The sequence below is a fragment of the Pedobacter mendelii genome (assembly GCF_014635725.1).
In the GTDB taxonomy this organism is placed as follows: domain Bacteria; phylum Bacteroidota; class Bacteroidia; order Sphingobacteriales; family Sphingobacteriaceae; genus Pedobacter; species Pedobacter mendelii.
Genome location: NZ_BMDJ01000016.1, coordinates 1 through 44,578, shown reverse-complemented (window position 1 = coordinate 44,578; position 44,578 = coordinate 1). Strand labels below are relative to the sequence as shown.

Annotated in this window: 51 protein-coding genes and 1 tRNA gene; 38 read left to right on the top strand and 14 right to left on the bottom strand. The window is 33.3% G+C overall.

Features of this window, described 5'->3' with window-relative positions; genetic code table 11:
* The first annotated feature begins 124 nt into the window (after positions 1-124).
* From IEV50_RS19000 to IEV50_RS18885, 26 genes are all read left to right on the top strand, one after another.
* On the top strand, positions 125-760 hold the full coding sequence (locus tag IEV50_RS19000; RefSeq protein ID WP_188417418.1) for a hypothetical protein: 636 nt from the start codon (positions 125-127) through the stop codon (positions 758-760).
* 220 nt (positions 761-980) lie between these two features.
* A complete protein-coding gene (locus IEV50_RS18995; RefSeq protein ID WP_188417417.1) occupies positions 981-2,489 on the top strand; it encodes a hypothetical protein in 1,509 nt (502 codons plus the stop codon).
* A 4-nt stretch (positions 2,490-2,493) separates the two neighbouring features.
* Positions 2,494-2,562, top strand: a tRNA-Gly gene (locus tag IEV50_RS18990).
* A gap of 246 nt (positions 2,563-2,808) precedes the next feature.
* Entirely contained in the window at positions 2,809-3,096 is a 288-nt protein-coding gene (locus tag IEV50_RS19705; protein ID WP_229746809.1) for a hypothetical protein, read from the top strand.
* A gap of 246 nt (positions 3,097-3,342) precedes the next feature.
* Complete coding sequence (locus IEV50_RS18980) at positions 3,343-3,525, top strand: hypothetical protein (RefSeq protein ID WP_188417416.1); 183 nt, start codon at positions 3,343-3,345, stop codon at positions 3,523-3,525.
* Positions 3,526-3,733: 208 nt separating this feature from the next.
* Entirely contained in the window at positions 3,734-4,951 is a 1,218-nt protein-coding gene (locus tag IEV50_RS18975) for a cation:proton antiporter (RefSeq protein ID WP_188417415.1), read from the top strand.
* A gap of 175 nt (positions 4,952-5,126) precedes the next feature.
* A complete protein-coding gene (locus IEV50_RS18970; protein ID WP_188417414.1) occupies positions 5,127-5,684 on the top strand; it encodes a hypothetical protein in 558 nt (185 codons plus the stop codon).
* Positions 5,685-5,940: 256 nt separating this feature from the next.
* Entirely contained in the window at positions 5,941-6,288 is a 348-nt protein-coding gene (locus tag IEV50_RS18965; protein WP_188417413.1) for a type II toxin-antitoxin system RelE/ParE family toxin, read from the top strand.
* The gene (locus tag IEV50_RS18960) at positions 6,288-6,593 is read left to right on the top strand and encodes a helix-turn-helix domain-containing protein (protein WP_188417411.1); all 306 of its coding nucleotides are present in this window, start codon (positions 6,288-6,290) and stop codon (positions 6,591-6,593) included. The genes IEV50_RS18965 and IEV50_RS18960 overlap by 1 nt, the downstream gene beginning before the upstream one ends.
* Before the next feature lie 171 nt (positions 6,594-6,764).
* The gene (locus tag IEV50_RS18955) at positions 6,765-7,763 is read left to right on the top strand and encodes a serine hydrolase domain-containing protein (protein WP_188417409.1); all 999 of its coding nucleotides are present in this window, start codon (positions 6,765-6,767) and stop codon (positions 7,761-7,763) included.
* Between the two features lie 201 nt (positions 7,764-7,964).
* The gene (locus IEV50_RS18950) at positions 7,965-8,762 is read left to right on the top strand and encodes a PhzF family phenazine biosynthesis protein (RefSeq protein ID WP_188417407.1); all 798 of its coding nucleotides are present in this window, start codon (positions 7,965-7,967) and stop codon (positions 8,760-8,762) included.
* 4 nt (positions 8,763-8,766) lie between these two features.
* On the top strand, positions 8,767-9,216 hold the full coding sequence (locus IEV50_RS18945) for a DinB family protein (protein ID WP_188417405.1): 450 nt from the start codon (positions 8,767-8,769) through the stop codon (positions 9,214-9,216).
* Positions 9,217-9,416: 200 nt separating this feature from the next.
* On the top strand, positions 9,417-9,872 hold the full coding sequence (gene arr, locus IEV50_RS18940) for an NAD(+)--rifampin ADP-ribosyltransferase (protein WP_188417403.1): 456 nt from the start codon (positions 9,417-9,419) through the stop codon (positions 9,870-9,872).
* 163 nt (positions 9,873-10,035) lie between these two features.
* Positions 10,036-10,581: a GNAT family N-acetyltransferase gene (locus IEV50_RS18935; RefSeq protein WP_188417401.1), complete on the top strand. Its 546-nt coding sequence runs from the start codon at positions 10,036-10,038 to the stop codon at positions 10,579-10,581.
* Between the two features lie 164 nt (positions 10,582-10,745).
* Positions 10,746-10,970 (top strand): hypothetical protein, encoded by a 225-nt coding sequence (locus IEV50_RS18930; protein WP_188417399.1) that lies wholly within the window; start codon positions 10,746-10,748, stop codon positions 10,968-10,970.
* A gap of 56 nt (positions 10,971-11,026) precedes the next feature.
* Positions 11,027-11,554, top strand: a complete 528-nt coding sequence (locus IEV50_RS18925) for a GNAT family N-acetyltransferase (protein WP_188417397.1) — start codon at positions 11,027-11,029, stop codon at positions 11,552-11,554.
* Between the two features lie 68 nt (positions 11,555-11,622).
* Positions 11,623-12,543 (top strand): tetratricopeptide repeat protein, encoded by a 921-nt coding sequence (locus IEV50_RS18920; protein ID WP_229746806.1) that lies wholly within the window; start codon positions 11,623-11,625, stop codon positions 12,541-12,543.
* Between the two features lie 478 nt (positions 12,544-13,021).
* Entirely contained in the window at positions 13,022-13,579 is a 558-nt protein-coding gene (locus tag IEV50_RS18915) for a DUF4256 domain-containing protein (RefSeq protein WP_188417395.1), read from the top strand.
* Between the two features lie 199 nt (positions 13,580-13,778).
* A complete protein-coding gene (locus tag IEV50_RS19700; RefSeq protein ID WP_229746805.1) occupies positions 13,779-13,934 on the top strand; it encodes an SDR family oxidoreductase in 156 nt (51 codons plus the stop codon).
* A gap of 54 nt (positions 13,935-13,988) precedes the next feature.
* Positions 13,989-14,675 carry a Rossmann-fold NAD(P)-binding domain-containing protein gene (locus IEV50_RS18910; RefSeq protein WP_229746804.1) on the top strand — a complete coding sequence of 229 codons (687 nt, stop codon included), beginning with the start codon at positions 13,989-13,991 and terminating at the stop codon, positions 14,673-14,675.
* A gap of 15 nt (positions 14,676-14,690) precedes the next feature.
* The gene (locus IEV50_RS19860) at positions 14,691-15,026 is read left to right on the top strand and encodes a hypothetical protein (protein ID WP_308785486.1); all 336 of its coding nucleotides are present in this window, start codon (positions 14,691-14,693) and stop codon (positions 15,024-15,026) included.
* Positions 15,027-15,131: 105 nt separating this feature from the next.
* Positions 15,132-15,608 (top strand): helix-turn-helix domain-containing protein, encoded by a 477-nt coding sequence (locus IEV50_RS19855; RefSeq protein ID WP_308785485.1) that lies wholly within the window; start codon positions 15,132-15,134, stop codon positions 15,606-15,608.
* Positions 15,609-15,638: 30 nt separating this feature from the next.
* Entirely contained in the window at positions 15,639-16,196 is a 558-nt protein-coding gene (locus IEV50_RS18900; protein ID WP_188417393.1) for a DNA-3-methyladenine glycosylase I, read from the top strand.
* Between the two features lie 188 nt (positions 16,197-16,384).
* Positions 16,385-17,233, top strand: a complete 849-nt coding sequence (locus IEV50_RS18895; protein ID WP_188417391.1) for a methylated-DNA--[protein]-cysteine S-methyltransferase — start codon at positions 16,385-16,387, stop codon at positions 17,231-17,233.
* Positions 17,230-17,478: an Ada metal-binding domain-containing protein gene (locus tag IEV50_RS18890; RefSeq protein WP_188417389.1), complete on the top strand. Its 249-nt coding sequence runs from the start codon at positions 17,230-17,232 to the stop codon at positions 17,476-17,478. Before IEV50_RS18895 ends, IEV50_RS18890 begins: the two co-directional genes overlap by 4 nt.
* Positions 17,454-18,062 carry an alpha-ketoglutarate-dependent dioxygenase AlkB family protein gene (locus IEV50_RS18885; protein WP_188417387.1) on the top strand — a complete coding sequence of 203 codons (609 nt, stop codon included), beginning with the start codon at positions 17,454-17,456 and terminating at the stop codon, positions 18,060-18,062. The genes IEV50_RS18890 and IEV50_RS18885 overlap by 25 nt, the downstream gene beginning before the upstream one ends.
* On the opposite strand, the gene IEV50_RS18880 is transcribed toward IEV50_RS18885, so the two are convergent.
* Positions 18,063-18,848, bottom strand: a complete 786-nt coding sequence (locus IEV50_RS18880) for a hypothetical protein (protein ID WP_188417385.1) — start codon at positions 18,846-18,848, stop codon at positions 18,063-18,065.
* 132 nt (positions 18,849-18,980) lie between these two features.
* Here IEV50_RS18880 and IEV50_RS18875 point away from each other — a divergent pair, with 132 nt between their 5' ends.
* The 4 genes from IEV50_RS18875 (at position 18,981) to IEV50_RS18860 (ending at position 21,730) form a co-directional block, all read left to right on the top strand.
* Positions 18,981-19,436 (top strand): response regulator transcription factor, encoded by a 456-nt coding sequence (locus IEV50_RS18875; RefSeq protein ID WP_188417383.1) that lies wholly within the window; start codon positions 18,981-18,983, stop codon positions 19,434-19,436.
* Positions 19,437-19,546: 110 nt separating this feature from the next.
* The gene (locus tag IEV50_RS18870; RefSeq protein ID WP_229746803.1) at positions 19,547-20,074 is read left to right on the top strand and encodes a DUF4199 domain-containing protein; all 528 of its coding nucleotides are present in this window, start codon (positions 19,547-19,549) and stop codon (positions 20,072-20,074) included.
* A gap of 230 nt (positions 20,075-20,304) precedes the next feature.
* On the top strand, positions 20,305-20,703 hold the full coding sequence (locus IEV50_RS18865) for an META domain-containing protein (protein ID WP_188417381.1): 399 nt from the start codon (positions 20,305-20,307) through the stop codon (positions 20,701-20,703).
* A gap of 76 nt (positions 20,704-20,779) precedes the next feature.
* Positions 20,780-21,730: a YihY/virulence factor BrkB family protein gene (locus tag IEV50_RS18860; protein ID WP_188417379.1), complete on the top strand. Its 951-nt coding sequence runs from the start codon at positions 20,780-20,782 to the stop codon at positions 21,728-21,730.
* Positions 21,731-21,769: 39 nt separating this feature from the next.
* On the opposite strand, the gene IEV50_RS18855 is transcribed toward IEV50_RS18860, so the two are convergent.
* The 3 genes from IEV50_RS18855 to IEV50_RS18845 all read right to left on the bottom strand — a co-directional run bounded on the left by IEV50_RS18855 (position 21,770) and on the right by IEV50_RS18845 (position 23,043).
* Complete coding sequence (locus IEV50_RS18855; protein ID WP_188417377.1) at positions 21,770-22,051, bottom strand: hypothetical protein; 282 nt, start codon at positions 22,049-22,051, stop codon at positions 21,770-21,772.
* A gap of 75 nt (positions 22,052-22,126) precedes the next feature.
* On the bottom strand, positions 22,127-22,717 hold the full coding sequence (locus IEV50_RS18850) for a porin family protein (protein WP_188417375.1): 591 nt from the start codon (positions 22,715-22,717) through the stop codon (positions 22,127-22,129).
* Positions 22,718-22,746: 29 nt separating this feature from the next.
* A complete protein-coding gene (locus IEV50_RS18845; RefSeq protein ID WP_188417373.1) occupies positions 22,747-23,043 on the bottom strand; it encodes a hypothetical protein in 297 nt (98 codons plus the stop codon).
* A 132-nt stretch (positions 23,044-23,175) separates the two neighbouring features.
* On the opposite strand from IEV50_RS18845, the gene IEV50_RS18840 reads away from it, so the two are divergent.
* Positions 23,176-24,324, top strand: coding sequence for a tetratricopeptide repeat protein (locus tag IEV50_RS18840; protein ID WP_188417371.1), 1,149 nt, complete (start codon positions 23,176-23,178; stop codon positions 24,322-24,324).
* Here IEV50_RS18840 and IEV50_RS18835 read toward each other — a convergent pair.
* From IEV50_RS18835 to IEV50_RS18820, 4 genes are all read right to left on the bottom strand, one after another.
* Entirely contained in the window at positions 24,316-24,777 is a 462-nt protein-coding gene (locus tag IEV50_RS18835; protein ID WP_188417369.1) for a DUF4268 domain-containing protein, read from the bottom strand. The genes IEV50_RS18840 and IEV50_RS18835 overlap by 9 nt on opposite strands.
* Before the next feature lie 53 nt (positions 24,778-24,830).
* The gene (locus IEV50_RS18830) at positions 24,831-25,418 is read right to left on the bottom strand and encodes a riboflavin synthase (protein ID WP_188417367.1); all 588 of its coding nucleotides are present in this window, start codon (positions 25,416-25,418) and stop codon (positions 24,831-24,833) included.
* A gap of 13 nt (positions 25,419-25,431) precedes the next feature.
* Positions 25,432-26,916, bottom strand: a complete 1,485-nt coding sequence (accC, locus tag IEV50_RS18825; RefSeq protein ID WP_188417365.1) for an acetyl-CoA carboxylase biotin carboxylase subunit — start codon at positions 26,914-26,916, stop codon at positions 25,432-25,434.
* A 213-nt stretch (positions 26,917-27,129) separates the two neighbouring features.
* The gene (locus IEV50_RS18820) at positions 27,130-28,155 is read right to left on the bottom strand and encodes a threonine aldolase family protein (protein ID WP_188417363.1); all 1,026 of its coding nucleotides are present in this window, start codon (positions 28,153-28,155) and stop codon (positions 27,130-27,132) included.
* Positions 28,156-28,374: 219 nt separating this feature from the next.
* Here IEV50_RS18820 and IEV50_RS18815 point away from each other — a divergent pair, with 219 nt between their 5' ends.
* Positions 28,375-29,235, top strand: a complete 861-nt coding sequence (locus IEV50_RS18815) for an N-acetylglucosamine kinase (protein WP_188417361.1) — start codon at positions 28,375-28,377, stop codon at positions 29,233-29,235.
* A gap of 88 nt (positions 29,236-29,323) precedes the next feature.
* On the opposite strand, the gene IEV50_RS18810 is transcribed toward IEV50_RS18815, so the two are convergent.
* On the bottom strand, positions 29,324-30,307 hold the full coding sequence (locus tag IEV50_RS18810) for a glycosyltransferase family 2 protein (RefSeq protein WP_188417359.1): 984 nt from the start codon (positions 30,305-30,307) through the stop codon (positions 29,324-29,326).
* Between the two features lie 272 nt (positions 30,308-30,579).
* On the opposite strand from IEV50_RS18810, the gene IEV50_RS18805 reads away from it, so the two are divergent.
* From IEV50_RS18805 to IEV50_RS18795, 3 genes are read left to right on the top strand one after another with little or no spacing between them, the layout of a single operon-like run.
* A complete protein-coding gene (locus IEV50_RS18805; RefSeq protein ID WP_188417356.1) occupies positions 30,580-32,382 on the top strand; it encodes an ABC transporter ATP-binding protein in 1,803 nt (600 codons plus the stop codon).
* Between the two features lie 10 nt (positions 32,383-32,392).
* A complete protein-coding gene (locus tag IEV50_RS18800) occupies positions 32,393-33,577 on the top strand; it encodes a glycosyltransferase family 4 protein (RefSeq protein ID WP_188417354.1) in 1,185 nt (394 codons plus the stop codon).
* Positions 33,578-33,584: 7 nt separating this feature from the next.
* Positions 33,585-34,610 (top strand): UbiA family prenyltransferase, encoded by a 1,026-nt coding sequence (locus tag IEV50_RS18795; RefSeq protein WP_188417351.1) that lies wholly within the window; start codon positions 33,585-33,587, stop codon positions 34,608-34,610.
* On the opposite strand, the gene IEV50_RS18790 is transcribed toward IEV50_RS18795, so the two are convergent.
* The 3 genes from IEV50_RS18790 to IEV50_RS18780 form a co-directional block, all read right to left on the bottom strand.
* A complete protein-coding gene (locus IEV50_RS18790; protein WP_188417349.1) occupies positions 34,584-35,645 on the bottom strand; it encodes a hypothetical protein in 1,062 nt (353 codons plus the stop codon). The two genes, IEV50_RS18795 and IEV50_RS18790, sit on opposite strands and share 27 nt — an antisense overlap.
* Positions 35,646-35,660: 15 nt before the next feature.
* On the bottom strand, positions 35,661-36,743 hold the full coding sequence (locus IEV50_RS18785) for an acyltransferase family protein (RefSeq protein ID WP_188417347.1): 1,083 nt from the start codon (positions 36,741-36,743) through the stop codon (positions 35,661-35,663).
* A gap of 272 nt (positions 36,744-37,015) precedes the next feature.
* Positions 37,016-37,705, bottom strand: coding sequence for an NUDIX hydrolase (locus tag IEV50_RS18780; RefSeq protein ID WP_188417345.1), 690 nt, complete (start codon positions 37,703-37,705; stop codon positions 37,016-37,018).
* Between the two features lie 110 nt (positions 37,706-37,815).
* Between IEV50_RS18780 and pfkA the strand changes: the two genes are divergently transcribed.
* From pfkA to gap, 3 genes are read left to right on the top strand one after another with little or no spacing between them, the layout of a single operon-like run.
* On the top strand, positions 37,816-38,802 hold the full coding sequence (gene pfkA / locus IEV50_RS18775) for a 6-phosphofructokinase (protein WP_188417343.1): 987 nt from the start codon (positions 37,816-37,818) through the stop codon (positions 38,800-38,802).
* 4 nt (positions 38,803-38,806) lie between these two features.
* On the top strand, positions 38,807-39,649 hold the full coding sequence (locus tag IEV50_RS18770) for a hypothetical protein (RefSeq protein ID WP_188417334.1): 843 nt from the start codon (positions 38,807-38,809) through the stop codon (positions 39,647-39,649).
* 9 nt (positions 39,650-39,658) lie between these two features.
* Positions 39,659-40,657 (top strand): type I glyceraldehyde-3-phosphate dehydrogenase, encoded by a 999-nt coding sequence (gene gap, locus IEV50_RS18765; RefSeq protein WP_188417331.1) that lies wholly within the window; start codon positions 39,659-39,661, stop codon positions 40,655-40,657.
* A gap of 631 nt (positions 40,658-41,288) precedes the next feature.
* On the opposite strand, the gene IEV50_RS18760 is transcribed toward gap, so the two are convergent.
* Complete coding sequence (locus IEV50_RS18760) at positions 41,289-42,281, bottom strand: PorP/SprF family type IX secretion system membrane protein (RefSeq protein WP_188417328.1); 993 nt, start codon at positions 42,279-42,281, stop codon at positions 41,289-41,291.
* A gap of 1 nt (position 42,282) precedes the next feature.
* Positions 42,283-44,578: T9SS type B sorting domain-containing protein (locus IEV50_RS18755; protein ID WP_188417326.1), on the bottom strand; the 2,296-nt coding region annotated here is incomplete at its 5' end.

Below are 44,578 nucleotides of genomic sequence, written 5' to 3'. Positions count from 1 at the left end.
AAGCCGATGAAGGTCGTATTAAACGGTGGGGTTTAATTATCCTGCCGTTTTTTTGCGCACTCTTGTTGCCGTTTTTGGTGTATTCTTAATTGCCGATTTTTGTGCAGATTAACTTACTGATTACATGAATAAATACGAGGAAATATTTTTTATAAGTAATCTCTTATCAAAAGCACAAGCTGACAAATCCGTTGAGCTAAGTAAAGTCAACAACTGGAAAAGTCTGTATTTAAACGATGAAACAAAAGTTCAGGAAGATTATTTGTTTCGGCTTAATCAACTTGGAATTTTACATTATGAAGAAATTGGTGAGGACGGATTTAAACCAATAGTGATATGCTCAATAAAACCCGAAACAACTGACTATTTAAAAAAACTTTTAATCGAGATAGAACAAAATACATTTGTGGACCAGAAAAAAATAGAAGCTCTGAATAAAAGAATAACAGAAATATTAACATTTGACCCTCAAAAACTTTCTAATGAAATCAAGGCGACTGAAAATATAATTTCTAATACTAAAGAACAATTAAAAGCAAGCCCACTTCTACAACCGCTAATGATACAATTGAACCAAATCGAGCTTCATTTTAGAAGCCTGAGCCAAGTTGCAAACAATTATGAAGAAGTATATAAGAACATTATTCTTCCTGTAAGAGAAGAAGGGAAGTCGGGGGTTCGACAAACTGTCAAATGGGCAGTTATAAGTATTATCGTGTCTACATTTCTTTCTCTTGCTATAAGTTGGCTTACAAAGTAAATTTAAAAGCAATAACCTTATTATTGCTTAAACTAGCAAATCGATGATACTACTGCTAACAGGTAGTTTGGCTAAATTGGCGGAAATTCATCTACAACCTTTCCAGTTTTTTAGTAGATTTATCGTAACCGCCAACTTCGCCAAGCCCCGGGGCGTTAGCGGCAACCTTAACGTTCCGAACAAACGACAGAGCTAAAATTAAAAAGTTGAACAAAACAAAGTGAAAGACCCGAAAGACATAGCTGACAAATATTTTGAGATATATTCCAAATTGACGGACTCGACCTCAAGAATTGCATTGATTGCACTCTTGGTTCTTGTTACGAACTGGCTGTTTATTGTTGAAAGTAATTTTGATAAATACACATCAGTAAAACAAGAGTTTCAATATAAGTTCCAAGCAATCGAGAATCAGTTCGTTGAAATAAATCAGAAGTATTCAGAAGATACCGCTACATATAAGATAAAGCGGCAAGAACTAGTTGCTCAAAAAGATGAGCTGACAAAGGAAAAAGAAAATTCACTAAAGGATAAATTGACTGAGGTAAAGGACTTGCCTTCATTAATTAAATTTATTTTTTTTATCTCTGACAATTTAGAAAAAGGCGGGCTTATATTAAACATACTTTTTTTCACATTATTGACGTATTTGTTGTTTAACCGCAGAACAAGTTTACAATATCTTTCAAAAGCAATTAGAATTTATAAAATAGAACCGACACTTCAAATCAACGCTTATCAGGATTTTAACCTTTCATCTCCAATATGGCTTGCACCATTGCCTAAAAATCAAAATAAGGATGTTTCACCTGCCGAACTTAAAACTATACTCGGTTGGACATTTAACCATAGTCTTTTGAAAATTGGGTTGATTGCCACTTTAATTGCAATAGTTATAATTCAATCACGACTTGCTTTCATCACTTTTATCGTTAACGGTAGCAAATTCAATTCAATATTTTTTTTGAGTTCGTTTTTTGTTATGCTAACTTCTTTGTTAATTATTTATTGGCTACTTCCAATAAAGATTGAAGACAATTTTAATTACGAAAAAAATCCAAATCCATTTTCAAGAAGAGATTTTATTACTGTTTCTTCATTTACTATTCTTTCAATTGTTCTCTTTAAATTTTCTCCACTTCTGCCAAAATATATTCATAAGAGAGTTCCCAGATTTAGAGCGAACAAAATTAAGTTTCCATTTACAATTTCTAATTTCAAATCTTCATTGGTAAAAAATAAGAAATCAAATATCGTTCATTACATCAATAGTCAAGGATTTTCACAGACACTCCAGACAATTTCGAGTAGTGATGATTTCAATAAATTCAAGGGACACATTGAAAAATTCAATCAAATTGCCACTCTCAAAACAAAGCATGAAAAGCCACGAATGCCAATTAAACATTCGACTTGGCATTCAGAAAACCTAGCATTTGAAAGCATTCAAATAGGTAATTTTACAGTTGCTTTTGATATAATACTTTATGCAATCAAACAAGGTATTGACAACTATTCACCGAGCTATCGATTACACGATTTATTAGCTTTACTTTGTGTTCGGTATAAAACAAAAATACCAAATGGCGTTTTCGAGAATCTTGTTGAATTATCGAACAATTCTAAAGACAAAAAACTGATTGAGAGAGCAAAGAAGTGGAACGATAATAAGTGGATAGACAAAATTTGCAAAAAAACTAAAGTTACTTTTAATAAAATTACAATATAAAAATGGGGCAAGTATTTCAATGTAGAATAACGCTTCCAGCGGAGATAGGGGTTCGAATCCCCTCTTTGCCCCTTCTTTATAAAAAACTTGACACGACACATCCTTGGACTAACAGAAAGGCAGTCGATAACATCGGTGCTTGGCAATAGTCGGGCTGAAGTTCTTCGATTGAACTTTTGTGTATATTTGAGCATTAGCTCTTCGGCTCAACATTAGTGATAAAAATCCCCCCCATCGCAAAGCCCCAAACCGTTATATGTCATACTTACCCAACTTGAAGGATAATTAATCATTGGAAATATTTTCGTAAATTAACACAATGAAAAAAGTGCAAGAAATACAGTTGGATTTTGTGGTTGACAAGCTGACCAATTCCATCCAAAATACTATTTCTGGCGACATTTTTCAGACTGAAGTGGCTAGATTTACAATTAATGACAGCAAAAATATAAATGTTAAAAAAGGGTGGAATTTCAATTGGAAAATCGAATTAAAGGACGACACCAAAGAAGTTTATAAACTGACCATTGTAAATAATTTAGACATCGTTCAAGGTTTGTTGAGTATCACAAAAGAAACCGACCACATTTATATGAATTTGCTTTAAAACGCTCCTTTTAATATCGGACAAAACAAACTTTATGAAGGCGTAGCAGGTAATTTGGTTGCCTACGCTTGCAAACTTTCATTTCAGTATGGGTTTGACGGCTTTGTTGCATTTACAGCAAAAACAAAGTTGGTGAGACATTATGAAGAATCATTGGGAGCCTACCACTTCGGCAGGCGTCGGATGATAATTCCGGCCGAATCATCCAAATTATTAGTAGAGAAATATTTTAAAACCTAAGAAATTATGGGATTTATAAGAGAGCCAAAAGGAGTTGACTTTATAATTCAAAGCGACCCTTTAACAGAAAAAGAAAGAAAAGAGATTAGCCAGTTTATTTCAGATTACAAATCGAAGAAGTCGAAATCTACATCAAAAAAGTTGGTAAAAAACGTGAAAAATTGCTTTCATAAAAGTACGAACACATAACAGCAAATTTTTTCAAAAATGGCTGAAGGTGGTTTACGTTAATTCATCAGGTATTTACTAAATTTAGTGCGGTAAGACAATAGTTCTGCATTAATTCCATTTATGTACAAATTTTCAAAACGTTAGTGGCAAGCGTACTGCAAAGTCACCCTGCGAACATTGAACAGACAAATAAAATTTACAGACCCAAATAATTGACAAAAAACAAATGAATTTATACTTTGCCCTAACAATTTTAATTTGCCTTTCAGCGGGTTTCGCTTATCTGAACCAACGCTTTTTGAAATTACCTTTTGTAATTGGACTTTTTATTTTATCTACAATTCTATCTTTGTTTGTAATCAGTTCAAAACTTTGGCTAACCCTACCAGTTGAAGAGATTAAAACATACATTGAAACTGCAAATATTGACAAAATTATTCTTAATATACTTTTAGGATTTTTACTTTTTGCAGGAGCACTGCATACAAATTGGAACAACCTTAAACAGCAAATTAGACCAATTGCAACTTTTGCATTAGGTGGAGTTATTCTATCGACAATTATTATTTCAGCATTGTTTTTTGGACTTACTCAACTATTTCATTTAGACATTTCATTTATTTATTGCCTAATTTTTGGTGCATTAATTTCACCAACAGACCCAATTGCAGTTTTAGGCATATTGACAAAAGCAAATGTTCCCCAAAAGACAGAATATACAATTGTAGGCGAAAGTTTATTTAATGACGGAGTTGGCGTTGTTGTTTTTATCGCATTGTTAGACACTTTAAATACAGGCACTTTTAGTTTTTCACATTTTGGTTTTCTATTTGTTCAAGAAGCCGTTGGCGGAATAATTATGGGACTTATTTTTGGCTATTTTTTGCATTTACTTTTAAAATCGGTTGACCATTATGAAACAGAAATTTTATTGACACTTGCATTTGTAATGGCAGGTTATGGAATGTTTAATTATTTTCATGTTTCTGGTGCATTAGCAATGGTTGTGATGGGTTTAATGGTTGGTAATTTCAAACAAGACATTGCAATGAGCGATACTACACAAGAATATGTTCATAAATTTTGGGAGTTAGTGGACGTAGTTCTAAATGCTATCTTATTTATTTTAATTGCATTTGTGTTGATAGTAATTGACTTTAAGACAGAGTATATTTTCGTAGGACTTATTTCGGTTTTAATAGTTTTGCTTTCAAGAATTATCATTGTCTATTTACCACATTTAGCGTTCCCTAAATTATTAAAATTGACAAATAAAGAAGCGAAAATAATTAGTTGGGGTGGCTTACGTGGTGGACTCTCATTAGCATTAGTTTTATCATTGCCAGACAGCGAAACGAAAAATATATTATTAATTGCAACTTACTTTTGCGTTTTATTTAGTATCATTATTCAAGGTTTGACAATTGAAAAACTTGCAAAATGAAAACTCGAAAAAACAGACCCGAAGAAACGCCAGCCACTAACAGCACCTACCCAAAAGGCGGGGTTTCGTGCTCCGCAGACAGTTTTGCGGTAGCCGAAAGTTCAGTTCTCCGAATGAAGTTTAGTGGTGAAAATCCCGCCCTTCGCAAAGCGGCAAAACGTTATAGCCAATTTTAATGACACACTATACGACAGACAAATATCGCATTGACATATATGCCGACCAGACTTTTACAGAAGGTTCGGCTGACAATGTTAATCAATACGACTTTGTTTACTTTGACAAATCTGAATATCACTTTCCTTCTGTTTTTGGAATTAAAATCTATCAAGACGACAAATTATTAAGAAGTGCAGTTATCGGTTCTATCGGTGGCGGAACAACAATTCACGACACTTCGACAATTATTGAAAATGACAGACTTGTAGTTTGCTGTTCAGACACAATTTTTTGTTTGTCAATTCCCAACTTAACTTTGTTGTGGCGGACACAAGCTGACCAAGCGACTTGTTTTGAAATTTATAAATACCAAGACAGCTACATTATTCACGGAGAACTTGAAATTTCCCGACTTGACAAGGACGGTGAAATACTGTGGCAACAAAGCGGTGCGGACATTTTTACAACATTGGACGGTAAAGACAGTTTCGTAATCAGCGACAATTATATTTTAGCGACTGACTGGGAAAATAGAAAATATAAATTTGACTTCAATGGACAATCAATTTTATAATAACAACATAACGCTGGACGACTTAACGAGAAAAGAAAAACTGGCTATAACAAGGGTTTTGCGTCAGGCGGGCTGAAGTGCAAAATTCAACAGTAGTTTTCCAATTGAACATTCGTAATAAATTCAGCTTTTGTGCTTCGATTTCCGCCACTACGCCAAGCCGCAAAACGTTAGCGGCAAGCGCTCCTGAACGTTAGTGCTAAAAATCAAGACCAGAAAACTTGCATATTGATAACTTTTGAGTTAACTTTACGTAATGAATTCTCAAAGGCAAATCGTTTTTCACGAATATCATTTCACCAACTTCTATTTAGAGCAGAGTGAAAAAGTGCAAGAGAAAATTGAATACGTTTTTAAGATTTTAAGAACCGTACAAAATGTTCCAAAAAAATTCCTAAACCATATGACAGGAACTGACGGACTTTATGAAATACGAATTGAATTTGAAAGCAATATTTATAGAATATTTTGCTGTTTTGACAAAGGTAATTTTGTAATTCTGTTTAACGGTTTCCAAAAGAAATCTCAGAAAACGCCAAGAAAAGAAATTGACTTGGCTTTAAAATTAAAAGAAGAATATTTTAACTCAAAAAAGAAAAAATAATGAACAAAGAAAATATCAGAAATGCTAAAAACTTTGACGAGTTACTAGACATTAAATACGGAAAAATCGGTGTTGGAAAACGTGATGAATTTGAAGAAAAAGCTCAATATTTTGTTATCAGCGAAATGTTGAAGGAAGCTAGAAAAGAAGCAAATATGACGCAAGAACAATTGGCTGAAAAAGTCGGAACTAAAAAAAGTTATATATCTCGTCTTGAAAATGGAAAATGCGACATTCAACTTTCGACACTTTACCGGATTTTTGAATTTGGACTTGGAAAGCGTGTAAATTTAATGTTTGGATAAAAACGCCTAATCGCTAACAGCAAATTTTCACAAAAATGGCTGAAGGTGGTTTACGTTAATTCATCTTTATTTACTGAATTTAGTGCGGTGCGACAATAGTTCTGCATTAATGCCATTTATGTACATATCTGCAAAATGTTAGCGGCAAGCAAAAAACAATAAAACCCTAATATGGCACGAACTGAAGAGTTTATAGATAAGATTACAACCATTCTTAAAATTTTGCCAGTTCACACAGAAGTATCTATTTCTGTGACAGAAAATAATACGGCAACTTATTATGGATTAAAAAATGAAGGAGAAGAAATTTCTTATCCAAATAATAAAACATCGGCATTTGAAATAGGCTCTGTTACTAAATCTTTTACAGGGAATATACTTGCTCAATTAGTAGTTGAAGGTACAGTGAGTCTTGACGACCCAATCTCAGATTTCCTTCATTTTGAACTGAAAGATAATCCAGCTATAACTTTGAAACAATTAGGTATGCATACTTCTGGACTTCCGAGAATGCCAATTGGTTATGACGATAGAAGAAATTTCATTAAAGAAAACCCTTTTAGTAATTATTATGAGGAAGATTTAATAAGCTATTTAAAAAATGACCTAAAAATGAAATCACAGCCTGGAGAAAGGGTAATATATTCAAATTTAGGCTTTGGTTTGCTTAGTTATATTATGTCGAGGATTCAAGGACAATCTTTTGCAGAAATAGTTGAAACGAAAATTTTCAAGCCATTGAAAATGCAGCATTCGGTATTTAGCATTAATAGGATCTCTACAAAAGTGATTAATGGATTGGATAAAGAAGGGAATTATACACCATATTGGGATGGCGGAATTCTTGATGGTTGCATTGGTATTATATCCACATCCGAAGATTTAGCAAAATTTGCAATGGCAACTTTAGATGCGAAGAATAAAACGACTGAACTGCAAGCTTCTAATGCTGTTTTGGCTAAACCAGATGTTTATTCGGCAATTGGGTGGGTTTTGGTAAAATCTTCTGAAACGGAGTCTATTTTAAAAATAAATGGTGGAACAGCAGGTTCTTCCTCTTCCATTTTTCTCAATCGCCAAAACCAAAAAGTATTAACCTTCTGCTCTAATATTCATCCCGATACTTATATGGATATAATAGAACCATTATGTTCCGAGGTTGTGAAATAATTTTTGGACAGTCCATAGACTATTGCCAGCCGCTAACATGCGGTTTGCCAAAAGCGGGGATAAAGTGCTCCGATTGAGCATTTGTGCAAGGTTTAACACTTGTAATGATATTGAACATTTGTACTTCTAATTTTCCACTTCGCCAAGCCCCAAATCGTTGTGTGCTATTTTAAAGACTATCACCCACTAGAAATTTAAACAATGAAAACATATTTTGTAGACTCATTTACAAATGAAAAATTTAAAGGAAATCCTGCCGCGGTTTGTATAGTTGAAAATGATATTGAGGAAAAGGCAATGCAAAACATAGCAACCGAAATTGGTTTTTCGGAAACAGCATTTATAAAAAAAATATCTGACAACTCATACAGCATTAGGTTTTTTACACCAAAAATGGAAATACCTTTATGTGGACACGCTACATTGGCCTCTTCCAAAATTATTTTCGACACTACATCGTTAACCAAAATCGTTTTTGTAAATATTAACAATGTTGAATTGGTTATTGAAAAATCGGGAACAAAAATTAAAATGCAATTTCCTGTTTATGAAACAGAAGAAATCGAAGTGCCACAAAATATGCTTACTGCACTTGGCATAAATGAAATTGTAAATAAACGATACAGTCCAAATAATAAAATAATTTTAATTGAAATTAAAGACACAAAAACATTGGCTGATTTGCGACCAGACTTTCTTTCATTGGTAAATTCATATGAAGGAATAAATGGTGTTTTAGTTACTGCACAATCCGAAAGCATTGACTTTGATTTTCATTATCGATATTTTTGGCCTTGGGCAGGTACAAATGAAGACCCGGTAACAGGTGGAATTCAAACTTTTCTGACAAAGTATTGGGCTACAAAATTGAACAAAAATAAACTGAATGCTTTTCAATCATCTGCAAGAACAGGAAAAATGAACACTGAACTTAATGATAATAAAGTATTTATTTATGGAGAAGCCGTAACTGTTTTTGAAGGAGTATTTAAAAATTAAGCCAATGGTAATCGAAATACTAAAAGGTTTATTCGACCGAGATTTGAATAAATTAAAGAATGAAATCAACTTGTATAAGAATGAAAATAATCTTTGGAAAGTTGATAAGCAAATCGCCAATTCAGCAGGAAACCTTTGCCTGCACTTAATTGGAAATCTTAACACATATATTGGTGCTGAAATTGGAAAGACAAATTACATTAGAAACAGAGAACTCGAATTTTCGTTAAAGAACATTTCAAAAGCTGAACTAATTGAGAACATAGAGAAAACGTTAGAAATTGTAATTACATCACTCAAAAAATTAGCTGATGAAGATTTAGACAAAGAATATCCTATTTTGGTTTTTGAAACAAAAACTTCGACAGGGTATTTATTAATTCATTTGACAACACATTTGACGTATCACCTTGGACAAATAAATTACCACAGAAGACTTTTGGATTTAGACTAACGAGAAACAAAACAGCACAAAACAGAGGTTTTGCAATAGTGTGGCTGACGTGCAAAGGCTCAGGTTTAGTTTTTCAATTTGGCTTTTGTGCAAGCGTTGGGCTGAAGTAATCCTATTGCCACACCGTCGCAAGCCTTAAACCGTTAGCGATCATTGTATGACGACAACCAAGCAGACACAAAAACTTTTAAAAATAAATTATGACAACGGAAAAAACTAACAGCAACGAAAAATCTAATGTACACGGTGCGACACCTTTTGCACAGACATATTTTCACGGGACGAGGTCTGACTTGAAAGTTGGCGAGTTTATCGAAGTTGGTTTTAACTCTAATTACGGACATAGAAAAAATGCAAAATACATTTTCCTTTCTGCCACATTGGATGCTGCAATTTGGGGTGCTGAACTTGCATTTGGTGTAGAACGTGAAAGGATTTATTTAGTTGAACCTACAGGACCAATTGAAGACGACCCTGACCTGACTGACAAAAAATTCCCGGGTAACCCGACAAAATCTTATCGTTCGACAAATCCTTTTAAAATAATTGGAGAAGTTACTAATTGGCAAGGACATCCACCAGAACAAGTTAAAGCAATGAAAGACGCATTAGCAAAACTTAAAGAACAGGGAATTAATTCATTGAATGACGAATAATACAGCACATAAACTGCTGACGAAAGAAGAACAACGAACCGCTAACAGTGGCTTGGCAAAATGGATACAGAAGTGCTGAATTGAACATTTGTACTTCTAATTTTCCACTTTGCCAAGCCCCAAAACGTTAGGCATAATTGTGAAACCCAACATCTTTAAACAAATGGAATTTGAAATTTTAACAACCAAAAGACTAAATTTAAGACGACTAGACCCAGAAGTTTATAAGTACGTTTTTAATAAATATTCTGATACTGAAATAAAATTATTTTTTGGTTTATCATCAGATAAAGAACTGAGTAAAGAGAGAGAAAAATTAGATAAAGGGATTTCCACTTTTAATAAATCTTTTCTACTTTTTCAAATCATCGAAAAAGATTCAGACAAAATAATCGGATGGTGTGGTTTTCATACTTGGTATGTGGAACATAACCGTGCAGAAATTGGTTATGCACTTTCAGAAAACCTTCAAAAATCAAAAGGAATAATGACGGAGGCTTTATTCACAATAATTGAATATGGCTTTAAAAAGATGAATTTACATAGAATTGAAGCCTTTATTGGACCTGACAACATACCATCTCTTAAACTAATAGCTAAATTTAACTTTACTAAAGAAGGTGTATTGAGAGAACATTATTGGAAAAATAGCAGAATGGAAGACTCTGTTGTTTACTCGTTATTAAAGACAGAGAACTATGGAAAATAGTATAACTTCAGCTAACATTGCATTGGCTGACGAACATAGGCTGAACATTTGTATTCTATTTATCTTTGGTGCAAGCATTTAGGCTGGCAAGCCTTGATTGCCCCTAAAACGCCAATGCTTCAACGTTAGCGATCATTGTAAAACGACACTTCACAACAAACGAAATGAACGAAGAATATATCAAACGAATAAATAAAATCTTGACATTGACAACGAATGGAAACTTATTAATAATCTTGCAGTTGTTGAATCGAAGGTTTAATGATGTAAACAGTAAGGTAGAAAACGATGAACCGCTAGCAAGGGTTTTACAAAAGTGGCGGTTCGGTTCTCCGCTTATCTCCGCATCAACATTTGGGCTAAAAACCTATTTCTTCGGCAATACCTAAAACGTTAACGATCTCGAAATTACACCCCGTTACACAGACTAAGTAAATAAGACAAAATGAAAAACATAAATTTCGCACCTTTTCCAATTTTAACAAGTGAAAGGCTAACTCTTAGACAATTAGAAATTAACGACCAGCAAGATATTTTTGCTTTGCGTACTGACACAGAAATAAATAAATATCTTGATAGAGTACCAAGCAAAACAATTGAAGACGCAATAAACTTTATCAATAAGGTTAATGATAGCATCGAAAAAAACATTGCATTTTATTGGGCGATTACCTTGACAGATACAAAAAAATTTGTTGGGACAATTTGTATTTTTAACTTTTCAAGCGAAAAAAATAGTTGCGAAATTGGATATGAGCTTATGACAAAATTTCAAAGTCAAGGAATAATGAAAGAAGCGGCACAAATAGTTATCAACTATGCTTTTCATGCATTAAAGCTTAGAAATTTACTTGCGCTTACGCATTGCAACAATCAGAATTCAACTAAGCTTTTGTTAAAATTAAATTTTGTAAAATCTACAGAAACAGACAAAGAAAATCCTGATTTAATTATTTTCACTTTGATACAATAAATCTTATTGATACATGAAGGATGATGAAAGCAAAAACTTGGAAGATTAATTAAACAAACATTAAAATTATGAAAAAGTTACAATTTAATATAACCATCAATGCACCTTGTATGAAATTATGTAAATTTTTAAAAATTTTATCTCTCTTCATTTTTCCTTTAACTGTTTTAGCACAGACAGATAATAGTGAATTACAAAAAATGTACAATGAAGACCAAAGCTCAAGAATGGTAAAAAACATTAATTGGTCTGTTTTATCAAAGCAAGATAAAGAAAGAGAAAAAAGAGTTTATGAGATGATAAATTCAGAACAAATTATAACAGGAAAAGATTACTACAATTCTGCTATGATTTTTCAACATGATAACGATACCATAGCTTCTTCAATGGCTGTAAAACATATGAAAAAAGCCATTGAATTAGACAGTACAATTAATAAATGGTTATTGGCTGCAGCTATCGACAGAGATTTAATGAGACAAAAAAAACCGCAGATTTATGGAACACAGTATGTAATGAACAATGGGGAGACAAAATGGAAACGATATGATATTGATTCAACCCAAGTTACAGACGAACAAAGAAAATTTTATAAAGTAGAAACACTCGCAGAGCAAATTCTAAAAGAACGAAATATGAACTTGACACCAATTTCAGAATTTCATTCAAAATCCAGTTCAATAAACCAGACAATTAAGTTTATAAAATCTGAGCACAAAAAAGGTTTAAAATCGGCTTATAATACAAGTGAAAATGAGTTGAATGGTTTTGCGTATGAGTTGCTAAAGGCAAAAAAAGAGAACGATGCTTTAGAAATTTTCATTTTGAATACCAAATTATATCCGAATCAGTTTAATACTTTTGATAGCTTAGGAGAGTGCTTACTACTGCTAGGAAAAAAAGAAGAAAGTTTAAATGCTTATAAAAAGGCTTTGAAACTAAATCCTAAAAACGAAAATGCAAGAAAAATTATAGAAAGTCAAAAATAATCCATTTCTAACAGTAGCTAATTTGCTTATATGAAAAATTTGTGAAAGGCTCAACAGTAAGAATTCTATTTAACTTTAATGCTAAAAATATGCTGTGTCGCCAAGCAAAAAACATTATGTACCATTTATAATAGAACAGACCATTAAATTTAAGAACGAATAAAATTTTAGTTATCGCATTTATTTTACTAGTACATCTTACTTATGGACAAACCAAACTGTTTGATGAAGTATTACATCATTAAAATTTAGATAAAAACTTTAATGAGACAGTATTTTTTGTAACAAATAGAAAAATAGACTACTTGAAAGCAGCAGGATTATTAGATACACAAGAAAAAACTTTAATTAATCCGAAAAATAAAATTTAAAATTGCATCAATTACTAAGGCATTTACAGTAGTTTTTTTTATTGAAAACTTATCTACATATAAATTTTGAGTATTCGATTTAATTGAATTAAAGGAAATTATTAATTATGAAAAATGAAATGTCAATCCAACAAAATGAAGAACTGTTCAACATTTTAAAAATCCGTTTCGAGAAAAACATGAATCGCCATGAAAACATTGAATGGGCTAAAGTTCAATCTAAGTTAGAGGCGAATACTGAAAAAGTTAAGTCAATTGGAGAGATGGAAATAACAGGAGGTGAGCCTGATGTAGTTGGCTACAATAAGGAAACCGATGATTACTTTTTTTTCGATTGCTCGGCAGAAAGCCCCAAAGGCCGAAGAAGTATTTGCTATGATCATGAAGCCTTGGAATCAAGAAAAGAGTATAAACCTTTAAATAGTGCGGTTAATATGGCTGTTGTTATGGGTATTGAGATTTTAGATGAAGAACAATATCGATACCTGCAAAAACTCGGAAAGTTTGATACTAAAATATCGAGCTGGGTAAAAACACCGAACCAGATTAGAAAACTTGGCGGAGCAATTTTTTGTGATCGCCGATATGATAATGTATTCACCTACCACAATGGAGCAGAATCTTACTATGCCGGAAGGGGATTTCGCGGTTTGCTGAAGGTTTAGAACTAAACAGTTTTGTTAACATAATTAGAAATATTCATGTATTCAAGAAACCTGGTATCAATATTTTATACCTAAATATGAATGTGATTGTTCTATCCGCTTAACCTTAAATAATTATCTTTTCGACTACAACTACAGTAGATTTGGTTACTTCTGGTTGTTTGATTCTTCAGAAATTTGAATAATCAAATAATAGAAAATGAAAATTATCATAACAGGTTCATTAGGACACATCAGTAAGCCACTAACCATAGCGTTAGTGCAAAAAGGGCATGCCATTACAGTTATCAGCAGCAAGCCTGAAAAGCAAAAAGAAATTGAATCACTTGGTGCAAACGCAGCAATAGGTTCTTAACACGATGTTGAATTTTTATCAAAAACTTTTAGCGGAACAGATGCAGTATACACGATGGTGCCTCCCGGCAATTATTTCGATCCAAATTTAGATTTATTAGCTTATTACAAAGATTTGGGTAAAAATTATGCTTATGCCATTAAAAACGCGAGTGTAAAGCGTGTTGTAAATTTAAGCACAATTGGAGGAAATTTAGCTGAAGGGAATGGAATTTTAGCTGGCGCACACCATGTCGAATTGATATTAAACGAATTGCCTGCAGATGTTGCTATCACGCACATGCGTCCGAACTCTTTTTATTACAATCTACTTGGTTATATAGAGATGATAAAATTCAATGGTTCAATTGTTGCAAACTACGGCGGCAATGATATAATTCCATGGGTTTCTCCAGTTGATATTGCGGCCGCTATAGCAGAAGAATTAATTACTTCATTTAGTGGTAGAAAGGCACGGTCTGTAGGAAGCGAAGACTTATCAGGTAATGAAACTGCCAGAATTTTAGGTGAAGCCATTGGAAAACCAGATTTAAAATGGATAGTTGTATCGGATGAAGAAACATTGAAAGGTTTAATTTCTATTGGTATGAATCCAAAAATTGCAGCAGGCCTGATAGAAATGTATGCTGCCTTACACAGCGGATTACTTGCAGAAGATTATTACAAAAACAAACCTGCTGTTATGGGTAAAGTAAAAATGACAGATTATGCCAAAGAATTTGCTGTTGCCTTTAACCAATAATATTTAACTTAGACCATGGCGAAACTCCAATTTCATAAATTTAAAACGATTAGTGATTTTCATAAATTTAGGGGATTACCAAAACCAGAGCATCCGCTAATTAGTGTAATAAACTTAGCTGATGTTAAAAGAATGCCTGAAGGCGAAAACAGTATTCTCTTAGATTTTTATTCCATTGCACTGAAAAGAAATTTCAATGCTAAAATAAGATACGGACAGCAGAAATATGATTTTGATGAAGGCATCATGTTTTTTATTTCGCCAGGTCAGATTTTTCGTATTGAAGTAGAAAAACATACAACTTTAAACCAATCGGGATGGATGTTACTCGTTCATCCCGATTTTTTATGAAACACTCCTTTAGCCAAAATTATTAAGCAAAGCGAATTTTTCGATTATTCTGTACATGAGGCGCTTTTCCTCTCGGAGAAGGAAGAAAATACAATTGCGGCAATCATGCAAAACATTCAACAAGAATATCACTCAAATATTGATAAATTCAGTCAGAACGTTATGCTGGCGCAACTAGAACTTTTACTTACTTATTCAGATCGATTTTATCATCGCCAGTTTTTAACCAGAAAAATATCAAATCATACCATACTTAACCAGCTGGAAAGCATTCTTACCAACCATTTCGAAAGTGATAAACTGGCAAAAAAGGGTATACCAAGTGTACAACTCATCGCGGAAGCATTAAACGTTTCACCAAATTATTTAAGCAGCTTATTAAAAGTACTAACCGGACAGAGTACTCAGCAACACATTCACAATAAATTGATGGAAAAGGCTAAAGAAAAATTATCAGCAACCGATTTATCTGTAAGTGAGATAGCTTACGAGCTTGGCTTCGAACATCCTCAATCATTTAGTAAGTTGTTCAAAACTAAAACCAATCTTTCTCCGTTGAAATTCAGGGCATCTTTTAATTAATGATAATCAACCGTTTTATAAAAACTAAAAATGTCGTATTGTACTGCTATTGAACTAATGCAACCAGAGGAAAGAAAGGCTTTGCATAAAAATTATCATGATAATCATTACGGCTTCCCGATACATGATGATAATGAATTATTTGGCAGATTGGTGATGGAAATTAATCAGGCAGGATTAAGTTGGGAAACCATTCTAAAAAAAGAGAAACCTTTTCGTCTTGCATATGATAATTTCAAAATTAAAAAAGTTGCAGCATACAATGAATCGGATTGGGAAAGGCTGCTTAAGGATGCCGGAATTATTCGCAATCGTTTAAAAATTAATGCCGCAATTGAAAATGCAAAAACCATTTTATTACTGCAGAAAGAGTTTGGTTCTTTCGAAAAATGGCTGGAAAGTCATCATCCGAAAACCAAAGAAGAATGGGTAAAGATTTTTAAAAAAACCTTTAAATTTACTGGCGGAGAAATTGTGAACGAGTTTTTAATGAGTATTGGTTATTTACCAGGATGCCACGATGAAAATTGCCCTGTAAATAAGGAGATACTAAAACTAAAGCCAATGTGGTTGAGTAAAAAATCATGATATCGGGTGATTTGATTTGAAAAAAAATGGTAGCGAGGTCATTTGAAATCATAAAAAAACAGGTATAAGCCGAATTAAACATAGTTTCCAACTTTTTATCGTGCCTAATTTTACATGAAAAACTTAGCAAGTTTCGGGTGTTATATAGATTAAATCGAGCTTACTTTTGTATATTAATAATTAAGATTATGAAAGTACAAGAGGAAATTAATTTTAATAGAATTACAGAAGCGATTAACTACATAAAAGCTAATTTTAAAAGCCAGCCGGATTTGGAAGAAATAGCCAAACAAGTAAACCTTAGTGCTTTCCATTTTCAAAAATTATTTAGTGAATGGGCGGGAACGAGCCCGAAAAGATTTTTACAATACATAAGCATCGGCTACGCAAAGCAACTGCTTAAAGATAACCAAACCCTTTTTGATACCGCATTAGCAACAGGTTTATCGGGTACAAGCAGATTGCACGATTTATTTGTGAATATTGAAGGGATGACCCCGGGCGAGTATAAAAACGGCGGAGAAAACTTAAATATAAATTACAGTTTTGCCGAAAGCCCATTTGGAAACATTTTAGTAGCATCAACAGACAAAGGAATTTGCAACATGGCTTTCTATGAAGATGAAAATCAAGCAATTAAAAATCTTCAAAAGCAATTTCCAGCAGCTAAATACAAAGAAATTATGGATTTGGCACAACAAAATTCGCTAATTATTTTCAATCACGATTGGAGCAAAATCGAGCAAATAAAGCTTCATCTAAAAGGAACAGATTTTCAACTGAAAGTTTGGGAAAGTTTATTAAAAATTCCGATGGGCAAATTATCAACTTATGGCTCAATTGCCAAAAACTTACAAAATCCTAATGCTTCCAGAGCAGTAGGAACAGCCATTGGTGATAATCCGATTGCTTTTTTAATTCCTTGTCATAGAGTAATTCAATCGAGCGGAGCATTGGGTGGCTACCATTGGGGAGTAGATCGAAAATTAGCTATCATTGGTTGGGAAGCAGCCAAATCCGAAATGGAAAGCGAATGATAAAGCATGTTAAATTAACATCAACTTCAATTAAAAATCAAATAAAAAATAATCAAATTTGCTTTGCAGGCAACAATCGCTTAAAAATTTATGGTTTGTTAAGCTGTAAATCAGGTAAACGAATGAAGAGAGAGACCCGGGTATTTTTCGACTCAGAAAAAGATGCTTTAGAAAATGGATTTCGACCTTGCGGGCATTGTTTAAAAGAGAAATATCAACAATGGATTTGTTCAGTACAGAAATAGATAAAAATCAAAACCTTTTGCCTTATGGTGGAACGGTTAATTATTATGGTAAGTTATTTTTGCAGCACGAAGCTAATTTATACTTTGAGGTGTTATGGGAAACCATCGAATGGAAAAACGACGAGGCTTTTATCATGGGTAAGCACATCATTACCAAAAGAAAAGTTGCATGGTATGGTGATGAAGACTATTCTTACACCTATTCAAGAGCATCAAAAAAAGCTTTACCCTGGACAGCAGAACTTTTAAAACTGAAGAAAATAGCCGAAGAAAAAACAGGTACAACTTTTAATTCATGCCTTTTAAATTTATACCATAATGGCAATGAAGGCATGGCTTACCACAGCGATGATGAAAAAGCATTAGCAAAAAATTCGGCGATTGCTTCGATGAGTTTTGGTGCAGAAAGAAAATTTTTACTTAAGCACAAGGAAACTAAAGAAACAATAAGCACTTTTTTAGCGCACGGCAGCTTACTGGTAATGGCAGGCGAAACACAAACCCATTGGCTACATCGTTTACCAACAACAAAGAAAGTAAGCAAGCCAAGAATAAACCTGACCTTTAGAACAATGGCTGTTTAATTATTTTTTAAACTCACTGATATCAATAATTCTATTGTTATCATTTTCTTTAAGGAAAAGTGTTCCCTTCTTGTTTTTTTGCCAACTGTAATTTTGCTGAATATTATTTAAAATCGTTTTAGGGTCTAACGTTTGTGCAGAAACGGGTAAATTAAAGGTTTCTCCGGTTAAATAATTAACCTGATATAAAGAATTAGCCATTGCAAATACCAGCGTAGATTTGTCTGCCGAATTTAAAAGAAATCTTCCTTGAATTCGCTCACCATCATTCTGTCTTTTAACAGGAAATACCCTTCCGTTTATGACGGTAACTACATAATCGTTATTAATTAAAATTGTACTCAAGCTCACTTCTTGTAAACCCACGGTAATTTTACTATCATTAGCACCATTCGATGGCCTGCTTAATTTTATAACTTCAGGCTTACCATTATTTAATGCAACGATGTAAAACGGCGACACTAATCCTGAACCATCTGCAACTTGTGCAATGGCCGCAGTTTTTTGAGTATTTAAAAATCTTGGTGACAAAAATTTGGTAGCCATAGGTTTTGGCCTATCAAGTATCGTAATCAGGGTATCTTTAAATTTCAGCTCAAAAATATCGCCATCCTTTTTTCCCGAATCAATTTTGGAAATTTTAAGCACATCTTCCTTTGATTTTGTTGTTTCGTTAAAGCTTTCACCAAACCTTAAATCTCTGGGTGTATATGTTTTTTCTAATTTTTCCTGCTTGCAAGAAAATAAAGCAATGGATAAAAAAAGTGCTGCTAATGTCGTCTTCATAAAATCGAAAGGATTTTTTGATAATTATAACTTTTATTTATTTAAGCTTCAAAAAAAATGCAAAAATTATTTCATCCTTTTTTTATTAATTTTAATTTAAGGAGAAAGTATACCTGCAAATTCAAATTTATAATGAAAAATAAAAATACTATTCTATATGGAATTTCATTAGCCGCTATGTTGTTTTTATTAAAATGGATCGAACTTCGTTTCATCATCATTAATCATGCATTTGAAATTTATGCTGGTTTAATTGCACTAATATTTACTGCATTGGGTATATGGCTTTCTTTAAAACTTACAAAGCCTAAAGTAAAAATACTTATTGTGGAAAAGGAAATTTACCTTGAAAAATCTACGGATTTTATTTTAAACCAAAAGGAACTTCACAAACTGAATCTGAGTAAGAGAGAGATTGAAGTTTTAGAATTAATGGCCAGTGGATTGAGTAATAAGGAAATTGCTTTACAGCTTTTTGTTTCATTAAACACAGTAAAAACACATACATCAAAATTATTCGAAAAAATGGAAGTAAAACGTCGAACACAGGCTGTGGAAATGGCAAAAAGACTAAATATCATCCGTTAAAAAAATCATCACCTAGTATGATTTTTTGCTTTTTAGCAAAATCACCCGAAAGTATGAGCCTCCAAAAAAATATTTGCAGCAAATTCGTTCCATAAAGATTTAAAATTAACATGATGAAAAAAATTGTAATCGTATTCGGATTAATTGCAGGGCTTATTGTAAGTGCATTAATGTTATTTTCTATAGCAAACTGCTATAATAGCGCTGATTTTGAAAGCAGTATGTTTTTAGGATATGCATCCATGTTGCTTGCATTCTCTTTTATATACGTAGCTGTTAAGAATTACAGAGATAAATATAATGATGGAATAGTCTCTTTCGGAAAAGCCTTCCGCATTGGTCTTTACATCAGCTTAATTGCATCTACATTTTATGTAATTGTGTGGCTAATTGATTACTATGTATTCGTTCCGGATTTTATGGATAAATATACCACGCATGTGCTTTTAGAGGCTAAAAAAGCCGGAGCTTCTCCGTCTGCTATGGCATTAAAAGTTAAAGAAATGGATGATTATAAGGAAATGTATAAAAATCCTTTTTTTGTTGTTCTGTTAACTTACACAGAAATTCTACCCATTGGATTAATCGTATCGCTCATTTGTGCTTTAATAATAAAAAGGAAAGCAAAATTATCGTAATCAAAACCTTAAAAGTTAAAGGTATGGCTTCGGATAAAAAAAAAGAAACGGCAGCAAAAAACATTTGATTAACTGATGCTTCTAAAGCAGTTGATGGCGAAGTGAACAGAACGGTGTTAGTATTTAACTGAATTTTTGAAGAAGAAAAGCTAAGCTAAATGAAAACGAAATTATATCACAAATTCAAAGTTGGATTAGTTTTTGTTGCATAACACCAAATCAAATATATTATGAGAAACTCAATTATCCTTGGATTAATTATCTGCTTTTTTAGTTCATGCCTAGAAAAAATCATTTCTGCTTCATTAACAAATACAAAATGGGAGTTATCTGAACTAACAGGCAAGAAATTACCTGAAAGTTCTAAAGCAACATTAAATTTTGGCGATAGCTTAAAGATAAGTGGTAAGTCTTTTTGCAACAGCTATGGTGGACAAGCAGAAATTGCAAATGAAAAAGTAACCGTTAAAAATGTTTTCAGTACTAAAATGATGTGCCAAGAAACAGATTCGGAAGAAAGAGCATTTTTAGCTGCATTAAGCGAAACTGACCACGTAAAAATGATTGATGGTAAGTTACAATTACTTAAAGGCGAACAAACTGTTTTAGTTTTTACTAAAATGAATTAATATAATTACATATACAACTAAGCCCGGATAAACTATTTTTAGTATTTTCGGGCTTAGTTGTATTTAAAATACCATAATGCCGATATCCATAAAAGACGAATTAAAGTTTTTTTTCTCAACCCTGAGAAAGGCATTTAATATATTTCAGCAAAATGACCCTTTGCGACTTGCAGGCGCAACGGCTTTTTTTACAAATTTTGCACTTCCTCCAATACTAATTATCCTCATTAGGCTTTTTGGTATGTTTACAGATAGAAGGTTACTGGTTACACATATTTTCCAAAGATTAAGTAACATCCTCGATAACGAAAGTATTGCTCAAATCAGACTTACACTTAGAAATATTCGTGGAATAGATCAGGCCTGGTACATTACCCTATTTAGTTTTGTATTTTTCCTGTTTGTTGCCACAACCCTCTTCAATGTAATTAAAAATTCATTGGAGCAAATCTGGAACATTGGCATGAAAGATAAAAAAGGTATTTTAAGTACGCTGAAATCACGGGCAATATCGGTAACAATTATTTTATTAGCAGGAATATTATTTTTATTCGGGTTATTGGCCGACAGTGTGCAGGCTTTTATTGGCTCATATCTCAAAACAAACTCTCCTTCATTTGAATTGGTTGCAACCTCAGTAATTAATCAAATTATGTTTGTAATTATTGTTACCGCATGGTTTAGCACCTTATTTCGTTATTTAACTAACGGTAGACCAACATGGAGGGCTGCATTATCTGGAGGATTGTTAACAGGATGCCTTTTTACAGCAGGTAAATATGTTTTGAGAATTTTATTACCATTAAGTAACATCAGCAACATTTATGGTTCTGCCGGCTCTATCATCGTAATTATGCTTTTCGTATTCTATTCTTCACTTATATTTTACTTCGGGGCCTCTTTTATAAGGGCTTTAAGTGTAGGTCGCGAGACCCCAATTGTACCAAAGAATGGTGCTTTTGCATACGAACTAACTGAAATTGAAAATGATATCATTGAAAAAAACAAAGAGGCAAAAACTAATTAAGTAATTGCCTCTTCGGTATATGTATCAATGAAAGAAAGGTTAATTTCTTATCATTACAGGAATTTTTTCATAACTCTGCATTTCTAATACAGCTAATTTATTTAATAAATTGTAATGTAAGGTACCAAAAAGATTAATTAAATCATCGCTACTTTTACCTTCTAAGCAAATGGACTCTTTCATAACTTCAATATTTGAATTTAATTTTACATTAAAGATTACTTCTTCATCTTTAATAATTAAATCGTTCGCATCAATTCTAAATTGATTTAGAAGCGCTATAAAATTGTGTCCCTTAAGCAATAGTTCCTTTAAATTCATAAGACAGGTATAATTAGGTGTATTTTCGACAAGCAATTATCAATGAATAACAACTCACTATAAAATATTGATATGTTATAAGATTCTGTATCCTATGCCTATGGTAAAGAGATTTAATTTCGTAGGCGGATAACCGTCTTTGTTTAATTTAGATAAGCCAAGTTCATATCTTGCATCAATACTGAGTTTTTTAATATCAAGTCCTGCACCGAATTGCCATGAAATTGCCTGATCTTTAAAATTACCGCTAAATACATTTCCTGTGGCCTGTCCTAAGCTTTGTTGATCATCTAAAATTAATGAAAACATTGGGCCAGTATTAATTCTTAAGCCCACACCTGCTGCACCAAACTTAGTCCCGATTAATAATGGCACATCTAAACTTGTAAATCTAACCTGATTTACCTGCCCATTTGCATCACTTATTAAATTTGTTTTTTTTCCTGAAACGTAAAGTTCTGGCTGAAAAAACACACCTGCTCCACCTACCCTGGCCCATAAACCGCCGTAAAAACCTGTTCTGTTATCACTACTAAAGGTATTTTCAGTGTCGAACTTTGAAAAATTCGCTCCAGCTTTTACCCCTAATTGAAATGTAGGTAATATTTGTGCACTTGCGCAAAAGCCTACAAACATGCAGGCGAAAAATAGATAGATAGATTTCATAATAATAAGGATGATTTAATAATTATGGATTAGCTAGTTGCACCATTAATTGCTTGTTGCTCTTTTAAAGCCTCAACATTGTTTTTATCCCCAAAATTTTCTGTTTTATCAGCAAAGTATTGAAGTATTGAAATAATTGTATCTAGGTTATCAGCAACTCTTTGGTGCATATCAGGTAAATCTTTTTCTAAGCGTTTATCGCCCAATTCGATATTATCAACCTCAATTTTACCAATCTTCTGAATAAGTGCCTGCTGAGAATTTTGTAAATCTCCCAATTCACGCACAATCTTTTCCATTAATTCGAACTTTTCTAAAGTATTCATAGCTTTTAATTTTAATTATTAATTGTTTTAATGATAACCCGTAACACGTCAATTTTGTTTTTGTTTGAAAAATTTTAAAATCAGGTTTGGAAATGAATAAAATAACTAATAAATTAGTTAAAATTATTTGTTGTGAAAAGATTTCTATCGCTTTTGTTTTTTTTGTTTATGGTTGCCGCATTATTTGCTCAACAAAAATCATCATTAGATAAAGAAAAATTATTTGATTTTTATCAAAATCAAAAATATGCCGAAGCAGCAAAATATTTAACAAGCATTTACGGTGAAGATATAAATGATGCAAAAATATTAATCCAAATCGGATATTGCTACTTAATGAGCGGTAATAATGTAGAAGCAGAAAAATTTTATACGAAAGCTTATGCACAGCAACCACAAAATTTACCAATATTATTTAGTTTAGGCAACATCAACTGGAAAAGAGGAAATGCTGATAAGGCCAAGTTGTATTATGGTGAAATTATTAAGATTGACAGCAACAATTTTACCGTTTATAAATTACTCGCAGATATATTGACAACTAAGGATTCTTTGCGGTCGGTTTACCTAATTAAAGCAAATAAACTAAACCCTACAGAGGCTGATGTTGCTTACGATTTAGCGGATTTGTACGCCAATTTACAAAAACATGCAATAGCCTACAAAACATTACAAATTGCCATTGCAGCCGATACAGGTAATATCGTTTTAAAAAAGGCGATACTTCCAATAGCCAATTTTTTGAAGAAGTATAATGAAGTAATACTAGAAGGAGAGAAGATTTTGCAAGTAAACCAAGATGCTGCGGTGATAAAAGATGTTGCAAAGGCCTATTATTTTACCAAAGATTATGAAAAAGCCATTGCCAAGTTTAAGATTTTGGAAACTTTGGCCATGCAGAATGAAGCCACACTTTATTACACATCTTTAAGTTATAGAGCATTAAAAAACTATCAAGCTGCAGTTATATATACAAAAAAAACGATTGAAGAAGGGATTTCTGACAACACATCAAATTATTATGCCTTACTAGGATTGGTTTACGAAGAAAGCGAAAAACTTTCATTAGCAAACTCAGCTTACAAAAAGGGATTAGAATTTAAAGCAGAACCAAACATTTATTACAGGCTTGCGCTTCTTTATGATTTGAAATATAAAGAAGTGAAACAAGCTAGTAAATATTATAATTTATATCTAAAAAGTAAACCTAATCCAATTAAAGATAAAGATGAAATTAAATACGTTAAGAGCAGAATGGAGGAACTTAAAATTTTAGATTAAATTTTCAAAAACAGGCTTAACATTATCCCAGAATTCATCAAGCGCAATTAGTTTAGGTTTAAAAAAAGAAATCAATTCAGGCCAATTTTGTTTATTATAGATATTAACATTTTCTAGGATTGTTGAAATCTGACTTACGGTTTTGCCATTTTCACCAGTAGCATTAATAATCCAGTTCCAATCTGTGCCAACTGAATTTGTGAACATCAACTTAAATTCTTCAAATTGATTAAACACTAATTCCCTTATATCTGCATCTGGATGAGCGATTTGGATTGATATTATTGCCATCTTATTATTAACATCCATTTTAAAAAAGATATGCTTCACTCCTGTTTTATAATTTATCCAGTTTACATGACAGCCACCAACAGAAGGAATAGGTTTCATATATTGCCCAAAGCTAATCCAAAACTGCTGACGTAAACGTGAGGCTTCTTCTTTATTATACATTAACCAAAAGGACTAGGATTTTAACAGAGCAAAATATTGTTAATTCTCAAATATTATTTGTTGACCATTAAACGTGCTACATATTTGCCAATAATATCAAATTCTAGATTTACGGTATCTCCAACCTGAACTTCCTGTAAATTTGTATGTACGAATGTAAAAGGGATAATAAAAACCGAAAACTCATCTGCAGCAGAATTTACTACGGTTAAACTTATTCCGTTAACGCATGCAGATCCTTTTTCTACTGTAACATTTCCAGAAGAGGCATTATATTTAAATCGATATTCCCAACTTCCATCAAGTTCCTGTCGTTTAATGCAAACTGCAGTTTGATCTACATGTCCCTGAACAATATGTCCATCTAAACGTGCATTCATTTGCATACAACGCTCTAAATTCACCTTATTACCGACTTTTAAATTACCTAAGCTGGTTTTACTCAAAGTTTCATCTATTGCTGTTACCGTATGAGTAGTATCGTTTAAAGCAACAACAGTTAAACAAACGCCGTTATGTGCAACACTTTGATCTATTTTTAATTCATGACTAATTGCAGAGGCAATTGTAAAATGAATATTGGTATGCTCTGTTTGTATGGCTATAACTTCGCCAAGAGTTTCTATTATTCCGGTAAACATGTTTTAATTAAATCTAATATTTCAATCTGTTTTTTCTCCAATCAGATGAATTTTTCAAAATATCTTTTACAACTGATTCGCCGCCAGTTTTTTGAAGTAAATTTGCAGCAACAATGGCTGCAATTATTGCTCCGTCCTTATTTTCAGCTATTAAACTACCTGCCTTTAAATATTTATTTACGAAATGTGTGTCAAATTTACCGGTTCTAAAAGCATCATGCTGCATTACAAATTTACCAAAACCTAAAGTAGTTTCTATCCCGGTAATCTCATATTCTTCAATAGCCCTAATCATCCGCTCAATTGCTTCTTCCCTATCTTTACCAAAAGTGATCAGTTTGGCTATCATTGGGTCGTAATAAATTGGGATTTCCATACCTTGTTCAAAGCCGTCATCAACTCTTACGCCGTTTCCTTTCGGCGTTTTATAAGTTTGCAAAGTACCAATATCGGGTAGAAAATTATTATTAGGGTCTTCGGCATAAACCCTTAGTTCGATCGCATGCCCGCTTATCTTTAAATCTTTCTGGGTGAAACTCAATTTTTCTCCAGAAGCAATTTTAATTTGCTCTTTTACCAAATCAATTCCGGTAATCAATTCAGTTACCGGGTGCTCTACCTGCAACCTGGTATTCATCTCCAAGAAGAAAAAATTCAGATTTTCATCTAGAATGAACTCTACCGTTCCTGCCCCAGTATAGTTTACCGATCGGGCAACATCAACCGCACACTTACCCATTTGCTGTCTTATTTTATCATTAAGTATAGATGATGGTGCCTCTTCAACCACCTTTTGATGGCGGCGTTGAACAGAGCATTCTCTTTCAAAAAGATGAACAATATTGCCATGATTATCACCTAGAACCTGTATTTCTATGTGGCGGGGCGAAGTTACATAACGTTCGATAAATACATCGCCATCTCCAAAGGCTGATGTTGCCTCACTTACTGCAAGTTGCATTTGCTCTTCAAAATCTTCAGCATTCTCAACAATGCGCATTCCTTTCCCTCCTCCTCCTGCAGCCGCTTTTATAAGAATTGGGAAACCAACTTCTATGGCTTTCTTTTTAGCTTCATTTACATCCTGAATGGCTTCTTCAGTACCTGGAACCATTGGAATATTATATTTTAATGCTGCTGCTTTGGCTGAAAGTTTATTACCCATCGTTTCCATTGCTTCGGGCGATGGTCCAATTAAAATTAAACCTGCTGCTGCAACCATTTTAGCGAAACCTGCATTTTCTGATAAGAAGCCATAACCGGGATGAATTGCCTCTGCACCCGTTTGTTTGCAAGCATCAATAATTTTTTCGCCTGAAAGGTAACTTTGATTTGAAGGTGGAGGACCTATACAAATTGCCTCATCTGCGTAACGAACATGCAAAGCATTACGATCTGCCTCAGAGTAAACAGCAACAGTTTTTAAGCCCATTTCCTTTGCCGAACGCATGATTCGCAAAGCAATTTCACCTCGATTGGCAATAAGGATTTTCTTCATTGGTATTTAGTTTGTTAGGTGGTTGGTTTATTAGGTGGTTAGTTTTTTAGTTCGTTGGATGATTGGTTTGTATCGCAATTATGAAGTCCTGATTTGCAATTCTCAACCTTGGCCTCGATCTTAATCTCATCCTTAACCTCAACCTCGTCCTCATCCTTAACCTCATCCTCAATTTCAATGTCATCCTCAATCCAATCTCATCCTCAACCCACTTTAACGCAAATGTAATATTATTTCTATCGCTTCATCAACCATCGATGGGCTAATATCAAGATGAGTTACAAACCGAACCGTACTAGAACTGGTTGTATTACAAAGTAATCCTTTTTCTTTAAATTGGTGTACCACTTTTTCAGCCATACCTTTTGAAACCTCAAAAATAACAATGTTTGTTTCAACCGGCATTACAGATTTTACATAACTCGTTTGCAACAAGGCAACAGCCAGATTTTTAGCATGTTTGTGATCATCTTTCAGACGCTCTATATGATTATCTAAAGAATAAATTCCTGCAGCAGCCAAGAAACCAGCCTGCCTCATACCACCTCCGAAAGCTTTTCTTATTTTCTTAGCTTTATGAATCGTTGTTTTGCTACCCAACAAAACAGATCCAACCGGTGCGCCCAAACCTTTTGATAAGCAGACAGAAATACCATCAAAATATTTTCCATAATTGTAAGCACTATCGCCGGTTGCTGTTAATGCATTAAAAATTCTGGCACCATCTAAATGAAGTTTTAAACCCTTAATGTTGCATAAATGATGTATAGAAGCAATTTGTGATAAGCTATAACAACTGCCCCCACCTTTGTTAACCGTATTTTCTAAAACAACCAAACTCGAATTTGGGTAATGTATATTGTCTTCATTAATTTCAGGCTCTATAAGCTCCGGTGTTAGAATACCACGTTCTCCATGCAATAACCTTACAGATGCAGCGGAGTGAAAAGCAATACCTCCAATTTCGTATCGATAAACGTGAGCCGTTTGATCACAGATCACCTCATCCATCGGCTGAGTAAAACATTTAATACCGATTTGGTTGGTCATAGTGCCAGAAGGACAAAATAAACCAGCTTCCATATTAAATAATCCTGCAAGTTTTGTTTCGAGTTCATGAACCGTTTCATCTTCACCAAAAACATCATCTCCAACTTTTGCACTCATCATTGCATCGAGCATGCCAGTTGTTGGTTTAGTTACCGTATCACTTCTAAAATCTATAATTTTATTAATCATCCTTATAAAAATTGTAAAATATTACTGACGTTTAAAAATAAGACCAATGCCTTATATGGTATAATTTTAAGGTTTTATGCCCATTAAAAGGCATATATAGTGTATTTTTTACACACTTAAATTTCAACAACAACAAATTGTTAAAAAATTATTAAAAAAAAAGAAACAAAATATAAGAGTTTTTATACTTTTATCGTGCTAAAACCAAAAATAAATAAAATGATAGTAATTGCAGACGGTGGATCAACCAAAACAAACTGGTGTTTGATTAATGAGGCCGGCAGAAAAATTTACTTTAATACCGAGGGCTACAATCCTTATTTCTCAAAAGGGGAATATATTGTACAATCTTTAAATGAAACTCTTCCGGACCACTTAGAAAGAGAGAAATTAACAGCAATTTATTACTATGGTGCAGGTTGCTCTACGCCTGGTAACAAAAAAATTGTTGCTGATGCCATGAAACTGGTTTTCACTAATGCAGAAATTTTTGTCGGACATGATTTACTTGCTTCTTGCAGAGCACTTTTGGGTAACGAACCCGGATTTGCAGGCATTTTAGGCACGGGAACCAATTCATGTTTATATGACGGAAATGACATTACTATGAATATTGATTCATTAGGTTATTTTCTCGGCGATGAAGGTAGTGGTTCTTATATTGGTAAGCGCATTTTAGGCGATTACATGAAAGGTTATATGCCTAAAGGCTTGAGAGAAGCTTTTTACGACAATTATGCTTTAACAAACGAAGATATTTTCGATAACATTTACAACAAACCATTGCCAAACCGTTTTTGTGCAAGCTTTAGTAAATTTTTATACGACTTTAAAGATAGTTACGAAGATTATACATATAAAACGATTGATTATGCTTTTACTGCTTTTTTCGAAGCTTTGGTTATACACTACCCTAACTATAAAGACCATAAATTAAACTGCGTAGGTTCTGTAGGTTACAGTTTCCGTGACATTTTAAGTATCGTTGCCGATCGCTATGAAATGGGTGTTGGTAAAATTATACGCTCACCAATAGATGATTTGGTGCATTACCACCTGGAATTATCCCCAAAAGGATAGTGATAAAATGCTATAGTTAATCCATTAGCCCTTAGAGCAAATCATTATTAACTATAGCATTTTAACAGTTCATATTTCTTGTGTAAATTTAGGTACCATTTAAATTTGTTACATCCTTTGGCACAATAATTTTAGAATTAATTGCCTTTCTCAAGACAAGAGGTATTGAAATTAAAGTTTGGGAAATATCAACTATAAAAGATCTTTTCAGGAGCTGGATTGCACTAAGAAACTTATATTCTCTAACAATATTATGCTTAGCAAGCTCGACCATACTTTCGATATATCTTTTATTAAGAATATCTAGCTCGTCTTTATTTAAGCGGCTTTTAAGTTTACTTATTTTTTTTGATAAATCGTTAATGTACAAATTCTCAAGAACTTCATTCCATTTACGGCCATCGTAAACATTTATATCATTTACTCTTTTTCTCCATAATACCTTAAGGGTAAATGCAACATTGCATTTTTTGGAAAAAATAATATCAAGATACATTGACCAGTCGTCACCGATTTTCATTTGCTCATCCCAGCGTACTATCATCGATGATTTTCTAAAAACAACTGATGATGACGGTGAGGGGCATGCTCTTAAGTATAAATTTTTAGTATCTGCATACTCCAGCAATACCCATCCATCTTTTAAATTGCTCAGGTACGGCTTTAAAAAAGGATCCCTGTTTAAAAACTGCCAGCTTACCCCATCTTTAACTTCCTGATCCCAATTAGTGAATACAAAATCAGTATTTGTATTGGTTAATTGTTTCACACAAATTGTTAGAAAATCAGGATACCACATATCATCAGAATCTAAACAGGCAACAAAATCACCTTTAGCATATTTAAATCCAAGATTTCTGGCGGAAGCCTGCCCCCCATTATTTTTGTAGTGGTATTCTATGAAAGGATATGCTTCAGCAAGTTCTTTAGTGTTATCAGTGGAACCATCATCAACTAAAATCAGTTGAATATTTTTATAAGTCTGATTTAAAACACTTTGTATAGCATCTTTTAAGAAATGGGCTCTGTTAAAGGTTACAATAATGACACTTACAAGTTTTTCAGTAGTCATAAATATTACTTATTGATAAGGATAGATGTTAAACTTTTCAAAAGTACGATTATAACCAAAGTTTTAGTGAATTTGTTTTTATTTCTTCAATCTTATAATGTGTTATAAGTTGTTAATGTTAATTTTGGAAAATAAAAACTATGAATTAATAAAATTTTATGTAACCATTTTATTTGTTAATAATTCTTAGTCAGAATTAATATATTTATTCCAATTGCAACCATTAATTTTTCACATTACTTTCCCCTATTCTCCCTAAGTCTAATTAATTTATGCCTAAATCTCTTATATCTAAACTTAAAAGACTTAAAACTAATCTGAATATCGGCAGAACTGTAAAACTAATATTTGCATTTTCAAAGGGCTGGACAATACTTGTAATTTTGGCCATCCTGATAGAAACTTTATTCATGCTTGCCTCTCTTTATTCTTTAAAGTTGATTGTTGATGTAGTATCAAAAGCAGATATATCCAACCCGCAAAGCCGTGATTTAATAATAAAATATATTTTCTTTTCTGTCATAATTGGCGTTTGTTATAATGTAACCAAAACATTTTCTGCTTATATAAGTGAGGTACAAGCGGCAAAAGTTTCTGAAAAAATAGATGATAAAATACATGAAATAGCAAAGGATTTAGAATTGTCTTATTATGAAAGTCCTGAATATTTTGACATTTTAAAAAGAGCTAAAGATGCCGGCTCCTACAGACCAAACCAGGTTATTTTATCCCTGCTGGATATTACAAAAAATATTTTAAGTCTTTTGGGTATAGCAATCGTTCTTTCTACAATAAGCAAGGTTCTTCTTCCAATACTTATTCTATTGGTTATACCAACACTATTGATTAGAATATATTTTTCAAAAAAGCAAAACATACTTCGGGTTCAGCAAACCCCCGCTGAAAGAAAATCAATGTACCTTAGTAATTTGATAACATCAGATACCGCAGCCAAAGAAGTTAGAAGTTATAATTTAGGAACTTTTTTTAAAGATCAATATTACACCATCAGGATGCAGTTGCTAAGTGAAAAGCTAAAAATAAGCTTTGTTAGAACATTAGGCGAAAGTGTTTCACTATCAATTTCTAATATTGGCTTTTTTGTATGCATTGGCTATATTTTATTGAATACATCAAGTGGTTCTTTAGGAAGTTTAGCCTTGTTTTTGGTTATTTTTCCTCAATCATTCAATTTATTGCAAAGCATTGCTACCGGTATTTCTAACCTTTACATGAATAACATTTTTGTATCAAGCATATACGAGCTTTTCGATTTGGTACCGGTTAAAGAAGTTAAGGAAGAATACATATCAATTCCTAAAAAGAATGATTTGAGCCTTAAATTAAAGAATGTGAGCTTTTCTTACCCCGGAAGCAGAAAGATGACACTGTCAAATATTTCTATGGAAATACCAGCCGGAAAAATAATTGCACTTGTTGGATTAAATGGTGCAGGAAAAACTACACTGATAAAGATTTTGGCCGGGTTATATCGCCCTGACTCGGGTTTGATATCTTTAGGAGAAGAGAATGTAAATAACTTTTCCATATCAGATTACAGAAAACAGATTGGTATTGTATTTCAGGATTTTAATAAATATAATTTCTCGGCAGCAGACAATATCCGTTTCGGAGACATGGAAAGGACCGAACATAAAATAGAAGATATAAAAGAGGCGGCAACCAAAACGGGTGCAAATCTTTACATTGATGAATTTATCGACGGATATGATACAGTGATGGGTAAGGTGTTTGATAACGGGCAGGAAATAAGTATTGGTCAATGGCAAAAATTAGCCACAGCAAGGGCGCTGTACAGTTCGTCTAGGTTTCTAATTCTTGACGAGGCAACAAGTGCCCTTGACGTTATTGCAGAAAAATACTTATTTGATTCTTTTAGAGAAAATATTGGCACCAGAGGCGCCTTAATAATTAGCCACAGACATTCCGCAATTAAACATGCTGATTACATTTATGTATTATCTAACGGAACGATAACCCAGCAAGGTACCGATGAAAAATTATTAAATTTGGATGGAGATTACGCCAGGCTTTTTAGCAAAAAAAATGCATAAACAACAGGAAATGAGAAAGACAAATACTAAAAAAAACATTTGTATTATTTCATCTTGCAGCGAGGATTGGGGAGGAAGTGAAGAGCTTTGGGGTAAAACGGTACCCTATCTGATTGAAGAAGGATTAAAAATTACTGTTTATAAAACATTTGTAAATCAACAACACCCGGAGTTTAAAAAATTGGCCTCACTGGGTGTAAAATTTGAAAATATAGATATCGTTAAGCCTTTTCTTGTAAGAAACGCAAACAAAATAATTGATAAGTTTACCCAGCTTTCTGGAGATAGCGAACCTTTCAGTTTTTATAACAACCCGTGGGTAAATAACCTTATCAAATCATTTAAAAAAAACAAACCTGATTTTGCAATTATATCGCAGGGCATTAATTTCGATGGCCTCAGCTATGCTTATGCATGTAATAAGTTAGCGATACCTTATGTTTTGATTGTACAAAAAGCCGTGGATTTTTATTGGCCAGCTGGCGGCGACAGGCCTCAGATGACTAGATTACTTAAAGAAGCAAAGGCTTGTTATTTTGTTTCCAAACACAACCTGAATTTAACTGAAGAACAATTTGGAACAAGACTTGAAAACAGCAAGGTAATTTTTAACCCTCAAAAAATCGGAAATATACATCCCTTCCCACCAATTACCGGAGAGGTTAAACTTGCATGCGTTGGCCGCTTGTTTTTATTGGACAAAGGCCAGGACATTTTAATAAGAATTTTAAGCCGTAAACGGTGGCAAGACAGAAATCTTAGTGTAACGTTTATTGGTAAAGGCAATGATGAAAATGGCTTGAAAGATTTGGCAAGTTTGTTAAATGTTAAAAAGATAGTTTTTAAAGGTCAGGTTGAAGATATTGATAGCCTTTGGAAAGATTTCCATGCTTTAGTTTTGCCATCCAGAAGTGAAGGTTTGCCATTATCTATGGTAGAAGCTATGGCGGCCGGCAGACCTGTCATTGTATCCAAATCGGGTGGAAATACAGAACTTATAGAAGAAAATGTAACCGGATTCAGTGGATTGCCATTTGAAGATACTTTTGAAGAAGCTATGGAAAGGGCTTATCGAAGATTGGATGAATGGAAAGAAATCGGAAAAAAGGCTGCTGCTTACATAGCAAAATCAGTTCCTAAAAAACCTGAAAAAGACTTTGCCGCAGAAATTATTTCACTTATTAAAACAAGCTAACTAAAAGATGAATTTAGCGAAGTTAACAAGGGCACATGAATGGTGGGATTTCAAAACCCCGCAAGTGCTTTCTTTAGCCTATGCTGCAGCAATAGCATGTAACAGTTTACTTTTTAACCTGCTTTTCCCTGCATTCTTCATCATTTTCACCAGTTTGGTTGTTATTGCCATCTATGCAAGTATAATTAATGATTTTACAGATTTAAGCATAGATACTGCTTGTGGAAAAGCGAATATGATGCAAAATATATCCATTTGGATGCGCATGGTATTATTAATAACCTCAATTGTCCTATTAGCCATCGCTGTATATTTTATTTATCCTTTCAGAAGTGCCTGCATATTCTATCTTGGGATATGCATTTCTATTAGCATTTATTCTTTTGAACCTATCCGTTTAAAAAAAAGGGGCTTATGGGGTGTAATTGCTTGCGCAATGGCAGAACATTTTTTCCCAACATTATTTGCCATGAGCATCATATTTTACTTTGCAAATTCTAAAATTGATATCTTCCTTTTAGCTATTGCAGGAACAATATCATTATGCTGGGGGTTGAGGAGTATACTATATCATCAATTTAAGGATAGGGAAAATGATAAGAATTCAGGAATTGATACTTTTGCAAACCGTATCAATCCAAACACGTTTAAATTTGTACCCCGATTATTAGTTTTTACAGAACTGTTTGCCTTAACCGTCTTGCTTATCTCGTTGAAGCTATGGATTGTTTTAATAGCTTTTTTAGTCTATTTACTTTTTACATTCCTGAAGCAGTACCTGTTCAAGTCAAAAATAATAATTGTTATTTCACCAAAAAGCGGATTCTATCAGATTTTTATGTTAGAATTCTATGCGCTTTTTTTCCCGGTTGCACTGCTTATTTACGTATCAGCAGCACAAGCTAATGGCTATATTGTGTTAATTCTGCATTTAATTCTTTTTCACAAGTTATTTTTAACAACCTTGAAGGAGCTTTTTGACTTAAGTAAAGTTGTTATTAATAAATTAATCAGGGTTGCCAAAATACATTAATTCCCAAATCGTATTATTATTTGTATAGGTAATTTCAGGTTTAATATCAGTTTTAACACTCAAGGTCGCATTTCCCGTTATTCTGAAATATGCACCGTTAAAACCAGTTAAAAACTTAGCCAGTTTCCGTTTAAATTCTTCCTGAATTAAATAAGTTTGTAAAATATTTTCTGTTCGATTAAGCTCCAGTTTAAATTTAGATTCATTTTCATGGTAATTAAGAATAATTTGATTGCATATGGGTTTTTTTCCAATTTGTGAAATAAAAGGATTTAATTTAAGAAATTCCATATTATCACTACAATCAGCTATCTTTTTACCATCCTTTAAAATCATAATTATATTAACAGGATTTTGTTTAAACTTTTTACGGGGAATTATTTGTGCCCCAATAATTGTATAGGGACCGAATTCTGCCCGTGCCCAATACCAATGATCTATCAGTTTATGCAGACTTTTATCTCCCCAATTATGGTCGTGATAACAAGACCCTTTAGTCGTAATTTCCATGCCTGGAAATTTATAAGATAACGCTACGGTACCTTTTGGAACAGGTACAACCCAGGCGAATAAATTTCTTTTTTTTCCGAAGTATAAGTGACCGGTTTCAGGCCGCCAGCTTTCTGACACGGAAGAAATTTTTGCATCAAAAACAAAATCATCTCCTTCTAGGTGTATGTTGTAAAAATTTAAATCACCCTTAAATGAACATTTCCCAATTCTAACATCACATTCATCTTTGGATGAATAAAATTTATCCGAAGGCAAATACCGCTCTAATTTCGAACCGTCTTTAAAATCAATATTTATTGTCGCATATGCTTTTAAAGGTTTATTTACCTCCGTCATTGCCTTTGTGTAAAAAACAATAACAACTTTAGATCCGTCATCCAGATGCGCATCAAAATACCACCATTCATACGTCCCCTCTCCACCTGAGGTCCTCATTCCGTCTTCCCATATTTCAACCGTTCCTCGCTTCAGGTTTAAATGCTCATAATCGACAAGGCTATCTGCAAAAAAGAATTTGCTCATATTATTCAAATAAAATTAAACAGAATCCTTTTTTAGATCTGGCTTGCTGAAAATATTCCAGATGGATGTTAAAATTCGACTAAAAACAGCTGCCATATTAAGTTCTATGAATTTATGTAGCAACCAGGAAATAATCAAAATCAAAAAAAGCAGGCCAAACAACAATAAATCACTTTGTATTGAATCTCTGAAATACCAGTATATGTAAAAAAAATAAATGTGAAATAAATAAAAAGGATAAGCGATCTGCCCTAAAATAAAAGATAATTTTGTACTTCTTATCCTTATTTTTTCAATAGCAATAAGATAAATAAAGAAATAAACGCTTATAATCAAAGTTAACATGACCCAAAAGTTAGCTACATTTTGTTTACTATAAAATAGGTCAAGATCATGAGTTAATATCCTGCTTATCGATACCAGGCAAACACAGTTTAAAGCCAATAATGAATATAGCTTCCAGGATTTATCATATTTTGACCTAATCAGGTAGAAAATCATACCAAGCAAATATGGTGGAATCAGCACATTTATTGATTTTTCTAAACTAAAAGTATAAAATAGGCAGTAAATGGTTAATCCCAGAATAATCAACAATACCTTATTCCAAAGCCTGAAGGCGATTATAATGCCAATAAAAGCATAAAAAATCAATTCTGCTAATAATGTATGGAAAATCGGATTAATCATTTGATAACCGATAAGTGATGGGAACATGGTTAGATTAGTGAGAAATGTCTTAAATGACGAAACGGCTAAAAGGGTATGCTCGGGAACGAGACGAGGTAACAGAAAAGCAAAAATACAACTAATCCAAAATAAGGGATATATCCTTGAAAGGCGGCTAATCCAAAATTCTCTACTGTTTCGTTTTATTGATGTCATGGTAACCACGTAGCCACTAACAGTAAAAAAAATAAGTAAAGCAATATTACCATATTTTGTGACCGGGTTATATTTTAGATTTTCTGGAACAATTTGATAGAAGTAGTTAAAGCTATCAGCATAATGACCGAAATAAACAATTAAAACGGCAATAAATCTTAAAAGATCAAGCGCTCCTGATCTGTGACGGGATGAGATATTATTCAGAGACATGCTGTAAATATAATAAGGAAATATTAAACTGAATTTAAAGTAAACACAGGCGCTATTTCTTTTTTAGTTTCCGTTTAACCTATATCAGTTAATACCTAAAAACACAAATCTTAATGGTAATTTATTTTAAATACGCTAATTATAATTGCCATGAATAATAATAGTAAACTGCAAATGCTAAAAACTGCGAAAAATTACTTCAATAAACCACTTATAAAAAGTAACTCATTCTATTCTCAAACCCACAAACTTCATAAATAGCGTTTTATCTATTAAAAAGATATTTCTTTACCAAATAATTTAGCATACTTCCTTTTATCAAACCTGTAAAGCGTTGCTGCTCTATACGAAACACCTTTTTGCTTTTCATCAAGTTCTTTTAACACACCAAAACTTACAATCTTTTTTCTAAAGTTACGCTTATCTAGTGTTTTACCTAAAACAAGCTCGTAAACATGCTGCAATTGGGTTAGGGTGAATTTTTCTGGCAGTAATTCAAAAGCAATTGGTTGATGCTTAATCCTACGTTTAATTTTCTCTAAACCCTTATCGTAGATTTTTTGATGATCGAAAGCCAGTTTAGGTAATGCTGTAATCGGCAACCAGTTAGCTTGTTTTGCATAAGTACTTACCGGCCGTAGATCCTTATCGCCACCTAAACGAATGAGCGCATAATAAGCTAGTGTAATAACCCTTCCCTGGGGATGTCTTCCCGGATCACCAAAAGCATAATATTGCTCCATATAAATTCCACGTAAACCAGTTAGTTCATATAAAATTCTTGCAGCAGATTGATCTAAACTCTCGTCTGAACCAACAATATTACCCGGCAGTGCCCACCAATCTTTAAAGGGTTCTTCATTTCTTTCAATAAGTAAGATTTTTAATTCCTTACCATCAAATCCAAACAGCACACAGTCAATGGAGAAAACAGAATCTAAATGAGGTAAAATTTGTTCCAATGTAAAATTTAGTTAATTTAAGCGTTAAAGGTATGACTTTCAATATTAAGTAAAAAAAATAAAATAAATTACTTAGTGTAAAAAATACACACTATATTCGTACTACGAACATGAAACCAAATATCAAAAATATAGCTGTACTTACTTCTGGAGGCGATGCTCCAGGCATGAATGCTGCGATTAGAGCGGTTATTCGTACAGGAATTTACCATGGCATTAGCATGTTTGGTGTTATGCAAGGCTATCACGGCTTAATTACAAACAATATAAAACCGATGGATGCCCGCTCTGTAAGTAATATTTTACACTTGGGTGGTACCATATTAAAAACTGCCCGTTGTTTAGAGTTTAAGACAGAAGAGGGACAAGAAATAGCTTATAAAAACTTACAGGACAACAATATCGATGCATTAGTGGTAATTGGCGGTGATGGAACCTTTACAGGAGCCAAACGATTTGGCGAAACATTCGGCGTAAAGGTTATTGGCATACCCGGAACAATTGATAACGACTTAAGCGGCTCGGATTTTACCTTAGGCTATGATACTGCAATTAATACCGTAATTGAAGCAATTGATAAAATAAGGGATACCGCAGATGCGCACGATAGATTATTTTTTATTGAGGTAATGGGTCGTGATTCTGGTTGTATAGCATTAAGAAGTTCTATTGCCAGTGGTGCCGAAGCAGTTTTATTACCCGAAGTTGAAACTAGTGTTAATGATTTAATTCAGAAATTAGCTTTAGGCGCAGCAACTAAAAAATCATCGAGCATTGTTATTGTTGCCGAAGGACATAAGCAAGGGGGTGCTTACGATATTGCCAAAAAAGTTAAAGAAACATTTGATCATTATGATACAAAAGTTACTATTTTGGGTCATCTACAAAGAGGTGGCAGTCCGAGTAGTTTCGATCGTATTTTAGGTAGCAGATTAGGTTATGCGGCTGTAAATGCATTAATTGCGGGCGAAAGTGCTCAAATGGTAGGCCTTAGAGGTAATGAGATAAAATTAACAAGTATAGAAGAAGCTTTGTCAGATCATACTTTTAAGCTAGAAGATGATTTAATGAAGATGACAGAAGTTTTATCCATTTAAAAGAATGATAGCAGTTGTTTATAGCGGTTCGAGAACAGCATTTTGGAAATTAGCTCAAAATGGTGAAGTTGTAGCACATTGCAACACATCGGGTATTAACCCTTGCTTTGTTGATTCAAAAACGATTCTTCAAATTTTGAATAAAAAAACGATACTCGTTAATAATGCAGAAAATATAAAAAAAATATACTTTTTCGCAGCGGGTGCATCATCTACAGAAAGAAAAGAAGACCTTGCAAAAACTTTGTCATCTTTTTTTAGATACAGCAAAGTTGTAATAGAAAATGATTTATTTGGTGCTGCGAAAGCCGCTTGTTATAATAAATCAGGTATTGTTGCCATGTTAGGCAGTGGCTCAAACTGTGCTTATTTTGACGGTAAAGATCCGCTGATTAATAATTTTGGTTTGGGTTACATTTTAGGTGATGAAGGCTCTGCAAATTATTTAGGTAAAATGCTGCTAAAAAGTTTTCTGAATAAAAAATTACCTAAAGAGTTGGAAACAAAATTTATTGGCGCCTATAATATCGATAGATCTCAAATATTTGAGAGAATTTATAATAAGCCCCAGGCAAATATTTTTCTAATTTCTTTCTTCGATTTTATTATTCAGAATAAAAAACATGGGTATATTATAAGAATGGTTGATGACGGATTTGAAAAGCATTTTCAAACCTGTATAATACCAATGATTGAAAAATATCCAGATGAAGATTTACATTTTGTTGGTACAGTTGCCGCAGAATTTGAAGATAGGTTAGTACATACGGCTGAAAAGTATGATATAGAAATAAAAAGCATTATAAAAGAACCAATACTTAATTTATTAAAACATTACATTAATTAACAAAAAACAATGAGCAAAATTGGAATAAACGGCTTTGGCCGTATTGGCAGACTGGTTTTCAGAGCTGCTTTAAAAAGAGGTTTAGATATCGTAGCTATAAATGACTTAATTGAGCCAGATTATATGGCTTATATGTTAAAATATGATACTACTCATGGCAAGTTTGATGGAACAATTGAAGTTGTTGATGGAAATTTAGTTGTAAATGGCAAAACGATTCGCGTAACTGCTGAACGTAGTCCTGCTGATTTAAAATGGGATGCTGTTGGTGTTGAAGTTGTTATCGAATCAACTGGTCTATTTTTAACACGTGCTGATGCTGAAAAACATATTGCTGCAGGTGCTAAAAAAGTAGTTTTCTCTGCACCAGCAAAAGATGGTGATATCCCTACTTATGTAATGGGTGTTAACCATCATAAATTAACTGCAGATCAAACAATAGTTTCTAATGCATCTTGTACAACGAACTGCTTAGCGCCAATTGCTAAAGTTTTAAATGATAATTTCGGTATCGTAGAAGGCTTAATGAGTACAATCCACGCGGTTACTGCAACACAAAAAACTGTTGATGGTCCATCTGCAAAAGATTGGAGAGGTGGTCGTGGTGGTTTCTCAAACATCATCCCTTCATCAACTGGTGCAGCTAAAGCTGTAGGTATGGTGCTTCCTGAATTAAAAGGAAAATTAACAGGTATGTCTTTCCGAGTTCCTGTTGCCGACGTTTCTGTAGTAGATTTAACAGTTCGTTTAGAAAAACCAGCTACTTATGAGCAAATAAAGGCAGCTATGAAAGCAGCTTCCGAAGGCGAATTAAAAGGCGTGTTAGCTTACACTGAAGATGAAGTGGTATCTTCTGACTTTATTGGTGATGACCATGCTTCTATTTTCGATGCAAAAGCTGGTATTTCCTTGAACGATAACTTTGTTAAAGTTGTATCATGGTACGATAACGAATGGGGTTATTCATCAGCACTTGCTAAATTTGTTGAATACTACGCAAGCTTATAATAAAATCTGTTTCCATAATAAATTTTTTCAAAAAGGCTCCCAATACGGAGCCTTTTTTAGTAAATAAGATTTTCGAGTGTAAATGACATTCATAATTTAACATCATTTAACTTTTTTAATTAAATAATTATCAATAAAATTCGTTTTAGATAAATGATTCATATTAAAATATAGATATAGAAGTATTTTATATGACTTAGATAATAATCATTGTTGAATTTGGACAAATTGCATCATTATATGATAATATTTAACAATTACTTAACACATTTTGGACTTATATTTGTAATACACTAGTTTTTATTGGGTAATTGTTAGATAAAAAGAATTGTAAATAAAAAATGACAAAAAAAATACTTAAAAATTTCTTAGTGTATTTTTTACACTAAGAAAAATTTTACTATATTTGTAGAGTAATAAACGAAAGATGTTTATTCAGATTAAAAAGATAAATCATTTTCTTGAGAAACTTTAGGTTTTAGATAGAAAATTTAGGACAAAGCCTGGCTCATAACAGGTTTATATTTGGTTAGAAAAAAAGGAGACGCTTGGATAAGGTCTCCTTTTCTTATTATAGACAAATACTAGTTTTCAAATTTGATTTTAGACTAAATTTTAACTCCCTATACCATTAAAAAACTGGACATCTTATTCCACGATAGTTTCCTTCGCGCTTCCTAAAAAAGGTAAGTGATATTTCAAAGGTATTAGTACTAGTTCCTGTGCTACGTAGTGCTGGATTTATATCATAGCTTAGCCCAAGTGTAAAATTGTTAAAAGTAAACCCAGCATAGGGTACAATAGCATCTTTGAACCTAACATTACCCCCGGCAATTAATTCTGAATTATTTCCATTAGGAATAGTAAAATAAAGTCCGGCCATTCTTTCTTGAGCATTACCTTGTCTTGCATATAAAATATGGGGTATAACAAAAATATCATTATTAAGCTTGATACTAACACCCATATTAAACAGATAACGCATTGGCAAACTCATCTTTCCTTCAGAATCTACAAATGGATCTTTCGGCCTGGTAAGATGATTAACAGAAAAGGCTGCGTATAAATTGGCTCTCTTTAAAGGATTAGTATCAAAAAAAGCTATTCCTGCTCCTGCATCAATCGAAGTTGAAGCTGTATTATTAAACTTGTCTGCACTTGGAATTAGTGGCGTATATCCAACCCCTGGCTCATACTGATCGCCAAGCTGAAATTTTGTTGGATCAAACCGTCTGTTTAAAAAACCCACGTTCATTCCAAAAGTTATGTTATAGTCTTCATTAAAACCTAATTTAACTCCAGTATAGGCTAAAGAAAGTGTACCATTTAAATATCCGTAGCCGCCACTTGTAGCGGTTTGATTTAAAATATTAAATCCAATATTAATGTTTCTATTTGTTGACATCTCAGCAGACAAGCCGGATGTACTGAATGTATTTGCGTTACCGAAATTTTGATTTCTATGGATTAATGTTGCTTTGTAATCCATTTGAGTTGCACCAGCTAATGCCGGATTCATCCATAAAGCATAAGCATAATACTGAGAAAAATGAGGGTCTACCTGAGCCCATGAATTAAATTGAAAAATGAAAATAGAAATTATTACAAAAAAGGATATCCTCATACTACCTAACTAAATTGATTGCACCATGTTTGATAACCTCTTCTCCATCTCTAAATCGTACAACGCATTTGTAAACATATACACCCACTGGTTGCATAACACCATTGTAGGTACCGTCCCAAGAAGTATCACGGTCTTTCGATTTATAGATAAGTTGACCCCATTGAGAGTAAATAGTCCAATCAATGCTTTCAATATCTGTTCCATAAACTTTTACCACATCATTTTTCCCATCTCCGTTAGGTGTAAACGTATTCGGGATGAACAAATCTCTTTTTTTATCAACTTCAATATTAATTGTCGCAGAGGCATAGCATCCATTATCTGAAATTGCATTTACAGTAACCGTTAAATTTTTTAATAACACAAATGCCTGAGATTTAGCATCGCCCTCAACAAATATGTTAGTTGGCGACCAACTCAGGATTTTATACCCTAATTTTGAACTTGTGTTTAATTCTATTTTCGAACCGTACTCTACAACATTTGAACTTGTTTGTAATGATATTTTAAACTCTTCTTCAACCAGATTTATTTCATTTGAGTTTAAACTCTCGCATCCGGAAACATTTTTACTTTTAACCGTATAATTACCTGTTGAGTTAGCTACATAAGTTGATCCTGTAGCGCCCGAAATTAATGTTCCGTTTTTGTACCACTGGTTTCCTGATGATATTGAAGAGGTTAATGTAGCCACTCCCCCTTTACAAATTAACATTGAACTTTGAGTGGTGATAACAGGAATAACAGGCGTACTATTAATTGATACGAGTACCGGATCAGATTGTTTGCTTGAACATCCCGCTGGTGTATTTACAATAACTGTGTATTTCCCTGAAATTTTTGCTGAATATGATTGACCAGTTGCACCTGGAATTAAAACTTCATCTTTATACCATTGATTTCCTATTGGAGAAGTGGAATTTAAAACTACAGCCTGCCCTTCGCAAACACTTAAAGATCCTTGTGCTAATATTGTAGGTTGTTGAGAAATTTTATTAATCAGAACATTAATCCCTTCAGAAAACTCACTACCACAGCCACTTGAATTTTTAGTAATCACTTTATATAGACCGGTTTCTTCAACTGTTAACGCTTGCCCTACAGCTCCATTCAGAATTTCACCATCTTTAAACCACTGGTAATAAGAAGATGGACTTGATTTTAAAATCACAGAGCTACCTTCACAAAGAAGAACCGGACCTGATGCACTAATAATTGGTTTTTCAGGCGCGGCAAAAACTTCAACTATTATTTTAGATTTGGGGCTTTCGCAACCCGATGAATTTGTTTGTGATACATAATAATTAATTATTCCAAAAGCAGAAGTTGTTGGAACCGGTGTTGTAGGAAGTAAATTTCCTTGTTCGTTATACCATTTTAGATTGTTACCCTCTACCTGTAATTTACTGGCAGATTCGTTTTGGCAATACGTTACTTTCTTTACGAACGGTGCAACTGGTATTTCATTTATTGAAATTGTAATTTTTGAACGTAACCCATGACAGCCTTGGACTGAACGTTCGGCAACAAAATAAATCAGCGTTCCTGCAACCGCAGTTGATGGTGTTGGCGCAGAAGAAAGTAATAAACCTGAAGAATCATACCAAACTAGATCTCTGCCTTCTGCAAATAGAGGAGGAACATTTTTTTGCCCTAAACAATAATTAAGGTCTGAAACTTTAGGAGCCGGTGGTAATGCCAATACGGTAACTTTTAGTTCCGCCTTTTCACTTTCGCAGCCAGATGGACTTAGTTTCTGACTTACATAATATTTTATTTCACCTGCAGCCAAAGTAATAGGTGTTGGTGCGCCAGAAAGCACAGTTCCATTTGCATCATACCAAGTGAGGTTTGAACCCGTTGCCGTAAGCGGCAATGCAGCCTGGTTTTGGCAGTAAGTTAAACTAGTAGTTGCAGGAGCCAGTGGAAGAGCCAATACGGTAACTTTTAATTCCGCCTTTTCACTTTCGCAGCCAGATGGACTTAGTTTCTGACTTACATAATATTTTATTTCACCTGCAGCCAAAGTAATAGGTGTTGGTGCGCCAGAAAGCAAAGTTCCATTCGCATCATACCAGGTGAGGTTTGAACCAGTTGCCGTAAGCGGCTGGATGTTCTGTTGATTAAGGCAATAATTTAAATCTGTAGTTGAAGGAGCCAGTGGCAATGCCAATACGGTAACTTTTAGTTCAGCCTTTTCACTTTCGCAGCCAGATAGACTTAGTTTCTGACTTACATAATATTTTATTTCACCTGCAGCCAAAGTAATAGGTGTTGGTGCGCCAGAAAGCAAA

Excerpts from the sequence above, each read along its gene's own strand:
- IEV50_RS18875 (WP_188417383.1), top strand. The coding sequence starts at position 18,981 with ATGAAAAATAAAAATACTATTCTATATGGAATTTCATTAGCCGCTATG.
- IEV50_RS18850 (WP_188417375.1), bottom strand. The coding sequence starts at position 22,717 with ATGAAATCTATCTATCTATTTTTCGCCTGCATGTTTGTAGGCTTTTGC.
- IEV50_RS18895 (WP_188417391.1), top strand. The coding sequence starts at position 16,385 with ATGAAAGTACAAGAGGAAATTAATTTTAATAGAATTACAGAAGCGATT.
- IEV50_RS18965 (WP_188417413.1), top strand. The coding sequence starts at position 5,941 with ATGAATTCTCAAAGGCAAATCGTTTTTCACGAATATCATTTCACCAAC.
- IEV50_RS18960 (WP_188417411.1), top strand. The coding sequence starts at position 6,288 with ATGAACAAAGAAAATATCAGAAATGCTAAAAACTTTGACGAGTTACTA.
- IEV50_RS18880 (WP_188417385.1), bottom strand. The coding sequence starts at position 18,848 with ATGAAGACGACATTAGCAGCACTTTTTTTATCCATTGCTTTATTTTCT.
- arr (WP_188417403.1), top strand. The coding sequence starts at position 9,417 with ATGACAACGGAAAAAACTAACAGCAACGAAAAATCTAATGTACACGGT.
- IEV50_RS18820 (WP_188417363.1), bottom strand. The coding sequence starts at position 28,155 with ATGATTAATAAAATTATAGATTTTAGAAGTGATACGGTAACTAAACCA.
- IEV50_RS18855 (WP_188417377.1), bottom strand. The coding sequence starts at position 22,051 with ATGAATTTAAAGGAACTATTGCTTAAGGGACACAATTTTATAGCGCTT.
- IEV50_RS18885 (WP_188417387.1), top strand. The coding sequence starts at position 17,454 with ATGGATTTGTTCAGTACAGAAATAGATAAAAATCAAAACCTTTTGCCT.
- IEV50_RS18920 (WP_229746806.1), top strand. The coding sequence starts at position 11,623 with ATGAAAAAGTTACAATTTAATATAACCATCAATGCACCTTGTATGAAA.
- IEV50_RS18925 (WP_188417397.1), top strand. The coding sequence starts at position 11,027 with ATGAAAAACATAAATTTCGCACCTTTTCCAATTTTAACAAGTGAAAGG.
- IEV50_RS18760 (WP_188417328.1), bottom strand. The coding sequence starts at position 42,281 with ATGAGGATATCCTTTTTTGTAATAATTTCTATTTTCATTTTTCAATTT.
- pfkA (WP_188417343.1), top strand. The coding sequence starts at position 37,816 with ATGAAACCAAATATCAAAAATATAGCTGTACTTACTTCTGGAGGCGAT.
- IEV50_RS18970 (WP_188417414.1), top strand. The coding sequence starts at position 5,127 with ATGACACACTATACGACAGACAAATATCGCATTGACATATATGCCGAC.
- IEV50_RS18860 (WP_188417379.1), top strand. The coding sequence starts at position 20,780 with ATGCCGATATCCATAAAAGACGAATTAAAGTTTTTTTTCTCAACCCTG.
- IEV50_RS19855 (WP_308785485.1), top strand. The coding sequence starts at position 15,132 with ATGCAAAACATTCAACAAGAATATCACTCAAATATTGATAAATTCAGT.
- IEV50_RS18980 (WP_188417416.1), top strand. The coding sequence starts at position 3,343 with ATGGGATTTATAAGAGAGCCAAAAGGAGTTGACTTTATAATTCAAAGC.
- gap (WP_188417331.1), top strand. The coding sequence starts at position 39,659 with ATGAGCAAAATTGGAATAAACGGCTTTGGCCGTATTGGCAGACTGGTT.
- IEV50_RS18785 (WP_188417347.1), bottom strand. The coding sequence starts at position 36,743 with ATGTCTCTGAATAATATCTCATCCCGTCACAGATCAGGAGCGCTTGAT.
- IEV50_RS18770 (WP_188417334.1), top strand. The coding sequence starts at position 38,807 with ATGATAGCAGTTGTTTATAGCGGTTCGAGAACAGCATTTTGGAAATTA.
- IEV50_RS18975 (WP_188417415.1), top strand. The coding sequence starts at position 3,734 with ATGAATTTATACTTTGCCCTAACAATTTTAATTTGCCTTTCAGCGGGT.
- IEV50_RS18835 (WP_188417369.1), bottom strand. The coding sequence starts at position 24,777 with ATGTATAATAAAGAAGAAGCCTCACGTTTACGTCAGCAGTTTTGGATT.
- IEV50_RS18830 (WP_188417367.1), bottom strand. The coding sequence starts at position 25,418 with ATGTTTACCGGAATAATAGAAACTCTTGGCGAAGTTATAGCCATACAA.
- IEV50_RS18955 (WP_188417409.1), top strand. The coding sequence starts at position 6,765 with ATGGCACGAACTGAAGAGTTTATAGATAAGATTACAACCATTCTTAAA.
- IEV50_RS18795 (WP_188417351.1), top strand. The coding sequence starts at position 33,585 with ATGAATTTAGCGAAGTTAACAAGGGCACATGAATGGTGGGATTTCAAA.
- IEV50_RS19705 (WP_229746809.1), top strand. The coding sequence starts at position 2,809 with ATGAAAAAAGTGCAAGAAATACAGTTGGATTTTGTGGTTGACAAGCTG.
- IEV50_RS19000 (WP_188417418.1), top strand. The coding sequence starts at position 125 with ATGAATAAATACGAGGAAATATTTTTTATAAGTAATCTCTTATCAAAA.
- IEV50_RS18910 (WP_229746804.1), top strand. The coding sequence starts at position 13,989 with ATGGTGCCTCCCGGCAATTATTTCGATCCAAATTTAGATTTATTAGCT.
- IEV50_RS18890 (WP_188417389.1), top strand. The coding sequence starts at position 17,230 with ATGATAAAGCATGTTAAATTAACATCAACTTCAATTAAAAATCAAATA.
- IEV50_RS18805 (WP_188417356.1), top strand. The coding sequence starts at position 30,580 with ATGCCTAAATCTCTTATATCTAAACTTAAAAGACTTAAAACTAATCTG.
- IEV50_RS18865 (WP_188417381.1), top strand. The coding sequence starts at position 20,305 with ATGAGAAACTCAATTATCCTTGGATTAATTATCTGCTTTTTTAGTTCA.
- IEV50_RS18845 (WP_188417373.1), bottom strand. The coding sequence starts at position 23,043 with ATGAATACTTTAGAAAAGTTCGAATTAATGGAAAAGATTGTGCGTGAA.
- IEV50_RS18915 (WP_188417395.1), top strand. The coding sequence starts at position 13,022 with ATGAAAAATGAAATGTCAATCCAACAAAATGAAGAACTGTTCAACATT.
- IEV50_RS18815 (WP_188417361.1), top strand. The coding sequence starts at position 28,375 with ATGATAGTAATTGCAGACGGTGGATCAACCAAAACAAACTGGTGTTTG.
- IEV50_RS18800 (WP_188417354.1), top strand. The coding sequence starts at position 32,393 with ATGAGAAAGACAAATACTAAAAAAAACATTTGTATTATTTCATCTTGC.
- IEV50_RS19860 (WP_308785486.1), top strand. The coding sequence starts at position 14,691 with ATGGCGAAACTCCAATTTCATAAATTTAAAACGATTAGTGATTTTCAT.
- IEV50_RS18900 (WP_188417393.1), top strand. The coding sequence starts at position 15,639 with ATGTCGTATTGTACTGCTATTGAACTAATGCAACCAGAGGAAAGAAAG.
- IEV50_RS18950 (WP_188417407.1), top strand. The coding sequence starts at position 7,965 with ATGAAAACATATTTTGTAGACTCATTTACAAATGAAAAATTTAAAGGA.
- IEV50_RS18870 (WP_229746803.1), top strand. The coding sequence starts at position 19,547 with ATGATGAAAAAAATTGTAATCGTATTCGGATTAATTGCAGGGCTTATT.
- IEV50_RS18810 (WP_188417359.1), bottom strand. The coding sequence starts at position 30,307 with ATGACTACTGAAAAACTTGTAAGTGTCATTATTGTAACCTTTAACAGA.
- IEV50_RS18930 (WP_188417399.1), top strand. The coding sequence starts at position 10,746 with ATGAACGAAGAATATATCAAACGAATAAATAAAATCTTGACATTGACA.
- accC (WP_188417365.1), bottom strand. The coding sequence starts at position 26,916 with ATGAAGAAAATCCTTATTGCCAATCGAGGTGAAATTGCTTTGCGAATC.
- IEV50_RS18945 (WP_188417405.1), top strand. The coding sequence starts at position 8,767 with ATGGTAATCGAAATACTAAAAGGTTTATTCGACCGAGATTTGAATAAA.
- IEV50_RS18935 (WP_188417401.1), top strand. The coding sequence starts at position 10,036 with ATGGAATTTGAAATTTTAACAACCAAAAGACTAAATTTAAGACGACTA.
- IEV50_RS18790 (WP_188417349.1), bottom strand. The coding sequence starts at position 35,645 with ATGAGCAAATTCTTTTTTGCAGATAGCCTTGTCGATTATGAGCATTTA.
- IEV50_RS19700 (WP_229746805.1), top strand. The coding sequence starts at position 13,779 with ATGAAAATTATCATAACAGGTTCATTAGGACACATCAGTAAGCCACTA.